The organism is Hymenobacter latericoloratus, assembly GCF_014199535.1.
Taxonomy (GTDB): domain Bacteria; phylum Bacteroidota; class Bacteroidia; order Cytophagales; family Hymenobacteraceae; genus Hymenobacter; species Hymenobacter latericoloratus.
In genome coordinates this window covers 512,397-570,067 of the sequence record NZ_JACHNV010000002.1, presented here as the reverse complement: position 1 = coordinate 570,067, position 57,671 = coordinate 512,397, and the positions used below count along the sequence as shown (strand labels likewise).

The window sequence follows — 57,671 nt, the reverse complement described above, 5'->3', positions numbered from 1 at the left end:
TCGGTGCAGGGGGTAGCCGTGAAGGACCTGCTGCAGGACTACAGCAAAAACGCCCTGCAGGTAGAAGACCTGCGCGGGCAGCTCAGCTCCATGCGGCAACAGAAAAACAGCGTGGCCAGCCAGTACAACAGCCTGGTGCCGCTGGGCGCTGAAATCCGCAAAATCCGCCGGGAGGTGGAAATTGCCGAGAAGGAGTACATGTCGCAGGTAGAGGGGCTGAAGCAAAGCAAACTCTCCCAGCAGAACGTGGAGCTGGCTTCGCAGCTGAAGGTGGTGGACCCGCCCAACCTGCCGGCCACGGCTGGCGGTACCCGCCTGCTGGTGCTGCTGCTGGGCGGCCTGATCGGGTCGTTTCTGTTCACGGGCGCCGGCCTGGTAGCGGCTGATCTGCTCAACAACTCCCTGCAGAAACCGGCCCTGGCGACCAAGGTGACTAGCTTTCCGGTGATGGGCATCATCCCGAGCACGACCAACCTGAACCAGAAGCAGCTGCTGGACGCCCAACGGGCCGAAGACCAGCTGGCGCGGCAGCTGCTGCTGAAAATGCACCAGAAGGACGACTCCGGCAAGCCCTTCATGATTGGGGTCCTGAGCAGCCAGAGCGGCGAGGGCAAAACTACCCTCAGCACTTCCCTGACGGCCAGCCTCAACAACATGAAAATCAAGACGCTGGGCCTGTTTCCGAACGACCACGCCGTGCACGTCTGGATGGAGGGGCACACGGCCTACTACTCGCCCCTGCAGGGCCTCTCGCAGGGCGTGACGGTGGCCGACCTGGCCGGGACACGGGCCTACAACAACGCCGTGATTATTGTGGAGTTTCCGGCGCTGCTGGAAGCCACCTACCCCGCCTCCCTGCTCCAAAGCCTCGACCTGATTCTGGTAGCCGTGAAGGCCACCCGCAGCTGGGAGCAGGCCGACAAGAAGATTTTCGAGAACATCAAGAACGTGACCCGGGCCCCGATTGAGGTGGTGCTGAACGGAGTGCTGCCCGAGTACGTGACGGATTTCATCGGGGCCCGCGTGAAAGCTGGCACCGGCAAGAAAGCCGGCCTACCCCCGCGTCCGCTCCAGGGCCTGCTCAATCCCTAGCCCAACTTCCTCCGAAAAGCCAGGCCCGACCACAAAGTCCGGCAAGTGGCTTTCCACGTCAGCAGCCTTTCCTGCTCCAGCCACCAGCTACCCCCTACCTGCTTTTCCCTCATGAGCCAATTTGCCCCAGTTCCTACCCTAAAAACCCGCGGGATGCAGATTCTGCTGGCGGTGCTGGCGGCTGTGGTAGTGGGCTGGGGCACGGCCCAGGCGGGTTTGCTGGTGCCGGCCCTGCTGATTGTGCTGGCCGTGGTGGTGCCGTTTGTCATCATCTTGTTCACTACCCCGCGGGTAGGCATCATCGCCCTGCTCTGCTACTGCTTTCTGTTCTTTATCATTGACCGGGAAGTGGGCGGGGCGCCGTTTGGGCTGGCTATTGATGGGTTGCTGGTGACTACGGCCGTGGCGGTGCTGGTGCAGCACCGCCGCTTCGACTGGAGCTACCTCCGCAACGACCTGATGCTGCTGACGCTGTTCTGGTTCGGGGTGAACATTCTGGAGCTGGGCAACCCCTCGGGGGCCAGTGTGATGGGGTGGGTACAGGAGTTCCGGAGCGCCTCGTTCTACTGGCTCCTGACGGTGCCGCTGGCCCTGCTGCTGTTCAACCAGAAAAAAGACCTGAACCTGTTTCTGGTTTTGCTGATTGGGCTGTCGTTGCTGGGCACGCTCAACGGGCTCAAGCAGCTCTACATCGGCCTCTCGCCGGGCGAGCAGCACTTTCTGGACGTGGGCAACGCCAAAACCCACCTGCTCTGGGGCAAGCTGCGCGTGTTTTCCTTCTACAGCGACGCCGGCCAGTTTGGGGCTTCGCAGGCCCATATTGCCCTAATTGCCCTGATTCTGGGGTTCGGGCCGTTTAAGAAGTGGCAGAAAATGCTGCTGCTGCTGGCGGCCGGCCTGCTGATTACGGGCATGTTTATTTCCGGCACCCGGGGGGCGCTGTTTGCCTTGCTGGTGGGCATTGGGGTAGCCCTGCTGATCAGCAAGAACATCAAGGCCCTGGTGGTAGGCTCGGTGCTGGCCCTCTCGGCCCTGTATGTGCTGAAGTACACCAAAATCGGGGACAGCAACTACAACGTGTACCGCATGCGCACGGCCCTCGACCCGCAGGACGCCTCCCTGAACGTGCGCCTCAACAACCAGCTGGTGCTGCGCAACTACCTCGATTCGCACCCGTTTGGGGGCGGCGTGGGCACCATTGGTACCTGGGGCATTAAGTATAACCCAGGCAGCTACCTCTCCACCATTCCGCCCGACAGCTACTGGGTGAAGGTGTGGGTGATGTACGGCATTGTGGGCTTTATCATCTGGTTTGGCATCATGCTCTACATCGTGGGCAAGGGGTGCGGCATCGTCTGGAACATCCGGGACCCCAGGCTGCGCGTGAAGCTGAACGCCCTGACGGCGGGCGCGGCGGGCATCCTGTTCTGCAGCTACGGCAACGAGGTCATCAACTTCATGCCCTCGGCCATCATCGTGTACATCTCCTGGGCTTTCATTTTCCTGGGTCCCAAGCTCGACTCTGATCCGAAACCCCTTCAACCCTGACCAGCTTATGGCCACGCCTCTGGTATCCATTATTTCGATCAACTACAACCAGGCCCGCGTTACCTGCGAGATGGTGGCTTCCCTGCGCCAGCTTACGTACCCGGCCGTGGAAATTATTGTGGTGGACAACGCCTCCCCCGCCGACGACCCCGGCCTGATTACGGAGCAGTTCCCGGAGGTGCAGCTCATCCGCTCCCCCCAGAACCTGGGCTTCGCGGGCGGCAACAACCTGGGTATCCGGCAGGCCAGGGGCAAGTACATTCTGTTCCTGAACAACGACACGGAGGTAGCGCCCGGCTTTCTGGAGCCCCTGGTCGAGCTGTTCGAGCAAAACCCGGAGGCCGGCATTGCCTCGCCCAAAATCATCTTTCACGGCTCAAACGGTATTATTCAGTACGCCGGCTCCCGGGGCATTAATACCTGGACGGGCCGCAGCGTGACCATTGGGCACCTGGAGCCCGACTACGGCCAGCACAACACCTCCGGCCCCACCCAACTAGCCGACGGCGCCGCCATGATGGTGCCCCGCCGCGTGATTGACGAGGTGGGCCTGATGCCGGAAGTGTACTTCCTGTACTACGAGGAGCTGGACTACTGCGAAATCATTAAGCGCTGGGGCTACACCTGCCACTACGTCGCTGAATCGACGATTTACCACAAAGAGTCGATGTCGGTGGGCAAGGCCTCGGTGCTGAAAACCTACTACATGAACCGCAACCGCCTGCTGTTCATCCGCCGCAACTTCACGGGCTGGTCGCGCTGGACGAGTACCTGCGTGTTTCTGCTGGCGGCCCTGCCCAAAAAGGCCGTGTCGTTTTCGTGGCGCTCCGAGTGGAGCCACCTGCGGGCCCTGGGGCGCGGGCTGTGGTGGAATCTGCAGCACCTGGCGGGTCCCTCTTCTGCTACTTCCTAACCGCGCGCTATGTCCCTTATTACTCTCTTTTTTGATGGCCTGCTGTGGGCACTGGGTATTTACCTGGCCCTGAACTGTGCGTATCTGCTGTTTTTCGCCCTGGCCGGCCATTTCCGGCAGCCCCGGGTAGCGGCTCCGGCCCAGTCGAACCAGGCCGGCCGCCCTGCCCGCGCCGTGTGTGTACTGATTCCGGCCTACCGCGAAAACTCCGTGATTCTGGAAACCACCCGCGCCGCCCTGCGCCACACGTACAGCGGGCCTCATACCGTATGCGTTATTGCCGACGGCCTGCAGCCGACCACCGTGGAGGCCCTGCGCAACTTGGGCGCCCAGGTGCTGGAAGTGCACTTTGAGCGCAGCACCAAGGGCAAGGCCCTGCTTTACGCCCTGGAAAACCTGCCCCGGCACCGCTACCAGGTAGCCATGGTGCTGGACGTGGACAACCTCATGGGCCGGGGCTGCCTGGAAGCCGTGAACCAGGCCTTCGAGGCGGGCTACCAGGTAGTGCAGGCCCACCGCACCGCCAAAAACACCGATTCGGCTTTTGCCCTGCTCGATGCCTGCAACGAGGAAATCAACAACCACATCTACCGCAAGGGGCACTTTGCCGTGGGCCTCTCGGCGGCCCTCATCGGCTCGGGCATGGCCTTCGAGTTTGGCTACCTGCGCCAGCTGCTGCAGGGCATTGGCGAAACGGTGGGCGAAGACAAGGAGCTGGATTTCCGCATTGCCCGCGACCAGGAGAAAATCTGCTACCTCAACAGCGTGTTCGTGTACGATGAGAAGGTAGAGAATGCGCAGGTATTTACCCAGCAGCGCAGCCGCTGGCTGGCCTCGCAGTTGGAGTTCCTGAAGAAGTACGCCGCCGAAGGCGTGGAGCAGCTCCTGGACCACGACAACTTCGAGTTCTTCAACAAGGTAGTGCAGGCCTTTCTGGTCCCGCGCGTGCTGCTGATTGGAGTGTTGGGGGTGCTGTTGGTAGGGTCGGCGGGCCTGAGCCTGGTGTTGCCCGTGGGGCCCTCGCCCCTGTTCTGGGGCGGCTTACTGGCGGTGCTGGCCGCCACGCTGCTGATTTCCCTGCCGGGCCGCCTCTACAACCGGCAGCTCTTTGCGGCCGTGGTACGCCTGCCCTACGCCTTGCTGTGCATGGTGCTGGCCCTGCTGCGCATCAACCGCTCCAAAACGGCTTTCCTGGCTACTCCGCACCGGGTGCAGGCCCTCGATGCCTCCATTGAGCACTAACCTACCCGCGCCTTATGCCCTTCGAAATCATTGCCCTACCCGCCGCGGCCTGTCTGATCTTCGGCTTCATCCGGGGTCTGCGGGCCGGCCGCCAGCAGTCCTGATATGGCCGCCCCGGTCCGACGGGCGGAGCCCGTCCGACCGGTTGCCGTTCGCGCCATCTGCACAAGTCGGCTGCCTACCCCCTTCACCGGCCCAACCCTTTACCGCAACAAGCGTCAGCACGAAGCCTGCCCGGTCGGACGGGCTGTGCCCGTCCGACCGGGCAGGCGGCAGCCTAGCCTCTCCTTACTCCGCTACTCAGTTACTCCCTTAAGAATGAGCAACTTCCTACTCTACCTTTTCTGGGCGGCCTTTGCCGTGGCGTTTTACACCTACGTGGGCTACGGCCTGGTGGCCTGGGCCCTGGCCTGCCTGGCCCGGCTGGTGCGCCCGGCCCGCCCCCTGGCTTTCTTCGAGCCCGAGGTTACGCTGGTGGTGCCCGCCTACAACGAGGCCGATATTCTCGATGACAAAGTAGCCAACTGCCTGGCGCTGAGCTACCCCCGCCAGAAGCTGCGGCTCCTGTTTATTACCGATGGCTCCACTGATAACTCCGGGGAGGTGCTGGCCCGCTACCCTGAGGTGGAGCACCTGCACTCTCCCTTCCGCGGGGGCAAGTCGCTGGCCGAGAACCGGGCCATGGAGTTTGTGCGCACCCCCTACGTCATCTTCACCGACTGCAACTCTTTTCTGAACCCCGAAGCGGTGCGCGAGCTGGTAAAGCACTACCAGGACCCGCTGGTGGGGGCCGTATCGGGCGAGAAAAAGGTGCTGGCCCACGCCTCGGCCTCCGGGGCCGGCGAGGGGCTGTACTGGAAGTACGAGTCGTTTCTGAAGCGCTGCGACTCTCAGATTTACTCCCTGATGGGGGCCGCCGGGGAGCTGGTGTCGTTCCGCTCCAACCTGTTTCAGCCCCTGGAAAAGGATACCATCCTCGACGACTTTATTCAGTCTCTGCGCATTGTGGAGAAGGGCTACCGGGTGGTGTACGAGCCGGCCGCCTACGCCGCCGAAGCGCCTTCGGCCTCTCTGGCCGAGGAAATGAAGCGCAAAATCCGCATCTGCGCCGGCGGCTGGCAGTCGATGGTGCGGCTACGCTCCCTGCTGAACCCATTGCGGCAGCCCCTGGTGACGTTCCTGTACGTCTCGCACCGGGTGCTGCGCTGGAGCGTTACGCCGGTGGCGCTGGCCCTGCTGCTCGTGCTGGGCGCCGTGCTGGCGGGGCTGCAGGGGGGTTTCTACGCCCTGTTTTTTGCCGGTCAGGTGCTGTTCTACGGGCTGGCCTACCTGGGCTGGCTGGCTGAAAGCCGGGGCCGCAGCCCCAAGCTGCTGCTGGTGCCGCTCTACTTTACCATCATGAACCTGGCGGTGTTTGCCGGCTTCCGGCGCTACCTGCGCGGCACCCAGCCCGCCGCCTGGGAGAAAGCCGCCCGCAATCAGCCGCTGGAAGGCAACCTGAGCATCCCGAAGGCCTGAGCGCCGCGCCCTGTCCCTACCCCCACCCGCCTGTTTGGTAGCCCTTCACCCAACTTTCCCGGCGATGAGAATAGCCCACCTGATTATGGCGCATAAGGGGCCGGAGCAAGTAGCCCGGCTGGTAACGGCCATGGCCCACGAGGGCTTCGACTTTTACATTCATCTGGATGCCAAGGCCGACCGCCGGGAGTTTGCGTTCCTGGAGGCTCTGCCCGGCGTGCGCCTCACCACCACCCGCCTGTTCGTGCGCTGGGCCTCCTACCGCTTTACCAAGGCCATTCTGGAGTGCACCCGCGAAATTCTGGCCACCGGCATTGCCTACGACTTCATCAACCTGATGAGCGCACAGGACTACCCCATCAAGCCGGCTGAAACCATTTACCGCTTCTTTGCCCGCAACCTGGGCCGCTCGTTTCTCTCGTTTGAATCGAGTGAGGAAGACTCGGAGTGGTGGGCCCACGCTATTACCCGCGTGGAGAAGTACCACTCCACTTATTTCCACTTCAAGGGGCAGTACTTTTTGCAGTCCACCCTGAACTGGCTGCTGCCCAAGCGCAAGTTTCCGCTGCCCTACACCCTGTACGGCGGCAAGGATGGCTCCTGGTGGACCATCAGCCGCCCCTGCGCCCAGTACCTGGTTGATTTCGTGGATGATAACCCTACCCTGCGGCGCTTCACGATGTTTACCTGGGGCTCCGATGAGTTTCTGATTTCGACCATTCTGATGAACTCGCCCTTCCGCGCTACTATCGTGAACGACAACTACCGCTACATCGACTGGAGCCGGGGCGGGGCCAACCCCAAGGTGCTCACCTCCGACGACTTCGAGAGCCTGCGCACCAGCTACAAGCTGTTCGCCCGCAAGTTTGACCCCACCGTGGATGCCACCGTGCTCAACCGCGTGGACGAGGTGCTGCTGGCGGCCCCGCTGCAGCCCGTTTCCTGATGCCTGCCCTTTTGTTTTCGCCTACCCCCACTTCTCTTCTGATGCAAAACCCCATACACGGCCGTGATATTGTAGTGGTAGGGCAGCAGCCCTGGGACACCGAAATTGGCAGCAACTGCAAGAATATTGCCCTGGAGTTTGCCCGCCACAACCGGGTGCTCTACGTAAACTCGCCCCTGGACCGCAACACCGTGCTCAAGCACCGCCACGAGGCCTGGGTGCAGCGCCGGCTGCGGGTTACCAAGGGCGAGGAGCAGGCCCTGGCCGTTGCGGGCGAAAACCTGTGGGTGCTCACCCCTAACTGCATGGTGGAATCTATCAACTGGCTGCCGCCCTCGCCGGTGTACACCGTGCTCAACAAGCTGAACAACCGGCGCTTCGCGGCTTCTATCCGGAGCGGCAGCCAGGCCCTGGGCTTCGAGGACTTCATCCTGTTTAACGACAACGACATCTTCCGGAGCTTCTACCTGAAAGAGCTGCTCCGGCCCGCCGTGAGCGTGTACTACTCCCGCGACTATATGCTGGCCGTGGACTACTGGCGCAAGCACGGCCGCCGCCTGGAGCCCCAGCTCATTGCCAAAACCGATGTGTGCGTGGCTAACTCCAGCTACCTGGCCTCGTACTGCCAGCGCTATAACCCCCGCTCCTACTACGTGGGCCAGGGCTGCGACGTGGCCCCTACCCCCACCACCGCTACCAAAGCCGCTACTCCTGCTGATTTGGCTGGCCTCCCGGGCCCCCTGATTGGCTACGTGGGGGCTTTGGTAAGTTTACGCCTCGATTTGCAACTGCTCCAGGCCCTGGCCGAGCAGCGCCCCCACTGGAGCCTGGTGCTGGTGGGCCCCGAGGACGACGAATTCCGGGCCAGCGCCCTGCACCAGCTGCCCAACGTGCACTTCCTGGGCCCGAAGGCGCCGGAGGAGCTGCCGGCCTACATCCGGGAGTTTGCCGTGTGCCTCAACCCCCAGCTGGTCAACGACATGACCATTGGCAACTACCCCCGCAAGATTGACGAGTACCTGGCCCTGGGCCGGCCCGTGGTAGCCACCCGCACCCAGGCCATGGACATCTTTGCCGGGCACACCTACCTGGCCGACGCCGCAACCGACTACGTGCCCCTGATTGAGCAGGCCCTGCGCGAAGACTCCGCCGAGCGGCAGCAGGAGCGCGCTGCCTTTGCCGCCACCCACACCTGGGCCAACAGCGTGGGGCAGATTTACCAGGCCATCCGCACGGTTTCGCCGGCCTTGGCTGCCGGTCCGGCGGCCGCGCTGGCCCCTGCCTGAGCTACCGCGCACTCCCCTTCCCGCCGCTCCTGCCGCCTACCCCACTCCCACCGTAATTTCCTGCCGCCTGATGCTCGCAGTCTTTAAAAACCGACATGTTTTGTCCCTGACGGGCAACGGGGTCATGGCCGTGTTCAGCATCCTGACCTACAGCATTCTGTACCGGTTTCTGCCCGAAGCCGACATGGGGAACTGGGTGTTCTTTCAGTTTGCTTTTCTGCTGCTGGATACCTTCCGGACCGGGCTGCTGCAAACGCCCCTGATTAAGTTTTACGCCGGCGCCGACCTGGCCCGCCAAACCACCGTGGCCGGTTCCTCCTGGTTTATCGGCCTGCTCGTGACGGGCTTCTTTGTGCTGCTCAACCTGGCCTGCCTGCCCCTGGCGCCATACACCACCGATGCCGGCGTACTGCTGCTGCTCAGCTACTTCGGCCTGAGCCTGGTCGTGACGCTGCCCTTTAACGTGGCCGTGTGGCTGCTGCAGGCCGAGCAGCGCTTTGATGCCATCCTCGCCATCCGGCTGCTCAACCAGGGCTCTTTTATTCTGCTGACCGTGCTGCTGTACGCGCTGGGCAACATCAGTCTGCCGGGCATTGTATACTCGTTTCTGGCCAGCTCCCTGCTCACCAGCGTGGTGGCCCTGGTAATGGGCTGGGCCCGGCTGGGGGCGCTGCGCCACAAAACGGCAGCCTGCGTGCGGGAGGTATTCCACTTCGGCAAGTACAGCTTCGGCACGTTTCTGTGCGCTACCCTGCTGCGCAGCTCCGATACCTTCATCATTAAGTTTATGCTGGGCCCGGCCGCCCTGGCCGTGTACAACCTGCCCCAGCGCCTGCTCGAAATCATTGAGATTCCGCTGCGCAGCGGCCTGGCCACGGCCATGCCCGATATGTCGGCGGCCGTGAACCGCAAGCGTCACGACGAGGTAGCCCACACCCTCAAGAAGTACGCCGGCTCCCTAACCCTGCTCTTCATCCCGATAACGGTGGGGGTGCTGATTTTCGCCGATGTGATTGTGCTGCTGATTGGGGGGCAGAAGTACGTGCACACGGAGGCGGCCAACCTCTACCGCATCATGATTGTGTGCGCCCTGCTGTTTCCTATTGAGCGGTTTCTGGGCGTTACCCTCGACATCACCAACAAGCCCCAGCTCAACCTGATAAAAGTGCTCATTGCCCTGGCCATCAATACCACGGCCGATATCCTTTGCATCAAGTTCACGGGCAGCATTTACGGGGCGGCCGTGGCCTCGGCCTTCACGCTGGTCGCCAGCCTGGGCTACGGCTACTGGGTGCTCAACAAATACCTGCCCCTGCACTACCAGGACACCTTCCCGCTGGCCCTGGCCGAGTTCCGCAGCCGCCTGGATCTGCTGTTCCAGAAAGTAAAGCTGATTACCAACCGGAATCCTACGCTATGAAGAACTTCGTCGTCCTCTCCTACGGCCGGAGAAACGAGTATCAACGGGCCGTTTTTGCGGTGTTGAGCTTCTGGGCGTGGTATGGTGGCGATAAGGCGGAAGTACAGACAATCATTTATACCGATAACCCGGATTATTTCCGGCCCTACCTGGCCGGGCTGCCGGTGCAGTACGAGCTGCTGACCCCGGGGCGGCTAACGCATATGCGGGGCGCGGCGCAGTACCTGCACCGGGTAAAGGCCGTTATTCTGGAGCACGTGTTTGCCGTATTTCCGGCGCATGATGTGCTGTATGCCGATACAGACACATTTTTCACCACCGATCCAGCTGGCCTGCTGGCGCGACTAGCCCCCGGCACCAGCTTCATGCACCAACCCGAGTACCGGTTGCAGGACGCCGTACGGGTATTTGCCGCCTTTGGTCAGCAACAGTACCCGGAGCGGTTTCTGGAGCTGCTGGAAAGCGCCGTGTTTGAGGTAGCCGGGCAGCCCGCCCGGTTCTATTCCCGCCAGGTAGCCTGGAACTCGGGCGTGCTGGCCCTAAGCCACCAGCAGGCTTCGCTGCCCCCCGACATCCGGCAGGTAATGGACACTTTTTTCGAGCACACGGCTTGGTTTGTCAGCGAGCAGCTGGCCTTTTCCCTGGTGCTGCAACACCAAACCCAACTGCTGAGCGCCCGGCCCGTTGTGTGCCACTATTGGGGGCGCCGCCAGAAGCGCCTGATGGATGAGCAGCTGTCTATTCTGCTGCGCGAAAACTTCACGCAGTCGTTGCTGGCGGAGCGGCTGCAGTGCGTGCAACACCTGACGCTCCAGTGGCAGCGGCAGGTAGAAGTGGACCGCCTGCGCGAAGGCTCGCTCTACGCCTTCGCTAACCGTCAGCCCAGGGCCGGCATTAAGTACGCCCTCAAATCCCTGTTCAAAGCGCCGTTCAGCCGCTATTTTGTGCGCCGCCTGCTGGCGATGGGCCGCCGGACGTTCTACAAAACCGCCTAAGCTTGGCCGCGCCCCGGCCTGCTACCCCTAAAAACGGGTCGGGCCAGCAGCCTGAGCTACCTCAGACTGCTGGCCCGACCCGGAAGGGAGCGGTTGCCGGGCTTCTACCTACTACTCTGCCAGCACCACCCGCTGGTTCAGCACGGCCGCAGGGGTAGTGAGCCGCACCAGGTACACGCCCGTAGGGAGGCCGTGCGCCGGCAGCGCAAGACGCTGGGTGGCGCCAGCTTCCACAGCACCGGCAAACAGCTGGCGCACCAGTCGCCCTTGCATATCATACACGGCTATGCTGGCGTGGCCGGCAGTCTGGAGCCGAAAGGTTATTTCGCTGGCGGTGGTAAACGGGTTCGGGGCGACGGTAAAGGTTTCGGTTTGCGGGGCAGCGGCGGCCGGGCCGGTGCCCCGCAGGGCGCTATTGGCCGTGGCGGCCAGACCGGCGCCACTGCCGGCGTACGGCGATAACCGGCTGCCCGGAATGGGCCCCTCCAGAGTACCGTCGGGCAGCTGCCAGGCCACGGCCAGGTGGTCGTCGCCGCCCTGCTCCTTGTGCAAGGCCTCCACGTAGTAGCGCCGCCCGGCCGTAAGCGTCACCGCCGCCGATTTCTGGCTGGCATACTTGTTCCACTCACGGACGTTGGTGTGGCCGGTTACCGCAGCAATGCGCACTTTCTGCGTCGGGTCATCGGTGGGGCTCAGCCACAGTTCGCAGTTATCGTCGCCGGCAATCCAGAAGGTGTAAGCCCCGGTTTGGGGCGGGCAGAGGTAGCCGCGGAGGCGGGCACCGTAGTTATCGGTTAGGTTGCGGGGGCTTTCAAACTGGGTCAGTTGGCTGGTGCTGGCGGGCGCCGCCAGCACCGGAATAGCTGCCACGGCTGCACCGCCTACGTTGTTCCACTGCTCCCGCAGGATGGTGCCGGTGGCCGAGCAGGTAGCGGGCGAAGTGGCGGGCGGCGGCGTGCTGCCAACCGTGCTGCCGGCGGCCGGCACCACAAACAGCGGCGTCTCGGTCAGTAGCAGGCTCAGCTGCCCGTTGCTCAGGTTCACGCGCTGCACGGCCAGGGCGTTGCCGCTGGTGGGGCGGTACACGTCGGCGTAGGCGGCGGTGCCCAGGTTGAGGGTGTACTGCACCGTGCGACCCTTCTCATCGGGCACTACCAGGGCGTAGGCCTGCTGCCCATTCAGCTCGTAGCGGTCCACTACGGGGTTAGTGCTCAGGCTTTCTTTAAAGGCGTACTCGCCCAGCAGCTGGTTGGCCTGGGTGAGGTAGCGGGTAGCCAGGCGGGGGGTACGGTCGGCGTTGAGCAGGCCCATGGTGGCAAACTGCGTGGCGCTGCCGGGGTTATCGTCGTAGAGCTGATACAAGAACACGCGCTCCACGCCGTAGCGTGGGTAGAGCAGGGCCGTGCGCAGAATCCAGTCGGCCTGGGTTTCCTGCACCGAGCGCCCCCCAATGGCAATGGCCTTAAAGGGGCTGCCCTGGTTGGTATCGAAGCCGGTTTCCGTAATCCAGACGGGCATGCTGCCGCAGTACTGGCGCGCCATCTGCACGAAGCTGCGCGCTACCGGCGCGGCATCGGACACCTCGGGGGCGGCGCCGCGGGTGGAGTTGCCGCCCTGGGAAGTGCCGGCGTCGTTGGAGTAGTTGTGGTAGTTGATGATGTCCCAGCACAGGTTTACGCTGCCATCGGGGCGGTAGCCGCGGTTCTGGCGGCACCACTCCACCATGCCTTTCACGTACTCGGGGTCGGGCTTGGCCAGGCCGGCCATTACCACCTGCATGGTGGGGTCGGCGTTTTTCACCCCAATACCGGGGCCCAGGGTGTTCTTGTGCCCGTCGTAAAAAGCCGAGAGGTTGGCGGCATACTGAGCCGGCGTCTGGTAGGCTTTGGCTCCCTTCCACCACTTGTCCCGCTCGTTGTCGCACTCCATGTACTTGATCAGGTTCAGGCCAATCTTCACCTCATTGATGCCGTCGCCGGGCCAGCGGGGGGTAGCGTTAACGGTTACCAGGCTGCGGGGCACGCCGGGGTTGTTGCCGTAGCGGGCAGCAAACTGAAAGGCCATGCGGGCCTGCTCGCGGTAGGAAGCGGGTTTGCTGAAGTCGGCGCCACCGCGCACGGGCACGTTCTCATGGTCGCGCTGGTCGGCGGGCCAGGTGTTCAGCAGCCAGCCCGGCAGGGTTTTGATGCAGGCCAGCACCTCAATACCCTCGGCCTTGAGGCGCTGGTACATGGCATCGTAGTTCCAGCCGCCGCTGTGGGTAGGGTTAAAGGTGTAGCTACCCTCCGAGGACTCCAGCCGCTCCCAGTCGAGGTAGTGGCGCATGCCGGTGAAGTTTTTCATGCCCGCCAACCGGGTGGCCTCTACCTCCCAGGGCTTGTTGGGGTCTTCCAAATCCCACTCAAAGGCATTAACGCCCAAGGATTGCTTGAACTTGATGGGCCGCGGACCCGAGGCCAGGGTAGTGGGCGTAGTGGGCACCGGGGTAGTAACTGGCGCTGCCTGTACGGTCAGGGTCTGGCTGACGCTGGCCGCGGCCAGGTAAGCGGCGTTGCCGGCCTGCGCGGCCGTAATGGTAGTGGTACCGGCCCCCACCACGGTGGCCTGCCACTGCCCACCGGCGTTGGAAACCGTAGCCACGGCCGTATTGGACGAGGCAAACGTGATGGGCGTGGCTGTGTTGTTGCTGGTGGCGCTGAGGCCGAACGGAGCGTCGCCCACGGTTTTCGCCGGCAGCGCCCCGAAGCTGATAGTCGCCTGCGTCTGGCCGGGCGCGGGGTTTGGCGCGGGGGTAGCCGTGGCACCACCCGCATACCCGTACACCTGAATTTTTTGGGGAATGTTGTTGCAGTATTTGCGCACGATGATGGCATCGGCAGCTACTGGCAACGTGGTTTTCAGCTCCACCCACTGCTGGTAAAGCGCCCCGGTGAAGGTGCCCAACAGGGTGCGCTGGGTGCCGTTGAGGGCGTAGATGGAGGCCGGATTATCGGCAAAGGAACCCTCGAAATCGTAGAGGCGCACGCGGGTGATGTTGGTGCGCTGGGCCAGGGACAGGGTCACGTCGATGTACTGAAAGTTGGCGGGCTCCCAATGGTTGCTGACCAGTCTGCTGAGGTCGTCGGTGAGCCAGGGCGAGTAGTCCTGGCCGGTGTTCAGGCTGGGGCTGATGGCGGTGATGCTTACGCGCGTTTCACTTTGAGCCCGGGCCACGTACGTTGTCAGGAAAAAACACACGGCAAAGGCCAGCAGCGCCATCCATCCAGAAAATTTCGCCATTTCGAAAGAGGTTTGGTGAAGGTGCGGGTAGCCGTGCGGCATGGGGCCGGTTGCTACCCTGTTGTGGTGAGCCAGCCCCGCCTGAAACGGAGCTGATGGTGAGGGTACTGGTGCGCAGACAAGGTGATAGTACCTGCTGTGGCAGGCACAAACGGTGGTTCTTCTCTTCTCCTGTGGGCCTCTCTCCAAGCCAAACAGCCGCCATACTGCTGCTATTTCACTGGGGCAGGGTCCCCTGCTCTCCCGCCGGGGGAAGCTCCGCGTTTGCCGCCTGAATGGGCCCGCAAACTGTATCCTGACTCTTACTTGCTACCCCGCTACCCCGGCCGTATGGGCCAGAGGCGGGGCACTTCTCCAGTTGCTTTGCGTGGGCCAACGGTTACGCGGCCCGGTATCCTCCTGCTTCTAACGGTACACGCCTTCCTGCGCCCGGCTCCTCTGACCGGCATTCAAATTTCGTAAAAAATGCAATTCACAAATAACCACACCATCATAAATGACTGATACAAGGCAATTTTGTTGATATTTATAAATACAATAGCAAAATAATACAAAAACAATGATATCTCATTCCTACTCGTCTGCGTAGGGTATTCAATCTAAGATTTCTGTTTTTAAGCGTTGGCGCCGCCCTGTTACTTGCGGGGCCTCGCCGGTCGGGGGGCGGCAGCCAGCTGCAGGCCGGTAGGCTCCAGCAGGGTAAAGAAGGCCGGGGCACCGTCCAGCAGCACCTCGCGGCCGGGCAGGCGCGTACTTACCTCCGAGCTGCCAGCGTCCCAGGCTCGCCGCTCGATGGCCGCCACGCGCCACTCGGGCGGGAAGCTGTAGCGGGCCGTGGCGGTTTCCTGCTGATCGAGCTGGGTTTTGGCCCACAGCACGTACTGATACTGGTCGGCGCGGCGAAAAGCCGCCCCTTCCACCTCATCGGGGAGCTGGAGGGCGGCAGTGCGGGCGGCATCGTAGCGCCAGCCGGCCAGCAGCCCGGCAGTGGTCTTGAAGCCTTGCCCCAACTGAGTCAGCTTTTCGCGGCCGGGAAGGTCGCGGTTCATGTTTTCGTACATGCCCATGAGCTTGAACTCATCGGCGGAGGAAACCCCGGACGGCTCCGGGGGCGCGTCGGCGGCCTCGGCTACGCTGTAGAAATGCACCTGCCGGATGCCGTTCTTCTGGGCCGCCACCAGGGCCTTGATGCCGAAGTTGCGCTGCATCTCATCTGAGCTATAGCGCCACTCGGCCGTGCGCCGACTGATGTTGGTTTCCGTGATGATGAAGTGCTTTTCGGGGTAGGTTTCGCCGTTGAAGCCGTGCTTGCGGAGCACGGCTTCGAACCGGGCTTTGTGGCGCAGTAGCTGGGCCGCGGCATTGTCGGAGTTGCGCTGGTAGTTGAAGCCGGTGTGCAGCAGGTTGCGGCGGCGCAGGTAGTACGACGGATAGACGTGGTAGTCCACCACATCGAAGTAAGCGCCGCCCCGGGCCGGGTACTGGGCCGTTACGGCGCCGCCCTGGGGGTTATCGGTGAAGCGCAGCAGGGCATCGAGGTACTCGGCGTAGCCCAGGCCGCCGGGCGTTACGTAGTCCTCGGGGCAGTATTTTTTTACTACCTCCCAGGTAATGCGCAAGGTCCGGATGTAGTGGTAGATGGGGGCCAGCGTGTTGGTGGTTTCGGCCGGGTTGGGCGCCCGGTCCAGCCACTCCTTGTTGCTGACGTTGGTAATGAAATCGGGCTCGTTTACTACCTCCCAGAAGCGAATGTGCTTGCCGTAGGTTTGGGTAAGCCGGTAGATGTAGGCGGCGTAGTAGTTGCACGGATTTACGGTGCTGTCGGGCAGCCAGATGGGCTCGTAGAGGTTGGCAAACAGCTTGGAGGGCTCCCGGCAGCCGGGGTACACGGTTTTGTCGCGGTGCTCGGCCGAGGGCTCCCCCACAAAGCATACCAGCTCGCGCAGGCCCAGGTTGGTGGTGTGGTGCCGGAAGGCTGCCCGCCGGGCCTGCCACTCCCACTTAGCCAGAAACTGCTCGGGCAAGGTTACCCGGATGGTCTGGCCTCCGGCCCGGCTGATGGCCGAGGCCAGCTGCTCATCGTTCCAGCCGCTGCCGTAGTAGCCCATGTTGCAGCCGTAGCCAAAATCGGCGGTGTAGGGGCGCACGTAGCTTTCGGCCGTGTGCGGGGTGCGCGGGGCAGCAGGATGCTGGGGCCCGGTGCAGGTACTGACGGGCGCGGCCAACCCCAGCAGCGCCGCCCCCACTACCAGCTGGCTGCCCACGCGGGCAAAGCGTATCATGCGTTTCATAGGACAGCTTTCAAGGGTGACCGGTACTTGAAAGGCGAAGGTGCGGCAGGGTTTGCTTGCGGAGCAGTCCACAAACCACCTCGTTGATTATCAGCACCACACCGATAACCTGATCCAGACAAGGAAATGAGCTTTGGGAGCCAGACGGGTGGGGGTCAGACCAGGAGGAGCGGCAGCAAGTACAGTATTCCCAAGGTGGCAAGTGAACCTGCCAGGCTAAGGTAGGAAAGAAAATTTATAGTATTGATTGAATTAATACAAATACCCTACTTCTGCACGTTAAGGATTTGCTACCCCTGCTGAGTCTGCCAACCTGGGTCAGGGCCAGCATACGTTGTGTTCAGTCGTTATACTTACTTTAACGAGAATCTACTGTCATGCTATTACCCCCTACCCCCCGCCACCGCCTAAGCCCCTTACTACTCCCGCCAGGTTTAGTGGCGCTGGCGTGGCTGCTGTTGCTGGGATGCGTGGCGCTGCCGCGGATACATTCACGACATCGGCTCAGTGTGTTGGAAATTGCAATGTGGTCTAAGAGGATATGCTCCCAAGAGGAGAACACCTTTGTCGAGCAAATGCGCAATTCTCCGCCATGTTTGCCGCTTACTGCACTAGAGAAATTTAGACCATGGTATACTTTCTCTTTTGTTGGCCAGACATTGCCCGACTATTTCACAGTCCAAAACATCCGTATTGTCACGCGACAATTTGAGCATGAGCCGAACCTGGATAGGGGGATGCGGGTGCAGTTTGCGCCCGGTTCTAACTATACCAGCTTCATTCAGCTGTATGATCGGCTCAGTGAAGTGAAAGCTGGCAAGCACTGGCTCGATATAACTCACGAGCCTACTACATTTTACACCTATACCGAGAAGCCACTAATTGAAGCAGAAAATCAAAACGCGGACATTGAAATATGGCGGTGCGGCTGTTGTGATGCATACGTCTCACCAACAACATTCATAGGTAATTTAGAAGCACTTTTCCGTTTTCTCACAGAGGCTTTTCTCTCCCCCGACTGGCGTAACACTTGGCTGCTCCTGCTACTCATAAGCTTACTCTCGGGGTGGCGGGTGGTGCGGCAGTGGCGGCGGGGGGCTGCTCAGAACATAGGCGCTTAGGGAATCCGGCGGGGCAGAACTACGTTTATAGTTTCTATGCCTGCCCTACCCCCCGATCTGCGCAAAGCCCTCCTGGGCCTGCCGCAAAAAGAAAAAGACCAACTCCTGACCCGCCTGGTTTCCCAGGATGCCGTCCTGACGGAGCAGCTGGCCTTCCGCCTGCTGGAAGGCGACGACGCCCTGGAAGTGCGCCGCCAGCGCCTGCAGCAGCAGGTAGATGACCCCGTGCGCGGCTTCCACCAAACCCCCAACGACCTACTTCATATTGTGCGGCAGCTGCAGCAGCGCCTCACCTACCACTGCAAAATCACGGGCGATACCCAGGGCGAAATCGAGCTGACCCTGCGCCTGCTCACCAACGTGCTGCGCCACCAGCCCGAGGCCACCGGCCGCCTGCACGGCCCCACCCAGCCCCTGCTGCAGCACCTGGCCCGCCGCACCGCCGAAGTCATTAAATCCATTCAAAAGCTTCACGAAGACTACCACGTAGAGTTTGCGCCCGCCCTGAACGAGCTGCTGGTGTTGCTCTACGCCTCGGCCGCCGCGCCCCTGGCCCGCGAGCTGGGCATTCCGCGGGAGTGGTGAGGTGGTGGTGAAGAGGTGAATGGACGGTCTGGCGGCCAAAACTGGCCTCCCAGCGGGGCCGCTCGCTACTCCAGCGCCCGAAACACGATGGGCATGGTGTAGAGAACCCGCACGGGCCGGCCCGCGTTCTGGCCGGGGCTCCACCAAGGCATGATGCGGACCAGGCGCAGGGCTTCTTCATCGAGGCCAGCCCCCAGTCCTTTCACTACTTCCGCGTCGCGGATGCGGCCTTCTTCCGTCACCAGAAAGCGCACGTACACCTTGCCGGAAACGTGGCGCTGCAGGGCCTCGTCGGGGTAGTGCACCTCGTTGTGCAGAAACTTCTGAAAAGCCGCCGCGCCACCAGGAAAAGCCGGCATCACCTCGGCAACATGGTACACGGCGGGAGTTGGCGCCGGGGCCTCGTCGGGTTGTACGTTGGGGCCGGGCTTTTGAGCAGAAGAGGGGGTAGCAACGGGCAGCAGCCCAAGCAGCAGGAACAGGCGTAGGAGGTGCGGCATAGGGAGCGGAAAGCGGAGGCAGAGGTCTGGGCAAAACTACCGGGCTCAACCAGGCCGCGGGTAACCGCTCGGTTATCATTCCGTTGCTTATTTGTTGGCCCGGGGCGCTGTATCCTTTTTGGGCGGGGGCAAGTACATAGCAGACGGGCCCACCCGGCGCCGCTCCACTCCTTACTGCTCTGCTACCATGGCTACCACTCCTTCCCCCGAACACATGCGGGCCCCCGCCCACCTTACCGCCGACGACCTGCGCCAGGCTCTCACGGAGCTCGACGCCAAAATTCAGACCCTGCGCAACCGCGCCCACGCCACCGCCGCCAACTCGGAGAACACCTATCACCAGCACGCCGACGCCCTGGAGGCCAAGCGTGCCCGCCTGGTGGAGCGCCTCGGCCCCAACTCGCCTACCCCCGCCACCACCGACAAATCGGGCCCCGACCAGAACCACGACCGGAGCGCCTGGGACGAAATCTGGCACGGCATCGAAAACCTGCGCCAGGACCTACGTAACATCATCTAAGGCCCCGCCTTTCGCTGGTTTGCTTTCTATTTCGGAAGGACGCCCTACTGCGGGGCGTCCTTTTTTTTGCGAAATACGGGGCTGGTTTTCGGCCGAACCCACGACAATTCGGGCCGGGTTTTCAGCAGTTCGGGCGGCTGATTTACCGTTCGCGGAAAAGTTGTTTCGGCCGGGGGCGGGAGGTGCTAGGTTTGACTCATCAACGAACCCGAACCTCTACCTGCTACCCTCTCTTTTGCCATGAACCTGACCGCCATCCTCCGCCCCGTTTGCTCAGCCTTCCTGCTCGCGGCTACCCTACTTGCTGCGCCCCATGCCGCGCAAGCCGCCACGCTCCCTACCCCCTCCGCCGCCGACAACCCCGCCAGTCACCCGAACTTCACGGTGCGGGTGGTGGGCAAAGGCCAGCCCATGCTCCTGATTCCGGGCCTGACCTGCCCCGGCGCGGTGTGGGACGAAACCGTGGCCCATTACCAGAAGCAGTACCAGTGCCACATTATTTCCCTGGCCGGCTTTGGTGGCACGCCCGCCCCGGCCAGCACCAACCAGCTGCTGCGCAACGTCCGCGACCAGCTGCTGGCCTACATCAAAACCCAGAAGCTGCAGAAGCCAACCATCATCGGGCACAGCCTGGGCGGGTTTCTGGCCCTGTGGCTGAGCAGCACCCAGCCCGAGGCAGCCGGCCCCCTGGTTATCGTCGATTCGTTGCCCTTCCTGGCGGCGGTGCAAAACCCTACCCTTACGGCGGAGGCCGCCAAGCCCATGGCCGAGGGCATCCGCCAGCAAATGAGCAGCGGCAAAATGACCGTAGCCGCCGCCCGCCAGATGTCGGCCACCATGATGACCGATACGGCCCGCATCAGCCAGGCCACGCGCTGGTCGGTGGCCTCGGACCCCGCCACCGTGGCCCAGGCCTACTATGATCTGATGACGACCGATTTGCGCCCGGAGGTTGCCCGCATTCAGCAGCCCGTGCTGGTACTGGGCGCCTGGGCCGCCTACAAGCAGTACGGCTCCACCAAGGAAAGCACCAAGGCTATTTTTGACCAGCAGTACGCCAAGCTGCCCCAGCACCAAGTGGTAATGTCGGAGGCGGGCCGGCACTTTCTGATGTGGGATGACACCCAGTGGTTTTTCAGCCAGACCGATGCTTTTCTGAAGCAAAACCCGGTGGCCCGCAAGTAGCCGCTTCCGAAGCGCATCCGGACTTCTATCTTGCGCCGAAGATGGGCGCGGGACCTCGCGCGCCTGCCAGTACCCTACCCTGCTGAGAAACCTTTATTCTATGCTACGCCAACAAGAATTTGCAGCCCTGAAGCTGGAGCTATCCGTGAAGGCCAAAAACGGCCTCGATTTTATTATGGCCGCCAGTGTGGTGTGGGCCGCCATTGCGGTGGTGTGGCTGCTGCCCGGCACCCTGGCTCAGAAAGGCTTTATCACCTTCTTTCTGGGCTCGGCCACGCTACCCCTGGCCTGGCTGCTCTCGAAGGCCCTGGGCACCACCTGGACCTTGCCCCACAACCCCCTGCAGCCGCTGGGGCTCTGGCTCAACTTCGCGCAGCTGTTCTATTTTCCCTTCCTCATCTTTATCTACAGCAAGTATCCGCAGCACTTTATCATGACCTACGGCATCATTACGGGCGCGCATTTCTTCCCGTACGCCTGGTTTTACAACGCCCGCCCGTTCGCCGTTATGGCCGGCATAATTCCGGTGGGGTGCCTGGTGCTGGGCCTGCGCCTCACGGAGCCAAGCCAACTGTACCTGATTCCGGTGTTTATTACCGGCGCCCTGCTGGTGCTGGGGGGGCTACTGGTGGTTTCGTACCGCCAGAATAAGAAAGCCTACCTCGTGCCGGCGGTACTGCCGGCCCAATAGCTTACAGCCGCCTGCTTGCTTACCCCGTTGCTTTAATTTTATGCTTTCCTACGCTGCCGTTCCGCCTCCTAGCCGCCTCTACTGGCGCTGTCAGCTGCTGGGCTGGAGCCTGTACTTTGTGGGTTGCGCAGTGACCTTCGCCTTTATGGGGGCCCGCTCGCGCGACATGCTACTGATTAACTTCACCATTGCCGCCACCATGCTGGGCATCACCCACTGGCTGCGCTACCACATCCGGGGCAACGGTTGGGCGCGGCTGGGGCCGCTACCCCTGCTAGGGCGGCTGCTGGTAGCCAACGCGGTGCTCTCGGTGCTGAGCCAAGTGCTAATATGGGCCATTATCATTCTGCTGATCCGGCCCCGGGCGGGGGGTAGCCCCCAGGGCTGGCCCCAGTTTATCGGCTACGCCATCAACGTGAACATTCTGCTGTGGCTGTGGAGCGGCTTCTACTTTGGCTGGCACTACCTCACCAGCTTCCGGCAGGCCGAGGTGGACAAGTGGAAGCTGGCCGCCGCCGTGCAGGAGGCCGAGATGCGCACGCTCAAGGCCCAGATCAACCCTCATTTCATGTTCAATGGCCTGAACAACATCCGGGCGCTGGTGATGGAAAACCCGGCCCGGGCCCGCGACATGATTACCCACCTCTCGGACTTGCTGCGCTATTCCATTCAGCTCAACAGCGCCGAGCAGGTGCCCCTGGGCCGGGAGCTGGAAATTGTGGAGCACTACCTGCAGCTGGAGGCCCTGCAGCTGGAAGAGCGCCTGCACTACTCCCTGGACGTGGACCCGGCCGCCCTTGCGGTGCTTATTCCGCCCATGACGCTGCAGCTGCTGGTAGAAAATGCTATTAAACACGGCTTGGCCCCCCGGCCGGCCGGCGGCGTCATCCGTCTCTGCGCCCAGCTCAACGACTCCAACACCCTGCACGTGACGGTGCGCAACACCGGCCGCTACGCCCCCCGGCCGGGCCACGAGGGGGTAGGCGTGCGCAACGCCCGCGAGCGGCTGGCCTTGCTTTTTGGCCCCGCCGCCCACCTGCACCTCGCCAACGACCCGCACACCCCCGACATGGTGGTAGCCCACCTGCAGCTGCCGGTGGCCGCCGTGGTTCCGGCCGCCGCTGCCCTGGCCCCCGCCGCAGGATGATGCCTTTGGCGCTATACTGCAGCGTCGCCCCGGTCCGACGCCGGAGGCGTCCGCCCGGTTGCCGGCCGCGCCGTTCGCGCCACTTCCGCCTACCCCCTCCATCGGCCCAAACCCCTCGGGTGGGTGTCAGCAACGACAACCGGCCGGACGCCTTTGGCGTCGGGCGGGAGGTGGGGCAGCCGGGGCAATCCATGAAATCATGAATATTCAGCGTACATCCCGCACTTCCATGAATGCCTTACTTGTTGATGATTCCCGCCTGGCCCGGACGGAGCTGCGCCACTTGCTGCAGGCGTTTCCGGAGGTGACGGTGGTAGGCGAAGCCCGCCACGCCGAGGAAGCCCGCGAAAAGCTGCGGGAGCTGCAGCCGGATCTGCTGTTTCTGGACATCCACATGCCGGGCGAAACCGGGTTTGAGCTGCTCGCCTCGCTGGACGTGGCGCCCCGCGTTATTTTCACTACTGCCTACGACGAGTACGCCCTGCGGGCTTTCGAGGTAAATGCCCTCGACTACCTGCTCAAGCCCATTCAGGAGAACCGCCTGGCGGCCGCCCTGGCCAAAGCCCGCCTGAAACAGACCACGGCCGCGGCCGTGGCCGCGGAAACAGGGGTGGCCGGGCCGCCCCCGCCGGAGGAGCCGGCCCCTACCCTGCTCACGGAGCACGACCAGGTATTTGTGAAGGATGGGGAGCGGTGCTGGTTTGTGCGGCTCTCCGACATCCGGCTGTTTGAAATCAATGGCAGCTACACCCAGATTTACTTTGAGCAAAACCGCCCCCTGATTCCGCGCACCCTGCAGCACCTGGAGCAGCGCCTCGATCCGCGGGTGTTTTTCCGGGCCAACCGCCAGCAGATCATCAACCTGAAGTGGGTGGAAGGCATTGAGCCCTGGTTTAGCAACTCCCTGAAAATCCGGCTGCGCGGGGGGCCGGAGGTAGAGGTATCGCGCCAGCAGTCGGTGCGGTTTCGGGAGATGCTGAGTTTGTAGGCGGCGCGCGGCCAGACTCAGGATTATTCCGGACTGACTGCATCCTTTTGGGGCCGTTTATAGTACACAGGCTCAGGTAGCTGCCCCCGCGGCAGTCCGTTTTTTCGTTCCTAGCCTTTGCTCTCATGAAGCCTATACTACTCCTATCTGCCCTGGCCCTGCTACTGGGCTCGGCCTCCTGCTCCCAGGATACTACCGCCATGGAAAAGCCCCGGGAATACCGCTCGGTTTCCATGGAGAAAAGCCGGCGCTCCAACGACAAATCCCAATTTAAGCGCAACCACAGCCCCATCGGGCTGGGCATCGATCTGAACTCGAACAACCCCCACAAGTTCCGGATGGTGAATGCGCCCAAGCGCTACAAGTACAGCAAGGGCGGCCGGTAAGGCGGCCGCCCTCCATGCCTTCCGCAGGCCGCCTGAGTACATACGGGCGGCCTTTCCTTTTTTTATTGCGGCGGGGCCTGGCCGGGAAGCGGGTAGCGCGGCCGGCGCGGTAAACCAAGGTTCCCAGGGGTCGGCAGCCGCTGTTTATCGAAAAGCAGACACTGCCTACCCGGGAGCTGGCTCGGAATAGTTAAATTTACCAAGCCCGGCCCTGAGCATGGGCACGGCCGGGTTGTTATTCTGTTTTTTTCGTTGCGTATGCCTCTATCCCTACTGCGCTTTTTCTTCCGCTGCTGCATTACTGGGTTGGTATTACTGCCCGCCGCGCTCCACGGGCAAAGCCCGGCCGCGGAGGCCACGGCCAGAACCATTATTCCGGGCCGGCTGGTATTCAAGCTGAAGGCCGCGGCGGCGCAGCAGCGCAACATTCCGGAGCAAACCCGCACGCCCGCCCTCAACGCGGCCCTGGCCCGCCTGAACGCCCGCAACGTGCGGCCTAAGTTTCCGCTCAGTTCCCCGCCCAGCTCCCAACAGCTAGGCGCCGTAAATCTGGGCCTGGTTTTTCAGGCTGATCTGCCGGCTGCTCTGCCCGTGGAAGAAGCCTGCCGGGCCCTGCGCAAAACCGGGGCGGTAGAGTACGCCGAGCCTCTGTACAGCTACCCTATGCTGTACCAACCCAATGATCCGCTGGCCGACTCTACCCTCACCAACGGGCAATATTACCTGAAAAACATTCGGGCTTACCGCGCCTGGGACATTAGCAAAGGCGACACCAGCCTGGTTATCGGGATTGTGGACGGGGGCACCCGCCTGACCCACGAAGACCTGAAGACCCAGCTGCAGCTTAACCGCCGGGATCCACTTGATGGCATTGATAATGACCAGGATGGCTACGTGGATAACTACTACGGCTGGGACTTCGCGGACAACGACAACAACCCCTCCCGGGACCCCAGCAGCGTGCACGGCATTCTGGTAGCCGGCGCCGCCGCCGCCGCCCCCGATAACGGCAAGGGTATTACGGGCGTCGGGTTTCGGTGCCGGTTTATGCCCCTCAAGATTTACCCCAACACTGCCACCGGTAGCTTTGGGGGCTACGAGGCCATTGTGTACGCCGCCGACCACGGCTGCCGGGTCATCAACCTGTCGTGGGGCGGGGTAGGAAGCCGCTCCCAGTTCGAGCAGGACGTAATTACCTACGCCGCCGTAAACCGCGACGCGGTGGTAGTGGCCGCCGCCGGCAACACGCCCGCCGAGCTGGATTTTTTTCCCGCCAGCTACGACCACGTGTTGTCCGTGGCTACCCTGCAGCCCTCAGATGAGCGCAGCTCCAATGCCACCTACAGCCGCCGCGTTGATCTTTCGGCGCCAGGCATCAACATCCTGACTACCTGGGGCGATACGGATACGGATTACGTGGGGGTAGGCGGCTCATCGTTTGCGGCGCCGCTGGTGTCGGGGGCGGCAGGGCTCTTGCGCACGCACTTTCCGCAGTACAACGCCGCCCAGATTGCCGCCCAGCTGCGCCGCACCACCGACAACATCAACGCCCTGCCCGGCAACGTGGCCTACGCGGGCCGCATTGGGTCGGGCCGCCTCAATGTGCTGCGCGCCCTCACGGAAACCTCCCAGCAGTCGGCGCGGGTAATCAGCCGCACCACCGCGCCCGCCCGCCGCGCCTATGCCCTCCAGGATACCCTGCAGCTGGCCGTAACAGTCCAGAACCTGCTCCGCCCCGTCATGAACCTGACGGTTACGCTTACCTCGCTTTCGCCGTACATTACCGTGCGCCAGGGTGCGTTTGAAGTGGGGGCGCTGGCCACGCTGGCCCAGCGCAGCAACGCCAGGGCTCCGTTCCGGCTGGCCGTGGCCGCTGCTGTGCCCCTCAATACCCGCGCTGTACTCCGCTACCGCTTGCAGGATGCCACCACGGGCTACCAGGAGGACCAGTACGAAACTCTCATCCTCAACCCCGACTACGTGGTGCTGGATGCCAACAACCTACACCTTACCCTTACCAGCCGCGGCAACCTGGGGTATGATGGCCTGGGCTCCGAGGTGGGCGAGGGCGTCAGCTACCGGGGCAGCGCGCCGCTGCTGGCCGAAGGAGGGTTGCTGATTGCTACGCCCACAGCTCGCGTAGCTGACAACGTGCGCAACGACCGGCGCGGCGCCGACCAGGATTTCTCCGCGCTGGTTCGCGCCAGCATGCGGACCCAACCTCTGCGGGCCGACCAGGAAGCCTACGGGGTGCTACAAGACTCGCTGCCCGGCCTTACCAACGGGCGCTCCGTGGGCGTGCGGGTGCGGCAGCGGGGCTACGCCTGGGCCGCCGCTCCGCACCGCGACTACGTGGTGCTGACTTACACCCTCACGAATCTTACAACCGACACGCTCAGGCCCCTGCACGTGGGCTTGTACATGGACTGGGATTTGCCCGGCGAGCCGGCTCGCAATACGGCCACCTGGGACGCAGCCCGCCACCTGGGCTACCTCTACGATCCGGCCAAACCCACCCTTTACGCCGGGGTGCGGCACCTCTCGGGCGGGCAGGCCAGCGTTTATTCCATTGACAACCAGGCACCCGCCGGTACCGCCGTGCGCCTGGCCGATGGCTTCAGCGCCGCCGAGAAACTACTGACGCTGAACAGCGGCACCAGCCAGCAAACCAGCGGGTTACCGGTCGGCACCGATGCCTCGCAGGTGGTAGGCGCCACGTTCGTCCGCCTCGCCCCTGCCGACTCAGCGGTGGTAGCTTTTGCCGTGCTGGCAGCACCCTCATTCCCCCAGTTGCAAGCCGCCGCCGATGCTGCCGCTACCCGCTACCAGCAGGTTCTGCCCGTGCGTACGGCCCGGGCCCTGGAGGTAGCTCTCTATCCTAACCCCACTACCGGCCGCTTGCTGGTGGAGCTGCCCGCGGGGGCGGCTACGGTACGGGTACTCTCGGCGCTGGGGCAGGAGCTCCAGGTGCGCAGTGTGCCCACCGGCCCCAGCATCCCACTCGATTTAAGCGCCTACCCGGCAGGGGTGTACCTGATTCAGATAGGCACGGCTGGTGGCACCGTTACCCGGCGGGTGGTGCGGCAGCCTTAACCCCAGGGAAGTTTTCCGTTAGCTACGGTGCCAGCTTCGCCTTTCGTAGCTTACTGTCCTAGTGGTTGAGCCTTGGCAGTGCCTCCAGGCCCGGCAGAGGCGTTGCCTTGCTGCCGGATTGCAAGTAGCACGCGGGGTGGGCAGCCGCGGTAGGTTCTCCTAGGGGTGCACGTCGGTGAAGACGCCCTCCGTGAAGGCACTGGCGGGCCGGCCAGTAGCAGCAGGCAGCTCGCCCGAAAAAGTACCGGAAAAGCCCCCAGTGCTGATTTTTCTCACGTGGAGCCGCGTATTCGTGACGTAGTTGACCGTGCCTCCATCGGCAGCCAGGTCAATAGCCGGCGTAAACATAACCCGGAAGTCATCGTCGGGCGCCGTGGCGGCCTTCATAAAGCTGATAGTCACGTACTCCGTTTTGAGGCCTTTAGAGCCGTAGGCACAGGTAAACCGCAGCGTCAGCCGTTCGCCCGCATAGGAGCCCGATTGGTCAGTTATGGTGATGGGCGTACGCGTGGCCCGGGCGGTTCCTGCACGCTTCACCCCATTCAGCTTATAGGAAACGGTATTGGGAGCCGGCGCCGGCTCCTGCTCTTTGGGGTCTTTGCACGACCCCAGGCCCAGGGCTGTTATAAGAACGCCGGAGTAGAACAAGCAAGCGATACGCATGAAACGAAGGTGATATGGTAAAAGCTACGATAAGATCAGCAGCCCGCTTCCGGGGCAATCCGGCAGCTAGATACGCAATGCCTGCTACTATTCCCACAATTCAGATCACGAAGACGCCTACTCAGTCTTGCGGGGTGCTGATGGCAAAGAGCGAAGCACAGCAGTCGTTGGCTGTCCGCTCAAATCCTGCTTACCCCCTAACCTTTTACTGCCGCAATAAACTAATATTATTAGCAAATTAAATGCGCTCAGGCTCTAACTCAACAGTATATAACCCCTAAACGTCAACTTAATTATTTTATATACCAAAGCCCATTATCACAACTTTTACGGCATAAAATACATAATATCACATCTGAAAAATACGCCCAACATTTTTAGCTTATTAACGTCAATATTCTTATCTTTGGATATGTCGAAAGTAAAGCTTCCTGTCCCGCTTCCCGTGCAGCAATATGCTCGCTGCGTTGATGCCAGCCGCCGCCCCGCCGACCACATCGGAGACTGGCCCGTTACCGGCCAGGTGTACCCCATCCAGATGCGCCGCAATGCCCGTAGCGGCGAGGTGCAGGTGCATGTGCTGGGCTTCTACGCCGAGCGCCCCTACGGGGCTTTTGCCCGCCACCGCTTCGAAACGGTGGCCCAAGTGTGGCTGAACTAGCTGCCTTCATCCTTTCCACCCTCCACTCCCGGCTGTGTCGCTCCGCGCGAAACCAGCCGGGTTTTTCTTTTCCAGGCTTCAGCCTGCTGCGAGCAGAAGCATTAAGCCTAGAACTCCGGCCCTTAAGCTGCTAGCGGTATTGCCAGAAGATGCCAAAATCGAAAGGCGTCCAGAGGGCTGCTTTCTGCCCCGATACCTTCAGGGCGTCGTTGGCCCAGGTGTTGCAGGTATAGAACAGGTTGTAAGTGCGCGTGGCCTCGTAAAAGGCATCGTGCTGCCCGTAGCTGTAGCCCCCAATGAGCTCCGTCCGGCCGCGGGCGTCGTAGTCGAAGCTCTTTTTGATGAAGCTAATCAGGCGGGCGTACTCGGCGCGGGTCAGCAGCACTTTCACGCAGTCGGGGCCGGGTTGGGGCTCGTGGTGGAAGGTAGCGTGCATGGCCGTAGTGCTCAGCCAGAACATGGCTTTTACGGCGGTGCTGGGCTTTAGCTCGGCCCAGGTGGGCGTGTTCAGATAGAAGCCCTTGTCGCCCCAGCCAAACCCCACGTAGCTGCGGGTGGTGTCCATGGCAGGTGTATCGGAGTAGGAAACCAGCTGAGTCCAGTCCATCTGGTCGGTTCGTACGGGCACTACCACGTCGGTATGCACGCCGTTGGAGAGGATGTAGGCTTCAATTTCGCCGGTTTCGGGCGAGTTGCGGCGACCAACGGGAACAGCAGAAAGGCCCACCGCGGCGGCCAGGTACAGGGCCAGCGCCCCCACTACTCCACCGCCTACGTAGGCGGCTCCTTTGGCTACTTTCCGAAAAGCATCGGGCATAAAAAGAACTTACGTGTACAACTGAAATCAGGACCTCATACGCAGCAGCGCGAAAAAAGCCGCGTGCCTGCCTTGGTCGTGGCAACCTAGCCGATTTTCAGCTTTCCTGACCCGTAGGCTCAAGTTATCTTCGTGCTTTCCCTACCCCCATGAGTCAGCCCAACGACCACTTATATACCATCCCGGCTCCGTACCGCCGCATGGAGAACCTGCACATCCTGTTCTGGCTGCTCAAGGATATCGGCTGGTGCATGGTGTGGAAACCCCTGGGCATTCTTATGGTTTTTCCTACCCTGCTCATTGCCGTGCTTATCACTTGGCGCACTCGTAGCATCAAGGCCGAGCTGGCCCATAACCTGGCCATTGTGTTCTGGATTTCGGCTAACTCCTACTGGATGATCAGCGAGTTTGTGGGCTTTGATACGGTGCAGCTAGGCGGCGGTGCCACGGGCAAGCACCTAGCCCTGCTCCCCTTCCTCGCGGGCTTACTGATTTTACTGTACTACTACCTGGTGCAGAAGCCCCGGGAAGCGCGGGCCGAAACGGTAGCTGCCTCATAGCGTGCCGGCTGCGCGCAGCATCTCCTCTATTAGGGCCACTGCCTGCTGGAACCGTGCGGGCCAGTCGCCGCCAATTTCCTTGTATTCGATACCAAAGTCGGACAGCGTTTGGCGGTGAATTTCGTCGAGGTGGAGGCGCTCGGCGGCGGGCAGGCGGGTGCCGTCCTGCACGAAGGGTACATCGGGCAGCAGGTAGAGGTAGAGGTCGGCGCGGTTGCGGACGTAGGTTTCGGCGGGTACCGGGAGGTAGGCGCCTTGTGTTAGTTGCGCGTAAGACTGGGTGATGTGAATGTCGGTATCCAGCAGCAGCAAAGGCCCGGCCGTGGTGCGGGCAGCGGCAATGCGCCGGGCGTGCTCGTCGGCCACAAGTAGCAGATCGGCCCGATTGAAGCTGGTGGAGTCCGAAATCAGGTCGCGGCCGGCTTCCGTCACGAAACTGGCTCCGAAATGCGCGGCCAGTTGCTCGGTCAGGGTGGTTTTGCCCGTCGATTCAGTGCCCAGAATAGCTACCGTACGCCGGTAGTAGGATTGCACCGCCGCGGGCAGGTAGGACCACTGCGCCCGCATCCCCTGCCGGATAGCCGTAGCCGATACCGGCACCTGCGCCCGTACCCTATCAAAATCAAGATGCCGAATGCCCATGCGGGCGGCTACCAGCGCCCCATACGGCTCGGAGGTGACTACCAGCGAAACTCCAGGTACTACCTCCCGAAATGTATCGGCCCAGACGTGGGCCACGGCCTCGGAAGAAACTGAGGTATTCGGTAATTCCTCCTCACGGTAGTCCAGTACTTGCACGCTTACCTCGGGGCAGTGCGCATAGGTGTCCTGTATCCACTGGGCACGCAGCGTGCCGGGCAGGGTTTCGTGGTTGCTGGCGCACACCAGCACCGTCAGGTAGTCGCAGTGGCGGCGGGCAAAGTCAATGAGGGCGGCGTGCCCCTGGTGAAAGGGGAGAAATTTTCCGAATACGAATGCGTGCGTCATAGGTGCCGGGGCAGGAAGCTACGCGCCCCTACCCTCCCGAAGTAAGTAAAGTGCCTAGCCTTGTAGTACAGTTTGCCAGGGGCTCAGATATGCAGGCGCACATCGAGGTAGAAGTTGGCCGGAGCCTGCACGAAATACTTGCGGGTGCCATCGGGCTCTACCGTGCCGTTGTTAAAGTAGCGGGTGTTGGTGAGGTTGTTCCCGAACAGGGTTACCTCCCAGCGGGGCCGGGCGTACTGCACCCGCGCATTCAGCAGAGCGTACCCGCTGATGGCGGCGGAGTTGGCGAAATCGAGGTAGGAGCGGCTTTGGTAGCGGCCTGCTACCCCCAGCAACCAGCGCCCGGTTTGGTAGGTAGCTTCCTGATTAATAAGCAGCGCCGGGGTCAGAATAGGCCGGAAGGACTGCTCCTGCTCCCGGATGCGGCTGCGGTTGAAAGCCGAGTTGTTGGTAAGTGTGAGGCGAGGCAGCGGCTGCCAGCGCACGGTGGCCTCCAGCCCGGTCCGGCGGCTGCTTTCCACGTTATCCGTCAGCGCCAATCCGTTCGGCCCCAACTGCCCATTCAGCACGATTTCGTTCTGAAAATCCATGTAGTAGGCGTTCAAGCTCGCCTCCAAAGTAGCGCTCCGGTACCGGATTCCCAGCTCGTGGTCATTCACGTACTCGGCGCGGGTGCTACTGAGCAGAGGTTGGCCGGTGCTGTCGGCCAGCAGGTCATCGTTGCCCCCGAACAAGTCATTGCGAGTAGGCTCCCGACCGGTGCGGCCCAGGGTGTAATATAGGGTGGTACCCTGGCCCACGGCCACACTGGCGCCCACTTTAGGGTTCAAGAAGCGCCACTCCAGGGTTTCCAGCGGCACGCTGCCGGCGTAGCGGAATGAAACGGCCCGGCCCTGCACATCCCCGAACAGGGTAAGGCGGCCCAACTGGTACTCAACTTTACTGAATACGCTGCCCTCGCGCTTGTAGCCCGTATTGCGGTACAGCTCTCCGGCGGTTTGCTCGCTACCCAGGTGGCGGCGCTTGTAGGTGCTCAGGTGCAGGCCGCTGGTCCAGGTTAGCTGGTCGGTGCGGTAGGTATAGGTGCTGAAGGCCCCGAGCAGGCCCGAGCGGAAATCGTAGCGGTACAGCTCCGTGGTGGGCGGCAGGCCCAGGAAGGTATTCAGGTCGAAATCGTAGCCCCCGCGCAGGCTTGAGGCGTACACACTGGTATTCACCTCCGAGCGGCTACCCACCAGCCACCGGTTCTGGAGCTGCACCAGGGCCTGCTGAAACCGGTCGTTTTCGGCTCCGTTGGCGTTGGCCCGGCGGTTGCGGCGCAGCACCGAGTCGGGCACGGGCAGCCAGGCCAGTTGGTTACGCTGCTGCCCGGCCAGCACACTCAGTTTCCAACTGGTTTTCTCATAAAACAGCCCTCCACTAACATACACCGACTGCGAGGTATTGGCCGAGCGTTCCTTATAGCCATCGGAGTGCAGGTGGGAGGCCCGAGCATATAAGGCCGTCCGTCCTCGCCGTCCGCTGGCGTACTCGCCAAAAGCCCGGTAGCTTCCAAATGAGCCGTAGCCCCCGCCCAACGTCGTGCGGGCTGAGTCGAGCAACGAGGGAGAGAACAGCTGAATGCTGCCACCGTAGCTGGCCACGCCGTTTTGGGTAGTGCCTACCCCCCGTTGGATCTGCACACTGCTTAGGGAGTTGAACAGGTCGGGGTAGTTCGAGAAATAGGCCCCTTGGTCCTCGGGCTCATTGAGCGGCACCCCATCCAAGGTGGTATTGATGCGGGTCTGGTCGATGCCGCGCAGGCGGAAGTAAGCGTAACCCTGGGTGCTGCCGGCATCGGAATAGGCCGTGACGCCTGGCGTTTGAGTTAGCAGGAAAGAAGGCTCCTGACCCACACTGCGGGCCGCTAGCTCCCGCCCGCTCAGGTTCAGAAACGTAACTGGCGTGCGGCTGCCAGCGCGGTAGGTTACGGCCACCTCCGGCAGCGCCTGGGTACTGTCCGTAGCCGTGAAGTCTGCTGGTGTTACCGGAGTTTGTGCCAGCGCCACGGGGGTAGCGGCTAACAGAAGAGAGGCGGGGAGTAGAAGATGCTTCATGCAGGAACGGCGCGGCAGAATCGGCGGGAAACCACGCGGCGCAAAGGTAAGCGGCCGAAGCTCGGCGGTTCACTTTTATGATTGTTCTGCTCTACTGCCCAACAGCGGCTATTCGGCCTACTTCGCTAGGGCGACCCCTTTCTGATGCCGATACCAGTTTCGCAGCCCCCATATCCCTACCGCTAGCAGCAATACCCACAATTCCGGCTCCGACATGCGCTGCACGTCATCATCAACATCCAAGGCGGCGTTGCCGGCTAGCACCTCGTTCTGCTTGCGCAGCAGGGCGGCTTTCTGGGCTTCGTTCTCCAGAGCCAGGTAGGAAGTAAGCGGGCTCAGAATGCCCGACCGGAAGCTGCCCCGAATGGCTGCCAGGCGCATGGGCTCGGCGGCAGCGGGGTTGCGTGCCTGGTATAGCTGGTAGCCCTGCAGCCACAAGCCATCCTGCCAGGTTTGCCCCAGCGCAGGGGGTAGGTAGAATGTTTCTGCCCCTAGCACCACCGAGGGTTGCTCGTTGTCGGGCAGGTAGGCGCGGGGCTGCTCAGCCGTCGGCCAGGCCCGTACGGCCCTACCCTCCGCCGGGGTTTCGGTTGGCAGGAGCGGCTGACTGGAATGCTGCAGCAAAGAATGAGCCTGGGCGGAGCCATCGGCGGCCAACACCAGAAAGGTAGACTGCTCAGGAGTAGCCGCCTGCAACGCAGCAAAATTGGCGGGCAGCACTGCCCACTCCAACGACCCTGTAACGGTTACCAGCACGGGATACTCCGGAGTTGGGTGGAGCCAGGCTTCCGCTAAGAGGCGTTGCATAGCCCCTTCCAGGTAGTAGCCCCCAGTAGCTGGTGTTGCTTGCCAGGCAGATAGCCAATCTGTTCCGGCAGGCAAGGTGGTTATTTCGCTATTCACCAGACTATAACGGGCGGTAGCTTTGGCACCCGGCCGTTGCTGCAGAAAGCTCTCTATGCGTTGCTGATACACCGTGGGCTTTGCGCTTGCAGTAGCTGAGGCATCAAGCAAAAAGTGGTAATAAGGCCGACGCTGTACTAGCGGTAGGGCTTGCTTGGCGGTGGCACTCAGATATACCACTTGCCCACCGGAGGTAGTAACAGATTGCCGAAGTGGTTGAGTAGCGGAAGCAGCCACTTCGCCCAGTTGCACCGTCTGTCCGGCAATCTGTAGAGCTACGGGCTCTTTGTGCAGCACCCGAAAACCGGTGCGTCGCACCTCCCGGGCCGCAAACGGGAATACGCGCAGGGCTAGCCGGTTGCCTGTAAGGTAGTACAGAATGCCAGGGTCGCGCTGCTCATTCCGGATTTGCGCAAATACCCACATAGCCGATTTCTTTTCGGCCAGAATGCCTTTTTCGCGGCGGCCGTGCATATCCAGGTAGTACTCCTGCACCCAGCAGCCTAAGGGCAGCGCTAGTGTGGTGTGGTATTCCGCATTGCCCCACTGGTCTGGATTGGTAATTTCCAGATCTACCCAGCTGCTCCAGGCCGCCTGCCGGGCATCGTAGTGGCTGCGGCTGGTTAGCTTGGTTAGCTGGGGGCGTGATTCCTCCTCGGGCTCCTCCCTTTGAAATTGTTCCCGGTTATACACCGGCCGCTCACTGCCGAACACTTGCTCCAGTCGCTGCAACTTTTCTTCTGACAGCGTGAGGTTATCGAGCACCAACCAGTTGAAGTAAGTGGAGAGATACGGCAGCTCGCTTCCGAAAACACTGGCACTAGGGTCCTTGTGCGCCCGCACCCGCTCCAGGGTATAGAGTAACGGGTTGGCATTAATTTGAGGGGTAGGCTTGCTGTAATCCGGAGTGTAGATATAGGCCAGGGCTTGGTGCAGGGCCTGGCGACAGTACAGATAGTTGGCCGTAATGCCCAGGGGCAGCAATAGGCTGCTGGCAATCAATACTCCTATCACAAGTCGGCGTGAGAAATACGTTCGTAGTACCTCCACGTCCTGACTTAGCTCGCGCAAATGCACCAGTAGCAACAACAGGGGCGTCAGCATCAGGAAGCCAACCCCTACGGCCACCACTGCAACGACGGATAGGGGTAGGAACGGCAGGAAGACGAGAAAAAAGTACAGTGTATAAGCCAGTGTGAAGCTTCGGCCGGCCAGCAAGGCTAGGCGCCACCACTTATCCGTCGGGGCGGGCACGCACAGCAGCGCCCCGTTCAGTACGGCCAGCCCATAAAACCACCAACCGTGGAAATTCCCGAAGATGCCGCTGGCAGGGGCTCCTAAGTCTCTAAAAAGAACTCCTGAATTAACCAGCAGCCCGAGCACCGGCATCACCAACGTAATCAGCACCTTCCAGAGGAGTTGATACTCAGCCCACACCCCCGCTTTTCGGGTCAGCAGAATATACACGCCGCGGGCCAGGAAAAACAGGAAAACCAGGGTTCCGGTTATGAACAGCACGACCAGCGCGTGTTGCCCAAACTGGCCCCCGGGCACTCGCCACCACGGGAGCACCAGTTGCCCGAATAGGTAGGCGCCGACCGGCACGGCCAGGGCAACTCCAAAATTGGGCAGGGCCCGGTGGGGCTGGTCGGCTGGGGTTAAGTTGAGCAGAATGACGAGGGCGGCATGCGCGAGGGTGGGCATCAGGAAAGTGCCAGCATACAGCGGCATTTCGCCCGGCACCATCCAGCGCGGCACCTCCCGCGGGAATAAGTGGTCCAGGTGGTATCCGTATAGGTACAGGAACGCTATATATGCGGCCAAAGTCAGCGCACCGTAAAGTGCTGGCAGGGGCTGCTTACGCTTTAGTTGCCACCCAGCGTAGCCTGCGTGCACTACCCCTAAGCCAACCAACAAACTGCCCAGCACCAGCCACAGCTTCTTACTATCAGGGGGTAACAGGGTATGAATAACACCATACTCCGCGCCCAACAACAACGCCAGCACGACCAGCGGAAGCGTATTGAGCACAAACAGCCATTTCGGATTAAGCAGGTTTTGCATAGGAAACGAGGTAGCGGGAGCAAAGCAGCCGGAAGCCGCCGTAGATAAGAATCAGAAAAAACAGATACACCAGCACGCCTTCTGCCTGATGCGCCCAGGCGTAGCGCTGTCCGAGCCCCGGAATAAGCCGCTGCAGGGCCACCGCCGACAAAATGCGGGAGGCATTCACCAGTATGGTTATTAGGTAGCCAAGCACGGGCAAGCTCAACAGCCACCCGGCCCCTAGCCGTTTGCCAGGCCCAGCGTACCGCCCCCCAATAGCAAGCAGCAAGCCTGTGCATACCAACCAGAAGTTGAAGCCTGAGCAGGACTTGTCGATGGTGAACTGTAGATCGGGATGCACGAATCCTTGGGCCGGATCAAAGAAGGAACCAGAGCCTAGCGCCCCTCCTACTAAAGCATTCGTGGGGCCCAACAGCCACAACAGGTCAGTGGATGTAGCGTCGGCGTAAGCAAACTTTAAGAGCAAAAAGCCAGCTCCTATGCTGCCATATAGCACTGAGGCTTTTGTGCGTGAGGTATTCATAGCTAGCTGATAAAGACGAACACAGTAATGAACGCACAAACATATTGTAAAGTACTTTGTATTTCAAAGTTTCATAAACTAATAACATTACTACCTGATAAACCACTTCATCATTAAACTTTCGCTTCCCAGCTGCTCGTTAGATCCGACTCAGGTTTTCCGGCTTCAGCTTCAGCAAGGGCTGCAGGCTGCCTTTACGGGTGCCTGGTTGCTCCCGTAGCTCCACTACCCTACCCCCTACTTTCACCTGAATGCTGAGCGCGCCATTGGAGGCTTGTTGCACGGTGTACTGAGCACTCTTATTCGCAAAGCGCAACTTGGTGATGCCAGAAGCTACCTGAATAGTAAACTTGTCGGTTTCAGCTCCAAACTCAGGATAAGTAAATTCCAACTGCCCATCTTTTCGCAGCAGGGCGTAGTACAACGCCAGGTCATTATCGGTGGTGAATAGCACGGCTTGCTTGCCATTGCCAGCAACCTGAAATGAGCAGACTACCCGGGTGCTTTCGTCCTCCAGATACAGTTCCTGGCTGGTGGTCTGCACCATGCGGGTACCGCTCCAGGTAGTGGTGGTAGTCGTCTGGAATGGAAACCGCATCATGTCCATTTCCACCTGACGCACCAGAAACGGCTCCCCATTGCGAATAATGAACTCTGAGTCCTGGTGCCAGCAGCACCCACTCTTGGTTGAGGTGTAGAGGCGCTTGGTTTTGGCATCTACCTGAAACATACCACAGTAGTCCTGGGCCAGATCCGTAAACGCCTGGCTGTGCTTCAGACCCGTGGGCAGATCCAGGTAAATCTGGAAAGAAGGACCGTGGTAGCAGCTGTTCTGCCCATCTTCAATGGCAAGGTCGGGCCGGCCGTCGAAGTTAAAATCCTCACTGATAATCAGGCTCTGCTCGCCGTAAGGCACCTCCTGAATATTGGACTGCACTTTGCCGTTATGCAGGGACAGCGCCAACTCTTCCGACTCAATCTTGACTACTTCTTTCTTCGTCTTCTTGTCGTAAATGGCAACCCAGCCGGGACTGAACACCTCCGCCGTATCTTGAATGTAGATTTTGCCGAAGTAGCCCGGTGAGAAATCATCGACTACATAGGTTTGCTGCGCCCGCAGGGGGTAGGCGGCAAGCAACAATAATAACAAACATATGTAAAGCGCGTGAAGCCAATTCATATTATGGGAAGTGATATTTAATAAATTCAACTCTCATTTTAATTTATTTATAGACTCGATATTAACAGCACATATCAGTTGCCTAATACCATAGTTCTTATACAGTTCTCTTCCGAAAACCTGCAACCTTTCGATGTCAGTAATATCATCTAACAAAGAGCTATTATACGTTATGTCACCAGCTTCATATATAGATGTTATTGCTCCGTACAGCTGATTTAAAGGAACAAATCTTTCGGTATTATTAATCAAAGCAAATAGCTCCTGTGACAAAATGTCGCTTAGTCTAGAAGGGCGCTCAGATAGCAACTCCGGTGAATGCCACCCTATGTCAGTTCCGACCGTAGAATATGAATAGTAATGCTCACAAGTATTCACAGATTCATGAGGTATTATTGAAATATGATTTTTTAATATAGGCACATAGCTAATATAAGAAATCCAATTTTTAACATGATATTGTAAATCATAATAATAAAATGGAAAGTCCACATATCTATTAGCTGAGTCAAATAAGCATCTATAATACTCTTCTTTATCTAAAATAAGTGGAGCCACATAAAAAGCTTGAGAATATGCTTGGTTCGCAAACTTAAGTAATATATTATGTTGATAATCATATGCGTGCTGCGCTTTCTCCCTCAGCTTAAAATAGAGCGTAGGATCATCAGGTAAATGTTTCTTATGTCTAAACTCCCTTATGTCTTCTAGAGCACTCCTATTTTTTCTTGTTGAAGATGCAATTTCAGAAATCGATTTTAAACCCTTCGACTTCTTGAATTGCATATAGAATGCAAATCCATTATTCAACATCATTTTATCTGAGCCTGTTATCTGCTCATCTATATCTATTAGTCTAAATGGAGTGGACTTGGAAATCCAACCCATGTATCCTGCTAAATCAGACTCTATTTGCTTTTCAGATAGATTGGCATGTAGTTCGTATCTACTCATATGATTTTTGATCATTATAAAAAGGCCGCCCCAGAAACTGGAGCGGCCTTTTTCAGAAAACTAATGCTGGAATTACTTCTGCGACAGTTGCGCCGCGCCCGATTCTTTCATCCGGATCAGGTTCAGGGCCGAGCCGGCTTTGAACCATTCGATCTGACCTTCATTGTAGGTGTGGTTTACCGTGATGAGGTCAGTGTCGCCGTCGGCGTGGTGCAAACGAACCTGCAGGGGCTTGCCGGGGGCAAACTCCGTCAGGCCGAGGATGTCGATGGTATCGTCTTCCTCGATCAGGTCGTAGTCGGCTTTGTTGGCGAAGGTCAGGGCCAGCATGCCCTGCTTCTTCAGGTTGGTTTCGTGGATACGAGCGAAGCTCTTCACCAGCACGGCGCGCACGCCCAGGTGGCGGGGCTCCATGGCGGCGTGCTCCCGCGAGGAGCCTTCCCCGTAGTTTTCGTCGCCTACTACCACCGAGCCAATGCCCAGCGCTTTGTAGTTACGCGCTACCTGCGGCACGGCCGAGTACGGCGTACCCTGGGTCAGGGCGTCCTTCACCGAGTTAGCCTCGCCGTTGAAGGCGTTGATAGCCCCAATGAGCATGTTGTTGGAGATGTTGTCGAGGTGGCCGCGGTACTTCAGCCAGGGGCCGGCCATCGAAATGTGGTCGGTGGTGCACTTGCCCTGCGCCTTGATGAGCAGACGCAGACCTTTCAGATCTACCCCCTCCCAGGGCTTGAAGCCTTCCAGCAGCTCCAGACGGTCGGAGTTCGGATCAACGATTACCTGAACGCCCGAGCCATCGGCGGCGGGAGCCTGGTAGCCAGCGTCTTCCACGTCGAAACCACGCGGGGGCAGCTCGATGCCCTGGGGCTCATCGAGCTTCACCTGCTGGCCGTCCTTAGTCGTCAGCGTGTCGGTAACGGGGTTGAAAGTCAGGTCGCCGGCAATAGCGAAGGCCGTTACGATTTCGGGCGAGGCCACGAAAGCGTGGGTGTTTGGGTTGCCGTCGTTGCGCTTGGCAAAGTTGCGGTTGAACGAGGTGATGATAGAGTTAGGCCGCTTCATGTCGTCCATGTGGCGAGCCCACTGCCCGATGCACGGACCGCAGGCGTTGGCCAGTACTACCCCACCCATCTGGGCGAAGGTATCCAGCAGACCGTCGCGCTCCACGGTGTAGCGCACCAGCTCCGAGCCGGGCGTTACGGTGTACTCGGCTTGTACTGTCAGGCCCTTGTCGGCGGCTTGCTTGGCAACCGAGGCAGCGCGGGTAATATCCTCGTAGGAAGAGTTGGTGCACGAACCAATCAGACCAACTTCCAGCTTGGCGGGCCAGTTGTGCTCGCGCACGGCCGCAGCAAACTGCGACAGGGGCCAGGCGGCGTCCGGCGTGAACGGACCGTTCACGTAGGGCTCCAGCTCGGAGAGGTTGATTTCGATCAGCTGATCGTAGAAAGCACCGGGGTTGGCGTACACCTCGTCGTCGGCGCGCAGGTGCTGGGCTACCGCGGCGGCGGCATCGGCAATTTCGGCGCGGCCGGTGCCACGCAGGTAGTCGCCCATCTTCTCGTCGTAGCTGAACACCGAAGTGGTAGCCCCGATTTCAGCACCCATGTTGCAGATGGTGCCTTTGCCCGTGGCCGACAGAGCGTTGGCGCCCTCGCCGAAGTACTCCACGATAGCGCCGGTGCCGCCTTTTACGGTCAGGATGCCTGCTACTTTCAGGATAACGTCTTTCGCCGAAGCCCAGCCCGAAAGCTTACCGGTCAGCTTCACGCCAATTACTTTCGGAAACTTCAGCTCCCAGGCCATGCCCGACATTACGTCCACGGCATCGGCCCCGCCGACCCCAATGGCAATCATGCCCAGGCCGCCGGCGTTGGGGGTGTGCGAGTCAGTGCCGATCATCATGCCGCCGGGGAAGGCGTAGTTCTCGAGCACTACTTGGTGAATGATACCAGCACCGGGCTTCCAGAAGCCGATGCCGTATTTATTGGATACCGAAGCCAGGAAGTCATATACTTCCTTGTTTTCGGAGTTAGCTACGGCCAAATCCTGGTCGGCGCCGCGCTCTGCCTGAATCAGGTGGTCGCAGTGCACGGTGCTGGGCACGGCTACCTGAGGCTTACCAGCTTGCATGAACTGGAGCAAGGCCATCTGGGCGGTGGCGTCCTGCATGGCTACGCGGTCCGGAGCGAAATCGACGTAGGAAACGCCCCGCTCATACGCCTGCGAAACAGAGCCGCCGTACAGGTGAGCGTACAGGATTTTTTCAGTCAGGGTAAGCGGGCGGCCAACGGCGGTACGGGCGGCTTCAATGCGAGAGCCCATGCCATCGTACACGGCCTTGATCATTTCTAAGTCAAACGCCATAATGCGAAATGGAAAAAGTGGAGAGAACGAACCTATCGGAAACAGGTACGCAAATATAGTTGCCGGTCGTTGCGCTGCCTAAAATTTCGGGCCCTGGGCGGCCCTGGAAGCCTGATTTAGAATCATTCCAAAAGGCACTGCTACCTTGCTGGCAGGCAGAATGCGCTGCCGGCCTTACATTCGCGACCTTGCTTTCCTTAAACTAATAGCAAGGGGTAGTAGTTTAGCCTCGCATCAACCTTCTTTAACTTTTCACCATGCCCGTAGCCATTGCATTACGCAAGGCCATAGCCGGGGCCGGACTCGCGCTGGCCGCGGTGGCCTGTCAGTCCAACTCTTCCTCCGAAAAAACCGAGCCCGTGGAAACCACCGGCGCCAATGCCACCTACCTGCCGGCCGGTACCTGGCGCGGGGTGCTGGCAGCCCAGGGCCAGGAAATTCCGTTTCTGTTTGATGTAGAAGCGGGCAATAACAACCAGCCCGTAGCCGTGTACCTGCGCAACGGTGAGGAACGCCTGAAGCTGGATGAAATCAAAACCGTGGGCGACTCCACCACCATCCGGTTGGGTGTGTTCGATGCCGCACTGGTGGTGCGTACTGATGGCGCCGACAAGCTGAAAGGGGCCTGGGTGAAGTACGATGCCAAGGACCCGTACCGGGTGGCATTTACGGCCACTAAGACCACTGATACCCCTGCCCTGTTCGCGGGTGATACTAAATCGGCGTCAATGTTTGGCGACCTGCGGCGGGGTGCGACCTTCCGCGTGGAGTTCCGCGACGATGAAGGCAAAACGTATCCGGCCGTAGGCATTATCCGCCAAGATAGCACCAACAGTTCGGCCCTGACGGGTACCTTCCTGACAACGACCGGCGACTACCGCTACCTAGCGGGCAACCTGGTAACCAAAGGTGGACAAGAGCACATTATGCTTTCTACTTTCGATGGCAGCCACGGCTTCCTGTTCGATGGCAAGCTGGCCAAGCCGGGTAACATCAACCAGATTTCCGGCGACTTCTACAGCGGTAAATCAGGCCACGAAACCTGGACGGCTACCCTCGACCCGAACGCCAAACTGCCCGACGCTAACGCCCTCACCGGCATGAAGCCCGGCCAGAAAAAGCTGGACTTCAAATTCCCGAGCATCATGGAAGGCGGTAGCATTTCACCTGCTGACCCCAAGTACAAAGGCAAGGTAGTAGTAGTGCAGATTCTGGGCTCCTGGTGCCCGAACTGCATGGACGAAACCAACTTCCTGGCTCCTTGGTACGAGAAGAACAAGCAGCGCGGGGTAGAAATTATCGGGCTGGGCTACGAGCGCACCACCGACCAGAAAGTAGCCGCTCAGAAGCTGCTGAAGATGAAGCAGCGCATGAACGTGGGCTACGACCTAGCCGTGGCCGGCGAAGCTAACAAGGATGCCGCCAGCCAGTCGTTGCCCCAAGTGCAGAAAGTGTTAGCTTTCCCTACTACTATCTTCCTCGACAAGAAAGGCGAGGTCCGCAAGATTCACACTGGCTTCTCGGGCCCCGGCACCGGCAAGTACTATGAGCAGGAAGTAGCCGAGTTCAACAAAACTATTGACCAACTGCTGGCCGAGTAAACCCTGGTAGCTTCTTGATCAAACAGCCACTACAACGGGCCTGCTCTTCTCTGGAGGGCAGGCCCGTTGTGCTATATCAGGCCTTACTTCCTACCCCTGCTCTGTAGCCAAAGCCTACTTTGTTCGTACTGTTAGTTAGCTATGACGGCTGTGTCTGCCCGATTGAAGACGCCCCGCCCTTTGCTTAGCTTCCTACCCCTCTCCCGTCCATGTCAGCCCTTATGCAGCGCTATGTACCCCGCACGCGGCGGGTTATTCGGAGCCTGATTCAGCTTCACCCGGCACCCTGGCGCTGGAAGGTGGGGTTGGAGGCTGGGCTAGCGCTGGGGTTGCCGTTGGGGCTGTTTACCGTGCTAGGACACCAAGGCTGGGGACTACAGGCAGCGCTAGGAGCCTTTACTGCCCTGTACGGAGCCAGCCTGAGCCGCCGCGACCGGATGGACCTGCTGCCGCTGGTAGCGGCTGGGTTGGTTCTAGCATCGGGGTTGGGGGTAGCGTGCACTAGCAGCCTCTGGCTGAGCAACGCAAGCTTGGTGGTAGTAAGTGCGGTGGCTTGCGTGGTGGCGCTGGGCTTTCGACTGGGGCCGCCCGGCCCCATGATGTTTGTGCTGGTAAGCGCCGTGAGTGCCCACCTGGCCCGGCCAAAGGAGTTAGGTGGAGCAGGTTTGCCAGGCCTGCCGCTGGTAGGATTGGTAGCAGTGGGAGCTGCTTTGGCTTACCTGGTAATTATTGCGCCTCTGCTGTTGCCCTCGGTTCGGCAGCGCCACGGGCCGCCCTCGGGGCTGCGGGTGCTGTATCCGCGCTTCAAGCTTGATCGGGAAGCCGCCCTAATGGCACTACGGGTAGTGGTGGCCGTGCTCATTACCAGCTTGGTAAGTAGCCCCCTGGGAGCGCACCGGACGTACTGGGTGGTATTGTCAGCAGTGGCGGTGCTACAAGCCAGTGCCTCCCGGCGGCTAACTACCATTCGGGCGGTGCAGCGCATGATGGGCACGCTGCTGGGCATTGGGGTCTTTGAATTGCTGACCTTGAAGCAGCCTTCGGGGTTATGGCTTGTGGCCCTGCTGATGCTGTTGCAGGCGGCCACAGAGGTAGTAGTAGCGCGCAATTATGCGCTGGCCCTGCTGTTTATTACGCCTATGGCGCTGCTGAACTCCACGGCCGGGCACCCTGGCAATACCCTGATTTCGGTGGAGGGGCGGGTGTTCGATACGCTTCTCGGAGCCACTATTGCCCTGCTCTTGTTTTGGCTCAGTGAAGGGCTAGTGCGGAGGCTACCCCTCTTTTCCCAAGCAAAGCCAAGTGACGCCCCATAGCGCTACGCCTATGACCGGGGGCGCTCCAGCAGCACAATGGGCTCGGAGTGGTAGGTAGTGCGGGCAAATTCCCGGAAGCCAAACTTTTGCGCTACCCCTAAAGAAGCTGCATTATCAGGGTCGATGATGCAGGTAATGCGGGCGGTAGGAAAGCGCGGCTCGGCCCAGTTCAGGGCGGCTTGCACGGCTTGGCTGGCGTAACCGAGGCCATGCACGCGGGGTGCCAGCACCCAGCCAGCCTCCAAGGTGCCTTTCAGGGAGGGCGTCAGGTCGCGCTGGAAGTCGAAGAAACCCACCGTACCCAAATAGCGACTGGTAGCTTTTTCCTCAATGGCCCAGGCCCCAAACCCTAACAGCGACCAGTGACCTTGCTGGCCCAGCATGCGACGCCAGGTATCTTCTTCGGTTTGCGGTTTATTACCCAGGTAGCGATAAAAGGCCGGGTCGGCGGCAATAGCGGCCGCTTCAGGCAGGTCGGTGATTCGGGGGCCGCGCAGCCGCAAATCGGGGGTTTCCAGTTCGGGAACCAAGGAAGGCGGGGTAGCGAGCAGGCTCAGGGGCTGGGTCATGCGGGCAAGTATAGCAAAATAGCTCCCGGCTTCAGAATCGGAAGAAAAGGTAGGACGATTAAAAGAGGCGGTTGGTCGATGTTTCAGGGGTAGTGCTGGATAGTTGGGCAAACGCCCCGGAATAAGGCACTGGGTTTGAATGAAGACTGGCAGAACGTAGCGCCCCGGACGCTACCCTCATTTCAGCCTTCAACCTTTTCACTATCATGAAAAAGCAACTCTTCAGCCTCGCCCTTCTTCTTGGTTTATCTTCTTCCATTGTAAGCACTAGCTTTGCCACCGACCTGCGCCAGGATGATGGCCGCCAGGGCCGCGAACAGCGCCACAACCGCCGCCAGGACCACGACCGCCGGGGCCAGTTCAGTGCCCAGGAGCGCCAACGCCGCACCGATGAACTGGCCAAAGAACTGGACCTGAGCAAAAAGCAGAAGTCGAAAATCGAGAAGATTTTCCAGGATCAACAGCAGCAGATGCAAGCCCTGCGTGGCCGTTCGGGCCAGGACCGGGGCCAGCAGATGAGCGAGTTCAAGCGCATCCGCGAAAACACCGATAAGCAGCTCAAAGACGCCCTCTCGAAAAAGCAATATGCCCAACTGGAAGCCAAACGCCAGGAGCGCATGCGCCAAATGAGCAACCGCCGCGACCGGCAGCAGGACCACCAAGGTACTGACCGCCGCGGCTTCGGGGGCCGCAGCTAATTTCCTACCCCCTGCTTAGGCCGTAACCTGTTCAAGCCGCTCTGTCCGTTCGCTCGGGCAGGGCGGTTTTGCGTGGAGGCGGGGGTAGGGCGGGTAAACGGTAGAAACACATTTGCTACACAATAGGACGTGTCATGTCGAGCCCCGCGAGACATCTCGCTCGAATCGTTGGATTACTATTCCAACGTCAGCACGTGAGATGTCTCGACAAGCTCGACATGACACGTCTTTTATTGCAATGTTCCTGTGGTCAGGGGCTCACTGGCAAAGCATTGTGGCCTTTTGCCGGATGCAGTAAAGTATTTCCCGTATATAATCGACTACGGGCTTACCTCCTACCCCACTCGCATGCGCAAACCTCTCCGCTTCCTGGGCCGCCTCACGGTCAGCCTTCTGCTAGTTCTGCTGGTAATAGGCGTAGCCTTTGCCAACCTCAGCCCCGAGTTTGGGGGCAAGCCCACCAAGGCCGAGCGGGCAGCCTACGCGAAATCGGGGCACTACCAGGATGGGGAATTTCAGAATCTAGTGCCTACCACCCTCATGACGGGGGGCAGCACGGTTGGCTCGCTCTGGCGCTTCTTGTTCAGCAAAACCCCCAACGACAAACCCGCCGGACCGCTGCCCATGCAGCCCCTGGACTCCGTGAGCATCACGCAAAAAACGCCGGAAGTGCTACGCGTAACCTGGTTTGGGCACTCGGCCAGCCTGGTAGAAATAGCCGGGAAGAACATTCTGCTTGACCCCATGCTGAGCGTGAAGATGGGCCCTATTTCCTGGATTACGCCCCAGCGCTACAATCCGCAGGTAGCCATTACCGCCGAGCAGCTGCCGCCTATTGATGCCGTGCTCATTTCCCACGACCACTACGACCATCTTGATTACCAGACCATTCTGCGGCTCAAAGACAAAACTACCCACTTCTTCGTGCCACTGGGGGTAGGAGCCCACCTGCGGGCCTGGGGCGTGGCGCCGGAGCGGATACGGGAGCTGGATTGGAACGACTCGGTGCAGCTGCCCGGCGGCCTGAGCATCACCAGCACGCCGGCCCGGCACTTTTCCGGCCGGGGTCTCACCAACCGCAACTCCACTTCCTGGAGCTCTTGGGTGATAAAATCGGCTACAAAGCGCGTATTCTATAGCGGCGACGGGGGCTACGGACCGCACTTCCAAACCATCGGCCAACAGCACGGCCCCTTCGACCTGGCCCTGATGGAATGCGGACAGTACGACGCGCAATGGGCTCAGATTCATATGCTGCCTGAGCAGAGCGTGCAGGCCGCCCTGGATGTGCAAGCCAGGCTGCTGTTACCCGTGCATTGGGGCGCTTTCACGGAGGCCCATCATGCCTGGAACGAACCAGTGCAACGGGCTTCGGCCGCCGCTGCTCGCCTCAATTTACCTATGACAACTCCCCTGCTGGGCCAAACTATTACGCTCGGTGCCGGCCCACTTCCGCAAACGAAGTGGTGGCAGTAGGGGTGTTCTGATGAGCATTAGACGAATTAAGCAGAAAGCAGAATCTGGCCTGCAGTGAGGATTAAGTGAAAAATAGCTGTCATCCGGAGTGTAGCGAAGGACCTTATCACGTCAGCACGAGTCGTAATAACGATTTGTTCTAGCGTGACAAGGTCCTTCGCTGCACTCCGGATGACAGCTATTTCGGCTACGCTAGCCGCTCAAACTGCAGCACTACTCCTTCCTGGGGCCGCAACGTTACCAAGGGCACGGGTACTACCTCCTCCTTCGTGATGGGCGCGACGGTGAAGTGCCGGAGCGTTTCCAGCAGTACCAACTGAATTTCAGCCAGGGCAAAGTGGTTGCCGATGCACAGACGCGGTCCGCCCCCGAAAGGCAGGTAGGCGTAGGCCGGCACCGGCGGCTGGGCACCCGGAGCAAACCGCTCAGGCCGAAACGCATTGGGGGCGGGCCACAGCGTAGGGTGGCGGTGCAGCCCGTAAATGTAAAGTGAAAAGAGCGTGCCCTTCGGAAACGGGTGCCCCTGAAACTCATCGTCTTCCAAAGCTACGCGGTCCAGAATCCAGGCCGGGGGGTAGAGCCGCATGGTTTCCTGAATCACTTGCATGGAGTATGGCAGGCGGGCTAGCTCCTCGAACTCCGGGGCCCGATGGGCCAGGCCAGCTGCCGCCCGCTCCTGCCGAATCTGGGCAGCGGCCTCGGGGTGCTCAGCCAACAAATAAAACAGCCAGCTTAAGGCGTTGGCTGAGGTTTCGTGGCCGGCCAGTAACAGGATGTTGGCTTCATCTACCAGCTGTTCTTCCATCATAGGCTCGCCAGTGTCCTCGTAGCGCACATCCAGCAGCATTTGCAGCAGGTCGTTATGAGGAGTGGCGGGGCTGGTACCGGCCCGCTGACGCTTGCGGATGTAGGTCCGGACCAGCTCGCGTAGCTCTCGGCTCAGGGCCTCGTGGCGGCGGTAGCTGCCGGTGCCTTGCAGCCAGGGCCGGAGGTAGGGCTGCCGGATGGTGCGCACGTAAAAAGCCTGAATCTGGGTCAGGATATCCGACAGCCGGTCGCGCTCCGCGTCGCTCATGCTGGTGCCAAAGGTGGCCTGCGCAATAATCCGGAACGCTACCCGCGTCATGGCCTCATGAATATCGACCAGGGCCGGACCGGTGGCCGTGCGGGCTTGCAGCTCCTGGGTCCACTCCTCGGCGGCGGCTTGCATCAGACGGGTAAGGCCGGCCAGGCGCTGGCGGTGGAAGGCCGGCTGAATCAGGCGGCGCTGCCGTAGCCAGTCGGGCCCCTCGTTGGTGAGTAGCCCCCGCCCGATGTAGCGGATCAGGCCGTGCGTGAGGTCCGACTTGAGGTAGCGGCGGTGGTGTTGACGGAGAATATGCTGTACCAGGGCCGGGTCGCGGGTGACGTAGCACGGCCGGATGCCGCCCAGGTGCAGCCCCACCGTGTCGCCGTGGGCAGCGTGGGCGCGGTTAAGGTTGCCGATAGGGTCGCGGGCCATGGCCAGCGAGGTAAGCAGGGTGCGCCAGCGGGGCACCCACGGAAAAGGCGCCGTCGGCGCCTCTATAGCAGGTAACAAGGGGGTAGGCATACGGAAATAGCGCAGTAATGCTTTCCAAGATAAAACAAAAACGAGGCCACCGGGCCGGCGAGCTGCACTCTCCTACCCCTTAGCACAACCCCAAGCCACCGTTCGCGCGTACAGCCTACTAGCCCCTGTGGCCTCCCGAACTTTCTCCAACAACCAAACTCTCGGCTCCTTATGTGGATTCAACAGAAAAATACCCCCGCCCCGCTCGATGAACTGCAAGGCCGTACCGTAGGCCTCAAATTCGAATGCAACGAGTGCCACACCGAAGTGTTTACCGACCTGATCGGCGTGCCCGCCCCCGACCATCTGGCCAACTCCATGGAAGACGACGGCCAGTTTGAAACGGAAGAAATTAAGTGCCCCGGCTGCGACATGACCCACGAAATCACCGTGAAAAGCACCTTTGATGGGGTACATTTTGAGGTATCGGAAGTAGCGCCGGACAGCGTTTCCTACCAGATTGCCGAGCCTGAACACTAAGCCACTTATAAGCAGCTGAAGTAACTCCGGTTACCTGATGCTTCAACACGAAAAAGGCTCGCCATTCGGCGAGCCTTTTTCGTGTTAAGTAAATTCCTGAATGATGTACGGCTTACTTCTCCCGCTCGATAGTATAGTTAATGAGCTGCTCCAGGGAAGTGCGCGAGGCCGAAGCCGGGAAAGTGCGCAGGATTTCCAGAGCTTCGTCGCGGTAGCGTTCCATCACTTTAATGGCGTACTCCAGGCCCCCGGAGGTTTTCACGTACTCAATCACCTGCTGCACCCGGTCCTTGCGGCCGTCGTTGTTTTTCACGTTATAAATGACGCGGCGCTTGGTTAGCCAGTCGGCCTGCTGAAGGGCGTAGATGAGGGGTAGGGTCATCTTCTTCTCCTTGATATCAATGCCCAGCGGCTTCCCGATTTCGGCCGTGCCGTAATCGAACAGGTCGTCCTTGATCTGGAAGGCCATACCCACCTTTTCGCCGAAAAGGCGGGCGCGCTCAATAGTTTTCGCATCGGCCCCGGCTGAAGCCGCCCCTACCGCGCAGCAGGAAGCAATCAGGGAAGCTGTTTTCTGCCGGATGATGTCGAAGTACACGTCCTCGGTAATGTCGAGGCGGCGGGCTTTTTCAATCTGCAGCAGTTCGCCTTCGCTCAGCTCCTTTACCGCGTTGCTCACGATTTTGAGCAGCTCGTAGTCGTTGTTTTCCAGGCTCAGGAGCAGGCCTTTGCTCAGCAGGTAGTCGCCCACGAGCACGGCAATCTTGTTTTTCCAGAGGGCATTGATGGAGAAGAACCCGCGCCGGTAGTTCGATTCGTCCACTACGTCGTCGTGCACCAGGGTGGCCGTGTGCAGCAGCTCAATCAGGGCCGCGCCCCGGAACGAGGCTTCCGGCAGCGGGTCGCCGCCGCTGATTTTAGCCGTGAAGAACACAAACATGGGCCGGATCTGCTTGCCCTTGCGCTTCACAATGTACCCCATGATTTTATCGAGCAGGAGCTGCCGCGTTTGCATGGACTGGCGGAATTTCTTTTCGAACTCCTCCATCTCGGCGGCGATGGGCGCCTGTATCTGGTCCAGCGTTACGGTCATGCGGGTGGGTTGAGCGCTGCAATGATACGGGGAAAAAGGTGAAATCATGAGTGGGTGAGCTGGCGAGGGAAAGGCCCCGTAAACCAGGGTGAAGGCCGACTCTCTGCTTCCTCTTACTGCAACCAGCCTGAAAATAACAACGCCTTCCAAGCGCGTCGGAACGGGTATAGGAGTAGCAGCGGACTAGGCAATAAACAACTAACGAATACCACCGTCGGCTCAGGACATAACAAGGACCGGCAGAATGGGTTTGTGGCATTCGGAGGGGTAGGGCTTCGGGAGAGGCGGCCGAGATTATGCCGTTAGCGCAGCCAGAGCGCCAAATTGGCCTGGTTCGCCATATCCCATTTCACCGCTTACCTTCGCCTCTATGACCCATTCTCAGCCTATCCGCCTTGATTTGTCGCTCACCAGCCTCCATCATGCGCGCCCTTTCGCCGCCGATGTGCGCTACGTGCCCACCGGCCAGCCTAAGCCGGTGGTGGTGTTCGTGCACGGGTTTAAGGGGTTCAAAGACTGGGGCCATTTCAATGTATTGGCCGAGTGGTTTGCCCGCCAGGGGGTAGTGTTCGTGAAGCTCAACCTCTCGCATAATGGCGTGGTAGTAAATGGCACCGGCGACCTGGAGGACCTGGAAGCCTTTGGCCGCAACAACTTCTCCCTGGAGCTGAACGACATCGGTACTCTGCTCGACTACCTCCACCAGGCCGACGAAACCCAGCTGCCCCGCGCCGAGCTGGACCTGGCGCGCCTGGCCCTCATCGGCCACAGCCGGGGCGGCGGGCTGGTGCTGCTGAAGGCCGCCGAAGACACCCGCGTGAAGGCCGTGGTGAGCTGGGCCGCCATCAACAACGTGAACCCCGGCTGGACCGAGGAGCTCATGCAGCACTGGCAGCAGCAGGGCGTGTACTACGTGGAAAACAGCCGCACCAAACAGCAACTCCCGCTTTACTTCCAGATCGTGGAGGACTACCACCAGAACCGGCTGCGCCTGGATATTCCGCACAACGTGCGCCGCAAGCTCCGGCAGCCCCTCCTGGTGCTGCACGGCGACCAGGACGAAACCGTGCCTGTGCAACGCGCCCACGAGCTCAAAACCTGGAAGCCTGATGCCGAGCTGGCCATCCTGCCGGGGGTTACGCACAACTTTGGGGGTAGCCACCCGTGGCCAAATCCGGAGCTACCCACTCAGGCCCTGACCGCCGCAGAAGTGACGATGGAGTTTCTGGGCCGCGTTCTGTAGCCCTATGCCCACCGCCTACCTCCTCCTCGGCTCCAACCTCGGCGACCGAACCACGATTCTGCGCGAGGCTATAGACTACTTGAATGCTACCGCCGGCAACGTGGTAGCCGCCTCGGCGCTCTACGAAACCGCCGCCTGGGGCCTCGAAGACCAGCCGGCTTTTCTGAATCAGGCCGTCTGTCTGCAGACCACTCTCCTACCCCTCCAACTGCTGGAAATATGCCAGGCCACCGAGCAGCGCGCTGGGCGGGAGCGGCTGGTTCGTTGGGGCGCCCGCACCCTCGACGTGGACATTCTGCTCTATGATGACCTTGTTCTCAACACGGAGCGCCTCACCCTGCCTCACCCGCGCCTGCCGGAGCGCCGTTTTGCGTTGGTACCACTCGCTGAAATTGCAGCTAATGTTGTGCATCCAGGGTTGGAAAAGCCGGTAGCGGAATTATTGGTGGAGTGTGCAGATATGTTGGAAGTGAAGCGAGTAGATTAGCGTTATTTAAACCAGTAGAGGTAGTATCTAATAAAAAAGCCCGCTAGCATAACTAACGGGCTTTCATTTCTGTAGTGAATTCAACCTACACCGCTGCCGAACTCGCCGCTGCTTCCGGGGCAATTTTCTTCACTAGGCCTTGCAGCACTTTGCCGGGGCCGCACTCTACAAACTCGGTGGCGCCATCGGCTACCATGCGCTGCACGCTCTGGGTCCAGCGGACGGGAGCGGTGAGCTGACGCACCAGGTTTTCCCGGATTTCGTCGGGGTCGGTGTGGGGGGCGGCGTCCACGTTCTGGTACACGGGGCAAATGCCGGCCGAGAAAGTAGTGCCGGCAATGGCCTGGGCCAGGGCTGCTTCCGCCGACTGCATCAGGGGCGAGTGGAAGGCTCCGCCCACCGGCAGGGGTAGGGCGCGCTTGGCACCGGCCGCTTTCAGCTGCTCGCAGGCTAGCTCAATGCCGCGCTGGGAACCCGACACGACCAATTGGCCGGGGCAGTTATAGTTGGCAGCCACCACCACGTTGCCGCCCGCGCTGATTTCCTGGCAGATGCGGGCCGTGGTATCGTCGTCGAGGCCGAGGATGGCGGCCATGGTGCCGGGCTGCTCCTGGCAGGCGGCCTGCATGGCCTGAGCGCGCTGGGCCACTAGGCGCAGGGCGTCTTCAAACTTGAGCACCTTGGCGGCTACCAGCGCCGAAAACTCGCCCAGCGAATGACCCGCCACCATAGCTGGGTTCAGATCGGGCAGCACGGCAGCCAGGGCCACGGAATGCAGGAAGATGGCGGGCTGGGTTACGTCGGTGCGGCGCAGGTCTTCGTCGGAGCCGCTGAACATCACGTCGGTGAGGGAAAAGCCCAGGATTTCGTTGGCCTGGTCCATCAGGCGCTTGGCCGCGGGGTGCTGCTCGTACAGGTCGCGGCCCATGCCGCTGAACTGGCTGCCCTGCCCGGGAAAAATTACTGCTTTCATCAGTTCAGAAATACGGCAGCCGAACTGCCTTTCGGCGGAGGGCTGCGCAAGGGTGGAAAAGATAAGGGCGCAAGCTGCACAAATCGGCCGGAAAGCCCAAAGCTGGTGCTGCGCTACTTTACCAATACCCGACTAACCTGGCCGGTCTGCTTATCTACGTTCACGGCCGCGTTATCGGGCTTCACTCCTACCCTGTCGGAACGCTTGACCAGTACCTGCCAACTGGTACCAGCATCCACCACCGTCAGGGTTTGCAGCTGATACACAGCCGAATCGGGCTGGGCGCGAAAGTAGCGGCTGGCCAAAGCAACGGCCTGGGCTTCAGTGGTGGCCGCGGCACTGGTAGCGCTAGTGGGCTCCGTGGTAGAAGCTGAATTAGTGGAGGTGCAGGCAGTCATGGACAGCACTACCAGAAGAGGAATGAGTCGGTTCATAGATCAAAGAAAGTACAGCGCATATAAAAAGACCGGCCGAGCGCTGGAGCTCGGCCGGTCTTTTTGTATGCGGCGGATTTAGCGGTTAATCTGCACCCAGCCTTTGAACGTACGCTTGGTGCGGTTGGCGTCCTTGAACTCTACCTCGGCCTGGTAGAAGTACATGCCTTCCGAAACGCGGGTTCCGGAGCCGGATTCAGGTCCGGTGCTACCCCCGCTCCAGTTGATAAGCGGATCCCGGTCACTTTCGTACACCTTCGTGCCCCAACGGTTGTAGATTTTCACCACGGTCCGCTCAATCGGGCTGAACACTTTGGGCCGGAAAGTGTCGTTGCGGCCGTCGCCGTTCGGGGTGAAGATGTTGGGCAGCAAAAACAGCAGGCAGTTGTCTTTGCACTCCTTGTTGCTGAGTGCACTCACGGCCCGGTTGGCATCCACGGCCTGCACCGCGTAGCAGCCGGCGGCACTGCGCAGGCCCTGGTGCACGTAGGTGGTTTGGGTACCGGGCACCCGGTCCAGTTCTTTCAGCGGCTCCGTGTCGTTGGGAGCGTAGTAAATAATGTAGGTAACAATGTCGCGGCTGCAATCAGCGGTAGGCTCATTGCTCAGCGTCCAACTCAGGTAGTTGTTATAGATTTCCCCGCTGGCGGGCGTGGTAGCTGGCAGGTCGAAGAGGCGACTGGCCAGACTGTCACAATTCGTGGGCTTGAGCGTCAGGATAGGCGTGCACGGAATGGGTAGCAGCGACACGCATTGTTCCTGGCTCAGGTTAATCAATGAATCCGGCAGGGAGATGTCGTAGGTGCCGTTCGTTTTCACGTAGTAGCAATAGGTTTCGCCTTTCACCAGGGGCCGGGCCGTAGTGCCCCGGTCGGTGAATGTGCCGCCCGGGGCGGTGCCGGTTACCTTCCCAACCGGCGCAAACGTACCGTTCTGCAGGCGCCGGTAGATGGTGGTAGGCCGTTGCGAGTTGTCCCAGGGTACGTTGTAGGTCCAGGTAAGCCCGATGCTGTTGGTCAGCGGATTCGGGGTTGCTTCAATGCGCACGCTGGAAGCCGGGGCCGGCCGTTCCCGAATGCGGGTAGTATCGGAGGGGTTGGCGGTAGCCGCCCGGAAGAATACCAAGCGGTACGAATACGCATTTTCGGTGGTGTTCAGGCCGCCATCTACCCAGGTAGTATCATTCAGGCCAAACTCCCGGTCGATTCGGGTGTAGCTGCCGGCCGCCGGGTTTTGCCCAACCGCCCGGTACAGGAAATAGCCCGCCGGCGCGTTGAATGCTGCCGTCGGCGCGGGTTTGTTCCAGCGCACCGTAATCTGCCCGTTGGTGGTGCTGGTGCGGTCCACGGTCACGTGGGTCAGGCGGGCCGAGCGGCCGGTTACTTTCACGCAGGCTTCGTTGGAGGCAATGCTGGCGCCCCCGGCGGGGCGGGCAAACTCCACGTAAATGCGGTAGCAGTAATTTTTGCCCCGCTCCAGCCCGCGGCCGTTGTTGTCATCGAGGAAAGTGCGGCTACCCACGTTGATGGTCCCAATCCGGGTGTAGCCCCGCGAGGCCGGAATACCCGTTTCACAAGGGCCCGGGGTCCAGCCACTTTCGTTTTCACGCCGGTACACCCGAATCTCGGCGCCGGGGTTCTGGCACAGGTAGTTGTCCCAGTCGAGGCGGGCGGTATTGCCCACGGGGGTTACCCGCAGGTTCTGGGGCGGCGGCCCCACTACGGTGATGCGCAGCGGCCGCTCGTCAATTAAGGGCGTGAGTCCAGCAGCCGGTTGGTCGGTGGCTTTGAACAGCACTTGGTGCGGGTCAGAGCGAATATCGGAGCAGGAAGGCGTCCAGTTAAACGTACCGCGGGCGGTAGGCGGCCCCTGCGAGTTTTGCACGAACGTAGCCGGCGGAATCATGCCGCCGTAAGCTTCCAGCAGGATGCGGTTATTTTCCGGGTCGGTGGCCGTCACGACAATGGGCGGAATAGGCGTGCCGGCTACCACGCACAAATCGGGCGGCACTACCAGGGTAGGGCGCAGGTTGTTGCTCGGGGTTACCGTAATCTGCATATCCCGGATTACCTCGCCCATCAGGCGCGGCGGAGCCCCCGGAATGCGGCGCCATTCCTGCACCACCATAGCCACGTTGTACTCGCCCACTACCTCCGGCGAGTTCCACACAATCTGCCCGGTATTGATGTCCTGCCGGTAGATGGCCGGGTCATTCGGCACCCCCACGGGCGGGCCTATATAGGGTACCTGAATGGCCCGGAAAAACCCATCATCGGGGAAGCGGAAGCCCGAAACGGTGGTGGGCCGGGGGTTAGAGCCGTTGCTTACCAGCGTGCTAGGGTTGCCCGCCTGCTGACTTTCCCGCCGCAGGAAAACCAGTGAGTCGCCATCCGCGTCGTACGCGGCCGGGTTGTGCAGAAACACCTGCCGACGGCTGGCTTGGTCAATGGCCGGAGCCAGTAGGGCCGGCGAGCTGTTTTCCTTTAGAATAGGGTCGAGAATGATGCGCGTCGAGATATAGAACGACTCATTCACCGAGTTAGTCAGATTTTGCACCCCGGCTACCCGGTTTACACTCAGGTAGCTAACCAGATAGTTCCCGGGGGCATTGTACGTGTGCTCGAAGTAGTACACGTTCCGATAGACATTGGGGGCAACCAACGTCCTCTTGACCCGGGGAATGCCCCCCTCCCCCGAGTTGGTGTTATCACCGTAAAATATGGTTACAGTGGGCTCATCCGCTGCTAACTGCCCGCCGGTGGTAGTAACGCTGGTATAGAGAATCATCTTGAAGAAGATTCGGCGGGGGTTGCGGTTCTCGGCGGGCAGGGTAGTGTCCGTCTTGGCCTGGATGTCGCCGGCCCGCAGGTGGGTGGCGTAGGACGCAGAGGGTGTCCCTAGCCAGGCTACTAGCAATAGGAGCCCGGCCAGCCAAAGCCGCAGCGGGCGGTTCAGTAGCGGAAGATTCATAGAGTCAGGGTATTGATAGGCGGAAAGGAAGGCAGGGAAGTTCAGCAAAAACCTAGCTAGAACCTAACAAAAGCCCTTGCATTTAGGTTAAGTAGTTACCGCAAGGTACTAACGAAGCCCGGCAGCTATAGATTCACTGTAACGTGAAAGCCTTATTCAGATTGTTTCCTACTAGGTTGGCGCCTACCTTTGACCGTTACAACTGACCTACCCACACCCCTTCAGTAGCTCTCTATGAGTTGGATTACAAAAACCTTTTCCAGTAGCATCGGCCGTAAGATTATCATGGCCGTTACGGGCCTGTTTCTCTGCACCTTCCTGGTGGTTCACCTGGTCGGGAACCTGCAGTTATTCAACGCCGATAATGGAGCGGCCTTTAATGCCTACTCCGAGTTTATGGGCCATAATCCCCTGATCCGCACCATGGAAATTGTGCTGGTGCTGGGCTTTGGCTTCCACATCTACGAGGGCCTGGCCCTGGCCGCTAAAAACCGCGCCGCCCGGGGCAATCAGCGCTACGTGGTGGACCATATTGAGCAGAACAGCTCCTGGCACTCGCGCAGCATGGCCCTGCTGGGCAGCATCGTGCTGTTCTTCCTGATTGTGCACCTCTACAACTTCTTCGGCTCCCTGCGCTTTACTGATGTACCGCGCGACGCCAATGGCAACGAAGATGCTTACGCCCTGGTACTTGCGGCCTTCAAAGATCCGCTGTATGTACTGCTTTACGTGGTGGGCCAGGTAGCCCTGCTTTACCACTTGCTGCACGGCTTCAGCAGCGCCTTCCAGACGCTGGGCCTGACCCACCGCAAGTACACGCCGGCCATCAAGTTTATCGGTTACGGCTTCTCGATTGTTGTGTGCGCCGCCTTCGCCGCCATGCCGATCTACTTCTACTTTTTCAAATAAGTCCTAAACTCGACTGCCGATGTTTCCGGATTCCAAAATTCCCGAAGGCCCGTTGGCCGAAAAGTGGGACAAGCATAAATTCAACGTTAAACTCGTAAACCCCGCCAACAAGCGGAAATACGACGTTATTGTGGTGGGCACCGGCCTGGCCGGGGCTTCGGCCGCCGCCTCTTTGGCGGAGCTGGGCTACAACGTAAAGGCCTTTACCTACCACGATTCCCCGCGCCGGGCGCACTCCATTGCCGCGCAAGGGGGTATCAATGCCGCTAAAAACTACCAGAACGACGGTGACTCGGTGTACCGCCTGTTCTACGATACGATTAAAGGGGGTGACTACCGCGCCCGCGAAGCCAACGTGTACCGTCTGGCCCAGGTATCGGTCAACATCATCGACCAGTGCGTGGCCCAGGGTGTGCCCTTCGCCCGCGAGTACGGCGGACTGCTGGCCAACCGCTCCTTCGGGGGCGCGCAGGTAAGCCGCACGTTCTACGCCCGTGGCCAAACCGGCCAGCAGCTGCTGTTGGGCGCTTACTCGGCTCTTTCGCGCCAGGTAGCCTATGGCAAGGTGAAGCTCTACACCCGCACCGAAATGCTGGATGTGGTTATCGTGGATGGGCAGGCCCGGGGCATCATTACCCGCAACCTGATTACCGGCGAAATTGAGCAGCACGCGGCCCACGCCGTGGTACTGGCTACCGGCGGCTATGGCAACGTGTTCTACCTGAGCACCAACGCCAAGTACAGCAACGCCACGGCCGCCTGGCGGGCGCACAAAAAGGGAGCTTACTTCGCTAACCCCTGCTTTACTCAGATTCACCCTACCTGCATTCCCGTATCCGGTGACTACCAGTCGAAGCTGACGCTGATGTCGGAGTCGCTGCGGAACGATGGCCGCGTATGGGTGCCCGCTTCCAAGGAAACAGCCGAGCGCCTGCGTAAAGGCGAAATCCGGGTGGGTGATATTCGGGAAGAAGACCGGGACTACTTCCTGGAGCGCAAGTACCCCGCTTTCGGTAACCTGGTACCGCGCGACGTAGCTTCGCGCAACGCCAAAATGATGTGCGACGAAGGACGAGGGGTAGGCAGCTCGGGCCTGGCCGTATATCTCGACTTCGCTGATGCCATCAAGCGTAACGGTGCCGACTGGGTAAGCCAGAAGTACGGCAACCTGTTCGACATGTACGCCAAGATTACCGGCGAGAATCCCTACGAGCAGCCCATGCGCATTTACCCGGCTGTACACTACACCATGGGTGGCCTCTGGGTAGATTACAACCTGCAAACCACGGTACCCGGCCTGTACGCTA

General features: G+C 60.5%; 47 protein-coding genes (2 of these 47 cut by a window edge). 29 read left to right on the top strand and 18 right to left on the bottom strand.

Features of this window, described 5'->3' with window-relative positions; genetic code table 11:
- From GGU46_RS08175 to GGU46_RS08135, 9 genes are all read left to right on the top strand, one after another.
- Positions 1-1,092: the 3' portion of a GumC family protein gene (locus GGU46_RS08175; RefSeq protein ID WP_183403052.1), read on the top strand. It extends 1,161 nt beyond the left edge of the window; 1,092 of the gene's 2,253 nt are visible here — the last part of the coding sequence; its start codon lies beyond the left edge, outside the window; it ends in the stop codon at positions 1,090-1,092.
- Between the two features lie 111 nt (positions 1,093-1,203).
- Positions 1,204-2,640, top strand: coding sequence for an O-antigen ligase family protein (locus GGU46_RS08170; RefSeq protein ID WP_183403051.1), 1,437 nt, complete (start codon positions 1,204-1,206; stop codon positions 2,638-2,640).
- A 7-nt stretch (positions 2,641-2,647) separates the two neighbouring features.
- Positions 2,648-3,553 (top strand): glycosyltransferase family 2 protein, encoded by a 906-nt coding sequence (locus GGU46_RS08165; protein ID WP_183403050.1) that lies wholly within the window; start codon positions 2,648-2,650, stop codon positions 3,551-3,553.
- 9 nt (positions 3,554-3,562) lie between these two features.
- Complete coding sequence (locus GGU46_RS08160) at positions 3,563-4,795, top strand: glycosyltransferase family 2 protein (RefSeq protein WP_183403049.1); 1,233 nt, start codon at positions 3,563-3,565, stop codon at positions 4,793-4,795.
- Between the two features lie 318 nt (positions 4,796-5,113).
- On the top strand, positions 5,114-6,313 hold the full coding sequence (locus GGU46_RS08155) for a glycosyltransferase family 2 protein (RefSeq protein WP_183403048.1): 1,200 nt from the start codon (positions 5,114-5,116) through the stop codon (positions 6,311-6,313).
- 64 nt (positions 6,314-6,377) lie between these two features.
- Complete coding sequence (locus GGU46_RS08150) at positions 6,378-7,259, top strand: beta-1,6-N-acetylglucosaminyltransferase (protein ID WP_183403047.1); 882 nt, start codon at positions 6,378-6,380, stop codon at positions 7,257-7,259.
- Between the two features lie 41 nt (positions 7,260-7,300).
- Positions 7,301-8,545 carry a glycosyltransferase gene (locus tag GGU46_RS08145; RefSeq protein WP_183403046.1) on the top strand — a complete coding sequence of 415 codons (1,245 nt, stop codon included), beginning with the start codon at positions 7,301-7,303 and terminating at the stop codon, positions 8,543-8,545.
- Positions 8,546-8,615: 70 nt separating this feature from the next.
- Positions 8,616-9,965 carry a lipopolysaccharide biosynthesis protein gene (locus GGU46_RS08140; protein ID WP_183403045.1) on the top strand — a complete coding sequence of 450 codons (1,350 nt, stop codon included), beginning with the start codon at positions 8,616-8,618 and terminating at the stop codon, positions 9,963-9,965.
- Complete coding sequence (locus GGU46_RS08135; protein ID WP_183403044.1) at positions 9,962-10,960, top strand: hypothetical protein; 999 nt, start codon at positions 9,962-9,964, stop codon at positions 10,958-10,960. Before GGU46_RS08140 ends, GGU46_RS08135 begins: the two co-directional genes overlap by 4 nt.
- A gap of 111 nt (positions 10,961-11,071) precedes the next feature.
- Here the strand turns inward: GGU46_RS08135 and GGU46_RS08130 are convergent, their stop codons facing one another.
- A complete protein-coding gene (locus GGU46_RS08130) occupies positions 11,072-14,239 on the bottom strand; it encodes a T9SS type A sorting domain-containing protein (RefSeq protein WP_183403043.1) in 3,168 nt (1,055 codons plus the stop codon).
- A gap of 635 nt (positions 14,240-14,874) precedes the next feature.
- The gene (locus GGU46_RS08125; RefSeq protein ID WP_183403042.1) at positions 14,875-16,530 is read right to left on the bottom strand and encodes a hypothetical protein; all 1,656 of its coding nucleotides are present in this window, start codon (positions 16,528-16,530) and stop codon (positions 14,875-14,877) included.
- A 575-nt stretch (positions 16,531-17,105) separates the two neighbouring features.
- On the opposite strand from GGU46_RS08125, the gene GGU46_RS08120 reads away from it, so the two are divergent.
- A complete protein-coding gene (locus GGU46_RS08120; protein WP_183403041.1) occupies positions 17,106-17,651 on the top strand; it encodes a hypothetical protein in 546 nt (181 codons plus the stop codon).
- A gap of 36 nt (positions 17,652-17,687) precedes the next feature.
- Entirely contained in the window at positions 17,688-18,236 is a 549-nt protein-coding gene (locus GGU46_RS08115) for a hypothetical protein (RefSeq protein ID WP_183403040.1), read from the top strand.
- A 65-nt stretch (positions 18,237-18,301) separates the two neighbouring features.
- On the opposite strand, the gene GGU46_RS08110 is transcribed toward GGU46_RS08115, so the two are convergent.
- Positions 18,302-18,736, bottom strand: a complete 435-nt coding sequence (locus GGU46_RS08110) for an energy transducer TonB (protein WP_183403039.1) — start codon at positions 18,734-18,736, stop codon at positions 18,302-18,304.
- A 187-nt stretch (positions 18,737-18,923) separates the two neighbouring features.
- On the opposite strand from GGU46_RS08110, the gene GGU46_RS08105 reads away from it, so the two are divergent.
- The 7 genes from GGU46_RS08105 to GGU46_RS08075 all read left to right on the top strand — a co-directional run bounded on the left by GGU46_RS08105 (position 18,924) and on the right by GGU46_RS08075 (position 26,746).
- Positions 18,924-19,256 carry a hypothetical protein gene (locus tag GGU46_RS08105; protein ID WP_183403038.1) on the top strand — a complete coding sequence of 111 codons (333 nt, stop codon included), beginning with the start codon at positions 18,924-18,926 and terminating at the stop codon, positions 19,254-19,256.
- Between the two features lie 240 nt (positions 19,257-19,496).
- Complete coding sequence (locus tag GGU46_RS08100; RefSeq protein WP_183403037.1) at positions 19,497-20,441, top strand: alpha/beta fold hydrolase; 945 nt, start codon at positions 19,497-19,499, stop codon at positions 20,439-20,441.
- Positions 20,442-20,541: 100 nt separating this feature from the next.
- Complete coding sequence (locus GGU46_RS08095) at positions 20,542-21,132, top strand: DUF7010 family protein (protein ID WP_183403036.1); 591 nt, start codon at positions 20,542-20,544, stop codon at positions 21,130-21,132.
- A 40-nt stretch (positions 21,133-21,172) separates the two neighbouring features.
- Positions 21,173-22,279, top strand: a complete 1,107-nt coding sequence (locus tag GGU46_RS08090) for a sensor histidine kinase (protein WP_183403035.1) — start codon at positions 21,173-21,175, stop codon at positions 22,277-22,279.
- Positions 22,280-22,508: 229 nt separating this feature from the next.
- Entirely contained in the window at positions 22,509-23,267 is a 759-nt protein-coding gene (locus GGU46_RS08085; protein WP_183403034.1) for a LytR/AlgR family response regulator transcription factor, read from the top strand.
- A 125-nt stretch (positions 23,268-23,392) separates the two neighbouring features.
- Positions 23,393-23,653, top strand: a complete 261-nt coding sequence (locus GGU46_RS08080) for a hypothetical protein (RefSeq protein ID WP_183403033.1) — start codon at positions 23,393-23,395, stop codon at positions 23,651-23,653.
- A 258-nt stretch (positions 23,654-23,911) separates the two neighbouring features.
- A complete protein-coding gene (locus tag GGU46_RS08075; RefSeq protein ID WP_183403032.1) occupies positions 23,912-26,746 on the top strand; it encodes a S8 family peptidase in 2,835 nt (944 codons plus the stop codon).
- A 159-nt stretch (positions 26,747-26,905) separates the two neighbouring features.
- On the opposite strand, the gene GGU46_RS08070 is transcribed toward GGU46_RS08075, so the two are convergent.
- On the bottom strand, positions 26,906-27,409 hold the full coding sequence (locus GGU46_RS08070; protein ID WP_183403031.1) for a hypothetical protein: 504 nt from the start codon (positions 27,407-27,409) through the stop codon (positions 26,906-26,908).
- Between the two features lie 412 nt (positions 27,410-27,821).
- Here GGU46_RS08070 and GGU46_RS08065 point away from each other — a divergent pair, with 412 nt between their 5' ends.
- Positions 27,822-28,070 carry a hypothetical protein gene (locus GGU46_RS08065; RefSeq protein ID WP_183403030.1) on the top strand — a complete coding sequence of 83 codons (249 nt, stop codon included), beginning with the start codon at positions 27,822-27,824 and terminating at the stop codon, positions 28,068-28,070.
- Positions 28,071-28,200: 130 nt separating this feature from the next.
- Here the strand turns inward: GGU46_RS08065 and GGU46_RS08060 are convergent, their stop codons facing one another.
- Complete coding sequence (locus GGU46_RS08060; RefSeq protein ID WP_183403029.1) at positions 28,201-28,887, bottom strand: TIGR02117 family protein; 687 nt, start codon at positions 28,885-28,887, stop codon at positions 28,201-28,203.
- Positions 28,888-29,036: 149 nt separating this feature from the next.
- Here GGU46_RS08060 and GGU46_RS08055 point away from each other — a divergent pair, with 149 nt between their 5' ends.
- A complete protein-coding gene (locus GGU46_RS08055) occupies positions 29,037-29,447 on the top strand; it encodes a hypothetical protein (RefSeq protein WP_215906286.1) in 411 nt (136 codons plus the stop codon).
- Here the strand turns inward: GGU46_RS08055 and GGU46_RS08050 are convergent.
- The 7 genes from GGU46_RS08050 to GGU46_RS08020 form a co-directional block, all read right to left on the bottom strand.
- On the bottom strand, positions 29,442-30,434 hold the full coding sequence (locus GGU46_RS08050; RefSeq protein WP_183403028.1) for an AAA family ATPase: 993 nt from the start codon (positions 30,432-30,434) through the stop codon (positions 29,442-29,444). The genes GGU46_RS08055 and GGU46_RS08050 overlap by 6 nt on opposite strands.
- Positions 30,435-30,517: 83 nt before the next feature.
- Positions 30,518-32,530: a TonB-dependent receptor gene (locus GGU46_RS08045; protein ID WP_183403027.1), complete on the bottom strand. Its 2,013-nt coding sequence runs from the start codon at positions 32,528-32,530 to the stop codon at positions 30,518-30,520.
- 117 nt (positions 32,531-32,647) lie between these two features.
- Entirely contained in the window at positions 32,648-35,497 is a 2,850-nt protein-coding gene (locus tag GGU46_RS08040; protein WP_183403026.1) for an MSEP-CTERM sorting domain-containing protein, read from the bottom strand.
- Complete coding sequence (gene xrtK / locus GGU46_RS08035; RefSeq protein WP_184093966.1) at positions 35,481-36,023, bottom strand: exosortase K; 543 nt, start codon at positions 36,021-36,023, stop codon at positions 35,481-35,483. Before xrtK ends, GGU46_RS08040 begins: the two co-directional genes overlap by 17 nt.
- A 139-nt stretch (positions 36,024-36,162) precedes the next feature.
- Positions 36,163-37,161, bottom strand: coding sequence for an XAC2610-related protein (locus GGU46_RS08030; protein WP_215906285.1), 999 nt, complete (start codon positions 37,159-37,161; stop codon positions 36,163-36,165).
- A 75-nt stretch (positions 37,162-37,236) separates the two neighbouring features.
- The gene (locus GGU46_RS08025; protein WP_183403023.1) at positions 37,237-38,157 is read right to left on the bottom strand and encodes a hypothetical protein; all 921 of its coding nucleotides are present in this window, start codon (positions 38,155-38,157) and stop codon (positions 37,237-37,239) included.
- Between the two features lie 72 nt (positions 38,158-38,229).
- Positions 38,230-40,524, bottom strand: a complete 2,295-nt coding sequence (locus GGU46_RS08020; RefSeq protein ID WP_183403022.1) for an aconitate hydratase — start codon at positions 40,522-40,524, stop codon at positions 38,230-38,232.
- Between the two features lie 257 nt (positions 40,525-40,781).
- Between GGU46_RS08020 and GGU46_RS08015 the strand changes: the two genes are divergently transcribed.
- Both GGU46_RS08015 and GGU46_RS08010 read left to right on the top strand, forming a co-directional pair.
- Complete coding sequence (locus tag GGU46_RS08015; protein WP_183403021.1) at positions 40,782-42,125, top strand: TlpA disulfide reductase family protein; 1,344 nt, start codon at positions 40,782-40,784, stop codon at positions 42,123-42,125.
- A 209-nt stretch (positions 42,126-42,334) separates the two neighbouring features.
- Positions 42,335-43,441, top strand: coding sequence for an FUSC family protein (locus GGU46_RS08010; RefSeq protein WP_183403020.1), 1,107 nt, complete (start codon positions 42,335-42,337; stop codon positions 43,439-43,441).
- Positions 43,442-43,449: 8 nt separating this feature from the next.
- Here GGU46_RS08010 and GGU46_RS08005 read toward each other — a convergent pair whose 3' ends face one another.
- Entirely contained in the window at positions 43,450-44,010 is a 561-nt protein-coding gene (locus GGU46_RS08005; RefSeq protein WP_183403019.1) for a GNAT family N-acetyltransferase, read from the bottom strand.
- Positions 44,011-44,216: 206 nt separating this feature from the next.
- Here GGU46_RS08005 and GGU46_RS08000 point away from each other — a divergent pair, with 206 nt between their 5' ends.
- Together GGU46_RS08000 and GGU46_RS07995 are read left to right on the top strand one after the other, a co-directional pair.
- On the top strand, positions 44,217-44,708 hold the full coding sequence (locus GGU46_RS08000) for a hypothetical protein (RefSeq protein WP_183403018.1): 492 nt from the start codon (positions 44,217-44,219) through the stop codon (positions 44,706-44,708).
- A gap of 348 nt (positions 44,709-45,056) precedes the next feature.
- Positions 45,057-46,184, top strand: a complete 1,128-nt coding sequence (locus GGU46_RS07995) for an MBL fold metallo-hydrolase (RefSeq protein ID WP_139923634.1) — start codon at positions 45,057-45,059, stop codon at positions 46,182-46,184.
- A 187-nt stretch (positions 46,185-46,371) separates the two neighbouring features.
- Here the strand turns inward: GGU46_RS07995 and GGU46_RS07990 are convergent, their stop codons facing one another.
- Positions 46,372-47,775, bottom strand: a complete 1,404-nt coding sequence (locus tag GGU46_RS07990; protein WP_139923636.1) for a cytochrome P450 — start codon at positions 47,773-47,775, stop codon at positions 46,372-46,374.
- A 171-nt stretch (positions 47,776-47,946) separates the two neighbouring features.
- On the opposite strand from GGU46_RS07990, the gene GGU46_RS07985 reads away from it, so the two are divergent.
- On the top strand, positions 47,947-48,255 hold the full coding sequence (locus tag GGU46_RS07985; protein WP_139923637.1) for a hypothetical protein: 309 nt from the start codon (positions 47,947-47,949) through the stop codon (positions 48,253-48,255).
- 112 nt (positions 48,256-48,367) lie between these two features.
- Here the strand turns inward: GGU46_RS07985 and GGU46_RS07980 are convergent, their stop codons facing one another.
- Positions 48,368-49,348 carry a polyprenyl synthetase family protein gene (locus GGU46_RS07980; RefSeq protein WP_139923639.1) on the bottom strand — a complete coding sequence of 327 codons (981 nt, stop codon included), beginning with the start codon at positions 49,346-49,348 and terminating at the stop codon, positions 48,368-48,370.
- A 370-nt stretch (positions 49,349-49,718) separates the two neighbouring features.
- Here GGU46_RS07980 and GGU46_RS07975 point away from each other — a divergent pair, with 370 nt between their 5' ends.
- Positions 49,719-50,591 carry an alpha/beta hydrolase family protein gene (locus GGU46_RS07975; protein ID WP_183403017.1) on the top strand — a complete coding sequence of 291 codons (873 nt, stop codon included), beginning with the start codon at positions 49,719-49,721 and terminating at the stop codon, positions 50,589-50,591.
- A gap of 4 nt (positions 50,592-50,595) precedes the next feature.
- Entirely contained in the window at positions 50,596-51,078 is a 483-nt protein-coding gene (folK, locus tag GGU46_RS07970) for a 2-amino-4-hydroxy-6-hydroxymethyldihydropteridine diphosphokinase (RefSeq protein ID WP_183403016.1), read from the top strand.
- A gap of 85 nt (positions 51,079-51,163) precedes the next feature.
- Here folK and fabD read toward each other — a convergent pair whose 3' ends face one another.
- The 3 genes from fabD to GGU46_RS07955 all read right to left on the bottom strand — a co-directional run bounded on the left by fabD (position 51,164) and on the right by GGU46_RS07955 (position 55,455).
- Positions 51,164-52,051: an ACP S-malonyltransferase gene (gene fabD, locus GGU46_RS07965; RefSeq protein WP_183403015.1), complete on the bottom strand. Its 888-nt coding sequence runs from the start codon at positions 52,049-52,051 to the stop codon at positions 51,164-51,166.
- Positions 52,052-52,164: 113 nt separating this feature from the next.
- Positions 52,165-52,485, bottom strand: a complete 321-nt coding sequence (locus tag GGU46_RS07960) for a hypothetical protein (protein ID WP_183403014.1) — start codon at positions 52,483-52,485, stop codon at positions 52,165-52,167.
- A 78-nt stretch (positions 52,486-52,563) separates the two neighbouring features.
- Positions 52,564-55,455 (bottom strand): T9SS type B sorting domain-containing protein, encoded by a 2,892-nt coding sequence (locus GGU46_RS07955; protein WP_183403013.1) that lies wholly within the window; start codon positions 55,453-55,455, stop codon positions 52,564-52,566.
- A 234-nt stretch (positions 55,456-55,689) separates the two neighbouring features.
- Between GGU46_RS07955 and GGU46_RS07950 the strand changes: the two genes are divergently transcribed.
- Entirely contained in the window at positions 55,690-56,364 is a 675-nt protein-coding gene (locus tag GGU46_RS07950; protein ID WP_183403012.1) for a succinate dehydrogenase cytochrome b subunit, read from the top strand.
- A 19-nt stretch (positions 56,365-56,383) separates the two neighbouring features.
- On the top strand, positions 56,384-57,671 hold the 5' portion of the coding sequence (locus tag GGU46_RS07945) for a fumarate reductase/succinate dehydrogenase flavoprotein subunit (RefSeq protein ID WP_183403011.1). The gene runs 647 nt beyond the window's last position; only the first 1,288 of its 1,935 coding nucleotides appear in the window; the start codon lies at positions 56,384-56,386; its stop codon lies off the right edge, out of view.

Excerpts from the sequence above, each read along its gene's own strand:
- GGU46_RS07975 (WP_183403017.1), top strand. The coding sequence starts at position 49,719 with ATGACCCATTCTCAGCCTATCCGCCTTGATTTGTCGCTCACCAGCCTC.
- GGU46_RS08065 (WP_183403030.1), top strand. The coding sequence starts at position 27,822 with ATGTCGAAAGTAAAGCTTCCTGTCCCGCTTCCCGTGCAGCAATATGCT.
- GGU46_RS08070 (WP_183403031.1), bottom strand. The coding sequence starts at position 27,409 with ATGCGTATCGCTTGCTTGTTCTACTCCGGCGTTCTTATAACAGCCCTG.
- GGU46_RS08115 (WP_183403040.1), top strand. The coding sequence starts at position 17,688 with ATGCCTGCCCTACCCCCCGATCTGCGCAAAGCCCTCCTGGGCCTGCCG.
- GGU46_RS08145 (WP_183403046.1), top strand. The coding sequence starts at position 7,301 with ATGCAAAACCCCATACACGGCCGTGATATTGTAGTGGTAGGGCAGCAG.
- GGU46_RS08090 (WP_183403035.1), top strand. The coding sequence starts at position 21,173 with ATGCTTTCCTACGCTGCCGTTCCGCCTCCTAGCCGCCTCTACTGGCGC.
- GGU46_RS07990 (WP_139923636.1), bottom strand. The coding sequence starts at position 47,775 with ATGCCTACCCCCTTGTTACCTGCTATAGAGGCGCCGACGGCGCCTTTT.
- GGU46_RS08165 (WP_183403050.1), top strand. The coding sequence starts at position 2,648 with ATGGCCACGCCTCTGGTATCCATTATTTCGATCAACTACAACCAGGCC.
- GGU46_RS08130 (WP_183403043.1), bottom strand. The coding sequence starts at position 14,239 with ATGGCGAAATTTTCTGGATGGATGGCGCTGCTGGCCTTTGCCGTGTGT.
- GGU46_RS08055 (WP_215906286.1), top strand. The coding sequence starts at position 29,037 with ATGAGTCAGCCCAACGACCACTTATATACCATCCCGGCTCCGTACCGC.
- GGU46_RS08120 (WP_183403041.1), top strand. The coding sequence starts at position 17,106 with ATGCGCAATTCTCCGCCATGTTTGCCGCTTACTGCACTAGAGAAATTT.
- GGU46_RS08000 (WP_183403018.1), top strand. The coding sequence starts at position 44,217 with ATGAAAAAGCAACTCTTCAGCCTCGCCCTTCTTCTTGGTTTATCTTCT.
- GGU46_RS08025 (WP_183403023.1), bottom strand. The coding sequence starts at position 38,157 with ATGAGTAGATACGAACTACATGCCAATCTATCTGAAAAGCAAATAGAG.
- GGU46_RS07950 (WP_183403012.1), top strand. The coding sequence starts at position 55,690 with ATGAGTTGGATTACAAAAACCTTTTCCAGTAGCATCGGCCGTAAGATT.
- GGU46_RS08160 (WP_183403049.1), top strand. The coding sequence starts at position 3,563 with ATGTCCCTTATTACTCTCTTTTTTGATGGCCTGCTGTGGGCACTGGGT.
- GGU46_RS08060 (WP_183403029.1), bottom strand. The coding sequence starts at position 28,887 with ATGCCCGATGCTTTTCGGAAAGTAGCCAAAGGAGCCGCCTACGTAGGC.
- GGU46_RS08020 (WP_183403022.1), bottom strand. The coding sequence starts at position 40,524 with ATGGCGTTTGACTTAGAAATGATCAAGGCCGTGTACGATGGCATGGGC.
- GGU46_RS08075 (WP_183403032.1), top strand. The coding sequence starts at position 23,912 with ATGCCTCTATCCCTACTGCGCTTTTTCTTCCGCTGCTGCATTACTGGG.
- GGU46_RS08140 (WP_183403045.1), top strand. The coding sequence starts at position 8,616 with ATGCTCGCAGTCTTTAAAAACCGACATGTTTTGTCCCTGACGGGCAAC.
- GGU46_RS08100 (WP_183403037.1), top strand. The coding sequence starts at position 19,497 with ATGAACCTGACCGCCATCCTCCGCCCCGTTTGCTCAGCCTTCCTGCTC.
- GGU46_RS08110 (WP_183403039.1), bottom strand. The coding sequence starts at position 18,736 with ATGCCGCACCTCCTACGCCTGTTCCTGCTGCTTGGGCTGCTGCCCGTT.
- GGU46_RS08080 (WP_183403033.1), top strand. The coding sequence starts at position 23,393 with ATGAAGCCTATACTACTCCTATCTGCCCTGGCCCTGCTACTGGGCTCG.
- GGU46_RS08010 (WP_183403020.1), top strand. The coding sequence starts at position 42,335 with ATGTCAGCCCTTATGCAGCGCTATGTACCCCGCACGCGGCGGGTTATT.
- GGU46_RS08040 (WP_183403026.1), bottom strand. The coding sequence starts at position 35,497 with ATGCAAAACCTGCTTAATCCGAAATGGCTGTTTGTGCTCAATACGCTT.
- GGU46_RS08045 (WP_183403027.1), bottom strand. The coding sequence starts at position 32,530 with ATGAAGCATCTTCTACTCCCCGCCTCTCTTCTGTTAGCCGCTACCCCC.
- GGU46_RS08125 (WP_183403042.1), bottom strand. The coding sequence starts at position 16,530 with ATGAAACGCATGATACGCTTTGCCCGCGTGGGCAGCCAGCTGGTAGTG.
- GGU46_RS08105 (WP_183403038.1), top strand. The coding sequence starts at position 18,924 with ATGGCTACCACTCCTTCCCCCGAACACATGCGGGCCCCCGCCCACCTT.
- GGU46_RS07955 (WP_183403013.1), bottom strand. The coding sequence starts at position 55,455 with ATGAATCTTCCGCTACTGAACCGCCCGCTGCGGCTTTGGCTGGCCGGG.
- GGU46_RS08015 (WP_183403021.1), top strand. The coding sequence starts at position 40,782 with ATGCCCGTAGCCATTGCATTACGCAAGGCCATAGCCGGGGCCGGACTC.
- GGU46_RS08050 (WP_183403028.1), bottom strand. The coding sequence starts at position 30,434 with ATGACGCACGCATTCGTATTCGGAAAATTTCTCCCCTTTCACCAGGGG.
- xrtK (WP_184093966.1), bottom strand. The coding sequence starts at position 36,023 with ATGAATACCTCACGCACAAAAGCCTCAGTGCTATATGGCAGCATAGGA.
- folK (WP_183403016.1), top strand. The coding sequence starts at position 50,596 with ATGCCCACCGCCTACCTCCTCCTCGGCTCCAACCTCGGCGACCGAACC.
- fabD (WP_183403015.1), bottom strand. The coding sequence starts at position 52,051 with ATGAAAGCAGTAATTTTTCCCGGGCAGGGCAGCCAGTTCAGCGGCATG.
- GGU46_RS08170 (WP_183403051.1), top strand. The coding sequence starts at position 1,204 with ATGAGCCAATTTGCCCCAGTTCCTACCCTAAAAACCCGCGGGATGCAG.
- GGU46_RS07995 (WP_139923634.1), top strand. The coding sequence starts at position 45,057 with ATGCGCAAACCTCTCCGCTTCCTGGGCCGCCTCACGGTCAGCCTTCTG.
- GGU46_RS07980 (WP_139923639.1), bottom strand. The coding sequence starts at position 49,348 with ATGACCGTAACGCTGGACCAGATACAGGCGCCCATCGCCGCCGAGATG.
- GGU46_RS07960 (WP_183403014.1), bottom strand. The coding sequence starts at position 52,485 with ATGAACCGACTCATTCCTCTTCTGGTAGTGCTGTCCATGACTGCCTGC.
- GGU46_RS08085 (WP_183403034.1), top strand. The coding sequence starts at position 22,509 with ATGAATGCCTTACTTGTTGATGATTCCCGCCTGGCCCGGACGGAGCTG.
- GGU46_RS08005 (WP_183403019.1), bottom strand. The coding sequence starts at position 44,010 with ATGACCCAGCCCCTGAGCCTGCTCGCTACCCCGCCTTCCTTGGTTCCC.
- GGU46_RS08155 (WP_183403048.1), top strand. The coding sequence starts at position 5,114 with ATGAGCAACTTCCTACTCTACCTTTTCTGGGCGGCCTTTGCCGTGGCG.
- GGU46_RS08150 (WP_183403047.1), top strand. The coding sequence starts at position 6,378 with ATGAGAATAGCCCACCTGATTATGGCGCATAAGGGGCCGGAGCAAGTA.
- GGU46_RS08095 (WP_183403036.1), top strand. The coding sequence starts at position 20,542 with ATGCTACGCCAACAAGAATTTGCAGCCCTGAAGCTGGAGCTATCCGTG.
- GGU46_RS08135 (WP_183403044.1), top strand. The coding sequence starts at position 9,962 with ATGAAGAACTTCGTCGTCCTCTCCTACGGCCGGAGAAACGAGTATCAA.
- GGU46_RS07985 (WP_139923637.1), top strand. The coding sequence starts at position 47,947 with ATGTGGATTCAACAGAAAAATACCCCCGCCCCGCTCGATGAACTGCAA.